General features: G+C 60.5%; 50 protein-coding genes (2 of these 50 only partly in view). 32 read left to right on the forward strand and 18 right to left on the reverse strand.

Annotated elements, in window-relative coordinates:
* The 7 genes from TSA66_RS25560 to TSA66_RS12425 all read right to left on the reverse strand — a co-directional run.
* Positions 1-1,728 carry the 5' portion of a PAS domain S-box protein gene (locus TSA66_RS25560; RefSeq protein ID WP_084199566.1) on the reverse strand. It extends 1,575 nt beyond the left edge of the window, so only the first 1,728 of its 3,303 coding nucleotides appear in the window; its start codon is at positions 1,726-1,728; its stop codon lies beyond the left edge, outside the window.
* Between the two features lie 153 nt (positions 1,729-1,881).
* Positions 1,882-2,718, reverse strand: a complete 837-nt coding sequence (locus TSA66_RS12400) for an OmpA family protein (RefSeq protein ID WP_232429461.1) — start codon at positions 2,716-2,718, stop codon at positions 1,882-1,884.
* Positions 2,719-2,727: 9 nt separating this feature from the next.
* Positions 2,728-3,723, reverse strand: coding sequence for a type VI secretion system-associated protein TagF (tagF, locus tag TSA66_RS12405; protein ID WP_052452283.1), 996 nt, complete (start codon positions 3,721-3,723; stop codon positions 2,728-2,730).
* 27 nt (positions 3,724-3,750) lie between these two features.
* A complete protein-coding gene (gene tssM / locus TSA66_RS12410; protein ID WP_040042518.1) occupies positions 3,751-7,470 on the reverse strand; it encodes a type VI secretion system membrane subunit TssM in 3,720 nt (1,239 codons plus the stop codon).
* 11 nt (positions 7,471-7,481) lie between these two features.
* Complete coding sequence (locus TSA66_RS12415; protein ID WP_040040257.1) at positions 7,482-8,987, reverse strand: hypothetical protein; 1,506 nt, start codon at positions 8,985-8,987, stop codon at positions 7,482-7,484.
* Positions 8,988-9,059: 72 nt separating this feature from the next.
* Positions 9,060-9,329: a PAAR domain-containing protein gene (locus tag TSA66_RS12420; protein ID WP_040040258.1), complete on the reverse strand. Its 270-nt coding sequence runs from the start codon at positions 9,327-9,329 to the stop codon at positions 9,060-9,062.
* A gap of 34 nt (positions 9,330-9,363) precedes the next feature.
* Complete coding sequence (locus TSA66_RS12425; protein ID WP_408639504.1) at positions 9,364-10,260, reverse strand: M15 family metallopeptidase; 897 nt, start codon at positions 10,258-10,260, stop codon at positions 9,364-9,366.
* A 110-nt stretch (positions 10,261-10,370) separates the two neighbouring features.
* On the opposite strand from TSA66_RS12425, the gene TSA66_RS25565 reads away from it, so the two are divergent.
* Positions 10,371-11,315, forward strand: coding sequence for a hypothetical protein (locus TSA66_RS25565; protein ID WP_052452285.1), 945 nt, complete (start codon positions 10,371-10,373; stop codon positions 11,313-11,315).
* On the opposite strand, the gene TSA66_RS12435 is transcribed toward TSA66_RS25565, so the two are convergent.
* On the reverse strand, positions 11,298-12,653 hold the full coding sequence (locus TSA66_RS12435) for an ATP-binding protein (protein WP_332309942.1): 1,356 nt from the start codon (positions 12,651-12,653) through the stop codon (positions 11,298-11,300). The genes TSA66_RS25565 and TSA66_RS12435 overlap by 18 nt on opposite strands.
* Positions 12,650-13,369 carry a response regulator gene (locus tag TSA66_RS12440; RefSeq protein ID WP_198358782.1) on the reverse strand — a complete coding sequence of 240 codons (720 nt, stop codon included), beginning with the start codon at positions 13,367-13,369 and terminating at the stop codon, positions 12,650-12,652. Before TSA66_RS12440 ends, TSA66_RS12435 begins: the two co-directional genes overlap by 4 nt.
* Positions 13,370-13,619: 250 nt before the next feature.
* Between TSA66_RS12440 and TSA66_RS12445 the strand changes: the two genes are divergently transcribed.
* A complete protein-coding gene (locus TSA66_RS12445; RefSeq protein ID WP_052452286.1) occupies positions 13,620-14,099 on the forward strand; it encodes a Spy/CpxP family protein refolding chaperone in 480 nt (159 codons plus the stop codon).
* Between the two features lie 61 nt (positions 14,100-14,160).
* On the opposite strand, the gene TSA66_RS12450 is transcribed toward TSA66_RS12445, so the two are convergent.
* Positions 14,161-15,483: an NAD(P)/FAD-dependent oxidoreductase gene (locus TSA66_RS12450; protein ID WP_232429462.1), complete on the reverse strand. Its 1,323-nt coding sequence runs from the start codon at positions 15,481-15,483 to the stop codon at positions 14,161-14,163.
* A 290-nt stretch (positions 15,484-15,773) separates the two neighbouring features.
* Between TSA66_RS12450 and TSA66_RS12455 the strand changes: the two genes are divergently transcribed.
* The gene (locus TSA66_RS12455; protein ID WP_040040261.1) at positions 15,774-16,199 is read left to right on the forward strand and encodes a universal stress protein; all 426 of its coding nucleotides are present in this window, start codon (positions 15,774-15,776) and stop codon (positions 16,197-16,199) included.
* A gap of 52 nt (positions 16,200-16,251) precedes the next feature.
* Positions 16,252-16,932, forward strand: coding sequence for a Crp/Fnr family transcriptional regulator (locus TSA66_RS12460; RefSeq protein WP_040040262.1), 681 nt, complete (start codon positions 16,252-16,254; stop codon positions 16,930-16,932).
* Here TSA66_RS12460 and TSA66_RS12465 read toward each other — a convergent pair whose 3' ends face one another.
* From TSA66_RS12465 to TSA66_RS12475, 3 genes are read right to left on the reverse strand one after another with little or no spacing between them, the layout of a single operon-like run.
* Positions 16,933-18,243 (reverse strand): hypothetical protein, encoded by a 1,311-nt coding sequence (locus TSA66_RS12465; RefSeq protein ID WP_040040263.1) that lies wholly within the window; start codon positions 18,241-18,243, stop codon positions 16,933-16,935.
* Positions 18,243-18,473: a DUF2249 domain-containing protein gene (locus TSA66_RS12470; RefSeq protein WP_040040264.1), complete on the reverse strand. Its 231-nt coding sequence runs from the start codon at positions 18,471-18,473 to the stop codon at positions 18,243-18,245. The genes TSA66_RS12465 and TSA66_RS12470 overlap by 1 nt, the downstream gene beginning before the upstream one ends.
* Positions 18,470-18,916 carry a hemerythrin domain-containing protein gene (locus TSA66_RS12475; RefSeq protein ID WP_040040265.1) on the reverse strand — a complete coding sequence of 149 codons (447 nt, stop codon included), beginning with the start codon at positions 18,914-18,916 and terminating at the stop codon, positions 18,470-18,472. The genes TSA66_RS12470 and TSA66_RS12475 overlap by 4 nt, the downstream gene beginning before the upstream one ends.
* Before the next feature lie 324 nt (positions 18,917-19,240).
* Between TSA66_RS12475 and TSA66_RS12480 the strand changes: the two genes are divergently transcribed.
* Genes TSA66_RS12480 through TSA66_RS12505 form a run of 6 tightly spaced genes read left to right on the forward strand, consistent with a single transcriptional unit; the run spans position 19,241 to position 23,891 of the window.
* Positions 19,241-20,365, forward strand: coding sequence for an NAD(P)H-dependent flavin oxidoreductase (locus TSA66_RS12480; RefSeq protein WP_084199986.1), 1,125 nt, complete (start codon positions 19,241-19,243; stop codon positions 20,363-20,365).
* 35 nt (positions 20,366-20,400) lie between these two features.
* Positions 20,401-21,432, forward strand: coding sequence for a ubiquinone anaerobic biosynthesis protein UbiU (gene ubiU / locus TSA66_RS12485; protein WP_052452287.1), 1,032 nt, complete (start codon positions 20,401-20,403; stop codon positions 21,430-21,432).
* A gap of 10 nt (positions 21,433-21,442) precedes the next feature.
* A complete protein-coding gene (ubiV, locus tag TSA66_RS12490; protein ID WP_198358784.1) occupies positions 21,443-22,339 on the forward strand; it encodes a ubiquinone anaerobic biosynthesis protein UbiV in 897 nt (298 codons plus the stop codon).
* 5 nt (positions 22,340-22,344) lie between these two features.
* Positions 22,345-22,962, forward strand: a complete 618-nt coding sequence (gene trhA / locus TSA66_RS12495) for a PAQR family membrane homeostasis protein TrhA (protein WP_040040267.1) — start codon at positions 22,345-22,347, stop codon at positions 22,960-22,962.
* A gap of 34 nt (positions 22,963-22,996) precedes the next feature.
* Positions 22,997-23,476: a ubiquinone anaerobic biosynthesis accessory factor UbiT gene (gene ubiT / locus TSA66_RS12500; protein WP_040040268.1), complete on the forward strand. Its 480-nt coding sequence runs from the start codon at positions 22,997-22,999 to the stop codon at positions 23,474-23,476.
* A gap of 19 nt (positions 23,477-23,495) precedes the next feature.
* Positions 23,496-23,891 carry a putative zinc-binding protein gene (locus tag TSA66_RS12505; RefSeq protein WP_052452288.1) on the forward strand — a complete coding sequence of 132 codons (396 nt, stop codon included), beginning with the start codon at positions 23,496-23,498 and terminating at the stop codon, positions 23,889-23,891.
* 126 nt (positions 23,892-24,017) lie between these two features.
* On the opposite strand, the gene TSA66_RS12510 is transcribed toward TSA66_RS12505, so the two are convergent.
* Genes TSA66_RS12510 through TSA66_RS12520 form a run of 3 tightly spaced genes read right to left on the reverse strand, consistent with a single transcriptional unit; the run spans position 24,018 to position 26,974 of the window.
* Positions 24,018-24,701 carry an anaerobic ribonucleoside-triphosphate reductase activating protein gene (locus TSA66_RS12510; protein ID WP_232429568.1) on the reverse strand — a complete coding sequence of 228 codons (684 nt, stop codon included), beginning with the start codon at positions 24,699-24,701 and terminating at the stop codon, positions 24,018-24,020.
* Positions 24,702-24,723: 22 nt separating this feature from the next.
* Entirely contained in the window at positions 24,724-24,918 is a 195-nt protein-coding gene (gene nrdD, locus TSA66_RS28005; protein ID WP_040040269.1) for an anaerobic ribonucleoside-triphosphate reductase, read from the reverse strand.
* Between the two features lie 34 nt (positions 24,919-24,952).
* Positions 24,953-26,974 (reverse strand): ribonucleoside triphosphate reductase, encoded by a 2,022-nt coding sequence (locus TSA66_RS12520; protein ID WP_040040270.1) that lies wholly within the window; start codon positions 26,972-26,974, stop codon positions 24,953-24,955.
* Positions 26,975-27,624: 650 nt separating this feature from the next.
* On the opposite strand from TSA66_RS12520, the gene nosZ reads away from it, so the two are divergent.
* The 13 genes from nosZ to TSA66_RS12585 all read left to right on the forward strand — a co-directional run bounded on the left by nosZ (position 27,625) and on the right by TSA66_RS12585 (position 43,262).
* The gene (gene nosZ / locus TSA66_RS12525) at positions 27,625-29,553 is read left to right on the forward strand and encodes a TAT-dependent nitrous-oxide reductase (protein WP_040040271.1); all 1,929 of its coding nucleotides are present in this window, start codon (positions 27,625-27,627) and stop codon (positions 29,551-29,553) included.
* Positions 29,554-29,736: 183 nt separating this feature from the next.
* Positions 29,737-31,953, forward strand: coding sequence for a 4Fe-4S binding protein (locus TSA66_RS12530; RefSeq protein WP_040042527.1), 2,217 nt, complete (start codon positions 29,737-29,739; stop codon positions 31,951-31,953).
* An 82-nt stretch (positions 31,954-32,035) separates the two neighbouring features.
* On the forward strand, positions 32,036-33,268 hold the full coding sequence (locus TSA66_RS12535; protein ID WP_094299057.1) for a nitrous oxide reductase family maturation protein NosD: 1,233 nt from the start codon (positions 32,036-32,038) through the stop codon (positions 33,266-33,268).
* The gene (locus TSA66_RS12540; protein WP_040040273.1) at positions 33,249-34,178 is read left to right on the forward strand and encodes an ABC transporter ATP-binding protein; all 930 of its coding nucleotides are present in this window, start codon (positions 33,249-33,251) and stop codon (positions 34,176-34,178) included. Before TSA66_RS12535 ends, TSA66_RS12540 begins: the two co-directional genes overlap by 20 nt.
* Positions 34,162-34,986, forward strand: coding sequence for an ABC transporter permease (locus TSA66_RS12545; RefSeq protein WP_198358786.1), 825 nt, complete (start codon positions 34,162-34,164; stop codon positions 34,984-34,986). Before TSA66_RS12540 ends, TSA66_RS12545 begins: the two co-directional genes overlap by 17 nt.
* Positions 34,983-35,528 (forward strand): nitrous oxide reductase accessory protein NosL, encoded by a 546-nt coding sequence (locus TSA66_RS12550; protein WP_232429464.1) that lies wholly within the window; start codon positions 34,983-34,985, stop codon positions 35,526-35,528. Before TSA66_RS12545 ends, TSA66_RS12550 begins: the two co-directional genes overlap by 4 nt.
* Positions 35,529-35,573: 45 nt before the next feature.
* Entirely contained in the window at positions 35,574-36,086 is a 513-nt protein-coding gene (locus TSA66_RS12555) for a c-type cytochrome (RefSeq protein ID WP_040040274.1), read from the forward strand.
* 85 nt (positions 36,087-36,171) lie between these two features.
* Complete coding sequence (locus TSA66_RS12560; RefSeq protein WP_084199568.1) at positions 36,172-37,197, forward strand: FAD:protein FMN transferase; 1,026 nt, start codon at positions 36,172-36,174, stop codon at positions 37,195-37,197.
* 292 nt (positions 37,198-37,489) lie between these two features.
* Positions 37,490-37,795: a DUF485 domain-containing protein gene (locus TSA66_RS12565; RefSeq protein ID WP_040040275.1), complete on the forward strand. Its 306-nt coding sequence runs from the start codon at positions 37,490-37,492 to the stop codon at positions 37,793-37,795.
* Positions 37,795-39,459: a cation acetate symporter gene (locus TSA66_RS12570; protein ID WP_040040276.1), complete on the forward strand. Its 1,665-nt coding sequence runs from the start codon at positions 37,795-37,797 to the stop codon at positions 39,457-39,459. Before TSA66_RS12565 ends, TSA66_RS12570 begins: the two co-directional genes overlap by 1 nt.
* 133 nt (positions 39,460-39,592) lie before the next feature.
* Positions 39,593-39,967, forward strand: a complete 375-nt coding sequence (locus TSA66_RS12575; RefSeq protein ID WP_040040277.1) for a response regulator transcription factor — start codon at positions 39,593-39,595, stop codon at positions 39,965-39,967.
* Positions 39,964-42,129 (forward strand): exonuclease domain-containing protein, encoded by a 2,166-nt coding sequence (locus TSA66_RS12580; protein WP_052452289.1) that lies wholly within the window; start codon positions 39,964-39,966, stop codon positions 42,127-42,129. The genes TSA66_RS12575 and TSA66_RS12580 overlap by 4 nt, the downstream gene beginning before the upstream one ends.
* Before the next feature lie 11 nt (positions 42,130-42,140).
* Positions 42,141-43,262: a DUF294 nucleotidyltransferase-like domain-containing protein gene (locus tag TSA66_RS12585; RefSeq protein ID WP_052452290.1), complete on the forward strand. Its 1,122-nt coding sequence runs from the start codon at positions 42,141-42,143 to the stop codon at positions 43,260-43,262.
* Between the two features lie 67 nt (positions 43,263-43,329).
* Here TSA66_RS12585 and TSA66_RS12590 read toward each other — a convergent pair whose 3' ends face one another.
* The gene (locus TSA66_RS12590) at positions 43,330-43,746 is read right to left on the reverse strand and encodes a hypothetical protein (RefSeq protein WP_040040278.1); all 417 of its coding nucleotides are present in this window, start codon (positions 43,744-43,746) and stop codon (positions 43,330-43,332) included.
* Positions 43,743-45,350 (reverse strand): multicopper oxidase domain-containing protein, encoded by a 1,608-nt coding sequence (locus tag TSA66_RS25570; protein WP_232429465.1) that lies wholly within the window; start codon positions 45,348-45,350, stop codon positions 43,743-43,745. Before TSA66_RS25570 ends, TSA66_RS12590 begins: the two co-directional genes overlap by 4 nt.
* A gap of 200 nt (positions 45,351-45,550) precedes the next feature.
* Here TSA66_RS25570 and TSA66_RS26885 point away from each other — a divergent pair, with 200 nt between their 5' ends.
* The 9 genes from TSA66_RS26885 to narH form a co-directional block, all read left to right on the forward strand.
* Entirely contained in the window at positions 45,551-45,697 is a 147-nt protein-coding gene (locus TSA66_RS26885; RefSeq protein ID WP_157691674.1) for a hypothetical protein, read from the forward strand.
* A 106-nt stretch (positions 45,698-45,803) separates the two neighbouring features.
* Positions 45,804-46,571: a c-type cytochrome gene (locus tag TSA66_RS12600; protein ID WP_232429466.1), complete on the forward strand. Its 768-nt coding sequence runs from the start codon at positions 45,804-45,806 to the stop codon at positions 46,569-46,571.
* Between the two features lie 10 nt (positions 46,572-46,581).
* The gene (locus TSA66_RS12605; RefSeq protein ID WP_040040280.1) at positions 46,582-47,973 is read left to right on the forward strand and encodes a cbb3-type cytochrome c oxidase subunit I; all 1,392 of its coding nucleotides are present in this window, start codon (positions 46,582-46,584) and stop codon (positions 47,971-47,973) included.
* A gap of 10 nt (positions 47,974-47,983) precedes the next feature.
* The gene (locus TSA66_RS12610) at positions 47,984-48,784 is read left to right on the forward strand and encodes a CbbQ/NirQ/NorQ/GpvN family protein (protein WP_040040281.1); all 801 of its coding nucleotides are present in this window, start codon (positions 47,984-47,986) and stop codon (positions 48,782-48,784) included.
* On the forward strand, positions 48,784-50,778 hold the full coding sequence (locus TSA66_RS12615) for a nitric oxide reductase activation protein NorD (RefSeq protein ID WP_040040282.1): 1,995 nt from the start codon (positions 48,784-48,786) through the stop codon (positions 50,776-50,778). Before TSA66_RS12610 ends, TSA66_RS12615 begins: the two co-directional genes overlap by 1 nt.
* A gap of 237 nt (positions 50,779-51,015) precedes the next feature.
* Positions 51,016-52,248: an MFS transporter gene (locus tag TSA66_RS12620; protein ID WP_040040283.1), complete on the forward strand. Its 1,233-nt coding sequence runs from the start codon at positions 51,016-51,018 to the stop codon at positions 52,246-52,248.
* Between the two features lie 57 nt (positions 52,249-52,305).
* Positions 52,306-53,691: a NarK family nitrate/nitrite MFS transporter gene (locus tag TSA66_RS12625; RefSeq protein ID WP_040040284.1), complete on the forward strand. Its 1,386-nt coding sequence runs from the start codon at positions 52,306-52,308 to the stop codon at positions 53,689-53,691.
* A gap of 151 nt (positions 53,692-53,842) precedes the next feature.
* Positions 53,843-57,631 carry a nitrate reductase subunit alpha gene (locus TSA66_RS12630; RefSeq protein ID WP_052452291.1) on the forward strand — a complete coding sequence of 1,263 codons (3,789 nt, stop codon included), beginning with the start codon at positions 53,843-53,845 and terminating at the stop codon, positions 57,629-57,631.
* 17 nt (positions 57,632-57,648) lie between these two features.
* Positions 57,649-57,671: the beginning of a nitrate reductase subunit beta gene (gene narH / locus TSA66_RS12635; RefSeq protein ID WP_040040285.1), read on the forward strand. It continues 1,534 nt past the right edge of the window; 23 of the gene's 1,557 nt are visible here — the first part of the coding sequence; it begins with the start codon at positions 57,649-57,651; its stop codon lies off the right edge, out of view.

The raw sequence follows: 57,671 nt of genomic DNA on the forward strand, positions 1-57,671 counted from the left end.
GGGGCGATAGCCGGTAATGTCGGAAAACGCGCGATTGGCGGCGATAATCGTCCCGTTGCCATCCGTGATGATGATCGCCTCCTTGGTATGTTCGAATACGGTGGCGGCGCGCCGCAACTCCTTTTGCGCTTCGACTACCTTCGTGATGTCGAATACTGTAGTACGGCTTATGACGAAATTGCCGTGGGCGTCGTAAAGTGCAGAGGCATTAAGCAGGATCGGCATGATACTGCCGTCCTTGCGCACCATTTCCAGTTCGATATTGTTCAGTTGCCCTTTTTCGATAAACTCGGGAAATCTCTGCTGATAGATGGCTTTGCTGTTCGAGGTCTGCAAGTCGGTCATGCGCATCTTCCCGACCACTTCCTCTCTGGCGTAGCCAAGCCACTTCAGCTCCGTATTATTCATCTTCACGACAATCATGTTACGGTCCACCGAGTGATACCCGCATGGCGCGTTTTCATAGAGGTCGTTGATCTCTGCAGCATGCCTTTCCAGCTCCTGCTGAATCCGCTTGCGCTCGCTGACGTCCCGTACCAGAGCCAGCCATCGCCCGTCCGGCAGGAACCGCGCACTGATTTCGGTAGCGAGATATGAACCGTCCTTGCGCAGGAGTTTCCATTCGTCGACAGTGACGCGCTCGACGTTTTGTTGCAAAAATTCCTTTGCTTCCCTCAGGCGCACGATGTCGACATTCGGTATCAGCTCCGTTATGTGCTTGCCGATCAGTTCATCGCGGCTATATCCAAGCATGCGGCATGCATTGATGTTGACATCGATGTATTGTCCATCCTGGTTGGCGATAAAGATGCCGTCCGATGCATTGTCGAATAGTTGCCGGAAGCGTTGTTCGCTTTCCTCCAGAGCGTGCTCGGCATCGCGGCGCAGCGTGATGTCCTGCACCATGCCAATCAAGGCCTGCGGCTTGCCTTTGCTGTCGCGGCGATAAATTTCACCATTTGCCGCTACCAGCCGCACGCTTCCGTCAGGTAGCAGCAGCCGATATTCGATTTGATACGGCTTTTGCTCGAGGATGGCGAGCTGCAGCGCCTGCTCGACGGCTGCCCGGTCGTCAGGAAAAATTCTGTTGAAAATGGAAGCCAGCGGGATTGGTTCATCAGATGGAGGAAATGCAAACATTTCCAGCACTTCGTGCGAGCAGCTGACACGGTTGGTCTTGATGTTCCATTTCCAGGAGCCGATCGGGGAAATGATGTCGGCCTTGACGAGATTGGCGGCGATGCGCCGTAGAGATTCCTGTAGCGTCCTGCGTTCGCTGATGTTTTCGAGCGCGGCCAGCATGCAGTTTTGATTACCGTCGCCACAGGGCGCGACGGATAGATTGAGATTCAACCAGACGATGGATCCATCTTTTCGGAGATATCGTTTTTCACCGCGAAGTGCTGGAATCTCTCCTTGAAGCAATTGTTCGACCAGAAGCCGATCCTGTTCCTGGTCATCAGGGTGCGTCAGGTCGAGATAGGTCTTGTGCACCAGCTCTTCATGTGTATAGCCGAGCAGTTCGCAAAAAGGGTGATTGGCATCCAGGAATTTTCCATCTACCCCGATCTGCGCCAGGCCGACGCTAGCGTGCTCGAAGATGGATTGGTAGCGACGCTCGCTCCTGCGCAAGGCATCTTCCACCTGTTTACTGCGTGCAAGTTCCTTTTTCAGGTGCCTTACTTCCGCAGTTAGCACATCGATGCGCCGTTGTAATGAATTTGCCATGAGATGTCGCGTTATCTCGGTTAACAATATGTTTGACCGTTCAACAACACGGAGGTGCAAATGCTGTCATTAACGCAACGCAAAACAAACGGCATATAGAGCCAAGACCATCCATCCGGGTATGCCGGAGGCCGACCTTGGGACCCTCGGCGCTTACTGGCTGACGCGAAACTCGATGCGGCGATTGCGGCGGCGTCCTTCCTCTGTCGTATTGGGTACAACCGGCTGGTCCGCTCCCATGCCGCTGGTGGCGATCGATACAGGTGCAATCCCTTTTGCCACGAGATACGTCTTGACGGAATCCGCCCGAGCGCGCGACAGGGCGAGATTGCGCGTACCCAGCCCAACGTTGTCGGTGTGACCAATGACTTCCACCTTTTGCGGATTGGTTTTTTTCAGGACATCGGCCATTTCATCGAGGATGGCCTTGCCCGAATCGGTAATGAGCGCACTGCCAGCCTCGAATTCGATCACGCGGCTGCCCAGCACCCGGTCCAGTGCTGCCTGGGTTGCCGCCGAAATGCGCAATCCGTTCTTGACGACGTAGCTCGGGGTGAGCGCCCCGGCAAGGTCGCTCGCAATCGCTTGCCGAACTGCTTCGCTGCCGACTTCTCCGCGCAGCGCCACGCTTGTTCCTTCGACGACAAGCTGTCCCTTACTGATCGATTTCAGGTTCTGCGTCATCAGCCTGGGAACCTGAACTTCCCAGTTCGACGGAGCGACCACGCCGCCGACACTGATCTGGTCGACGACCTTGCCGGCGCCGTACAACTCCTGCAACCGCCCTAGCAGCGCAGCCTTCGTCGCCTCATCCGGCACGGCGCCGGAGATGACGATACTTCCCGGTTGTGTCCCGGGCGGATCGGGTTGGGCATGAAGTGGGGCGCATGGGAGCGCTGCCGCGCAGATTGTCGCAGCGGCAAGCGCCGCGCGCAGGAGCTTGGAGTGGATCGTCATTTCAATGTGGTTCAGTCGGAAGGTGGCGTGCATATGTGGCCCTTATCCGGAAAACGCCTGGCGGAAGCTATGCACCAGCTGGTTCAGCGTCAGCTCGCCATGGTCGAGATAGCTCGACAGTTTGTAGGTGGCTGGATCTTGGGCCGCGTACTGTTCAACCCAGTTGGACTGGGAAACGTCGATGAAAAATTCCTGCGCCGCAGCGTGTTCGAACAGGGCGTGAAAGACAGATGGCGTATTGCCGTTGAAAGTCAGGATCAGCGTCGGCCGGCCGGCGCGCCGGCAGGTGAACACGCCCAGCTCGAAATCGGCTCGCGGCAGGAAAGTGCAGATCAGGTCGAGCCACCATGCCTTGACCAGCGGCTCGAGGCCGGGGTCGCCGGGCAGTGGCATGAGCACGCCCCGTTGCGGCGCGACTGCGTAATTGGCGAGCACCGGTTGCAGCAGATAACCGATGGCGAGAACCATCTGGCGCAGAGTTGCGTCGGTATTGTCCAGCGCCAGGGCATTGGACAGTGCCGCCAGATTGGTCGCTTCCAGGAAATCCACGTAGCCGGCACGGCATCGGTTCTGGTCGGCGTCGGCATGCAGCGCAAAATCGCCGAGCGCGGACAGCATCTCGGCGGCGTCGTGAGTGGTCGAGGCATGATGCGACAGGGCGCGCTGGTGATTGGCGTGGCGCTCCATCACGAGGGGGCTCAGCGGCAGGAACGTCAGCGCTTCCTCGACCTCGAACAGGGTGGCGGCAATAAATGGAAACCGCCGCGCAGATGCATCGCTGCTCGGAATCAACACACCGCTTATAGCGTGCTTCCTGCGTGTACCGGTGAACAGGAAATCGATCGGGCCAGCTGCGTCGTAGCTGTTCTTCCAGTCGGGATTGGCGATCAGCAGTTCCATGCCTTGCGCCACCCAATTGTCAATGAGGGCGATGACCTTGGCGCCGGAAGCACTTTTGACAAAATCGCCGCGCGAAGCAATTTTTCCGAAGTAGATGGAACTGGAATTGCGCGGTTGTATTGCCGAGATTGCGACCATGATGTGGCTCGTTACTCTATGAGGCTGTCAGATTGCGGTGCCGACGACGGCCGCGGGCAACTGCAAGCCGAGCAGGTTGTTTTCCGTCCCGCCTTGGCTGCCACCACGCGCATCGCTGATCAGCCGGAAGTTGACGCTTACCGTATAGCCGCCGTTGGTCCATGCCATCGTGAACAAGCCGTTGTCGCGGCGCGTGCGTTGCGCCGAGCTGATGAGCTTTTCCAGGCCGAACTGGCCGGGGAAATCCGCGATGTCGATGGACTTGCCGTCGGCCCTCAGCGCGCTGATCCGGGCGCCGGGCTGGCCTTGGGACGAGGGCCAGCTGAAATTGCTCCATTCCTGCTGGCCATTACGGTAGCGCAGGTTCTGGCCGTCGATCTCGATGGTGTATTCAGTTAGGCCCGGCGTGGGAAGTGGCAGCAGCTGGAAGCTGGTCCGAGGTTGGCTTTGCGCTGTTGCCCCGGTGCCGGTGCCGAGCGGCGCAACAAAGCGCGTCAGGTTGGCTGCAAACACGGGATTCAGATGCACACCCATATCTGCCCATGTACGTGCGGACAGCGTGTCGCCGCGCCGCACTACCAGCGGTCCCATGCTGTTCTGAACAAATTTTGCTATCGCGCCGTCCGGTCCGAATACCTGCGAAATTTCCGATGTGGTTGCCTCTACGCGCGATGCTGCGGCAAACGGGTATTTGGTTCCGAGCGATTTGCCGAACGGCTCATGCACTTGCGCTGCCCAGATACGGTTCAATTCCTGCTCGGCCGGGGCCACGATCACGCCGAACGCCTGTATCAGCGGACGTAACAGCAGCGGGCGGATGACGGCACGTTCGGAGTCCGGCATGCCGGTCAACATGCTTTCGTCGACATATTTGAGCGCGTCCGATAGTTCGGAATTATTACCGTCCAGCGTGGCCTGCATCAGCTGCCTGCTGCCCGGACCGGGATCGCCCGCGTTCTTGATCTGGTTGAAGCGCGTGCGTACCTTCGAGAGCTGGGCCAGGTAGCCGTTCATCAGCGATGCATCATTGTTCTCACCACGTCCTGCAGCCAGGCTGGCGATGGCGGAGAACTCCCTGCCGATCATGCCCAGCTGTGGCTCGCCGATCTTGCCAGCAGTGAGGTTCACGCTGAGCTGGGCTGGCGCCTGCCGCAGCACTGTCGTGCGAAACCAGTCAACCATGCCGCGCTGGGCGCTTTGCAGCCTCCGGCTGGCGAGCGAAGGATTGTCCCATGAGGTTTCCTTGTACAGCGTTTGCATCAGCGTATTGAGCGGCGACGTCAACGGGTCGCCGAGCCGGTTCATGCTGGCAGCGGCCGCGTCGAAATCCTGGAACTCGGCAATGGTGATGCCTTGCATGAATTTCTTCCATTCGCCGATGTATTCCGACTTGTACATGTGGGTTAGGTCCTGGCGGATCTGCTCCGGGCTGCCTTCGAGCGACAGGTCGTCGCGCACCGTGGTCTTGAGCACCCAATCGGCGCTTTGCAGTTCTCCCGTGCTGGCTTCCTGAATTGCGCGTTCGATGTACTGCTCCCATGCGGCACGGGTAAAAGCGCCCGGAATCGCATGGCTTCCTGCGATTAGTCCCTTGTTTTGCTCCCCGACTACTGCGGCCACCGTTACCGCCGGAAAGCGTGTGGAGGCGCGCATCTTGATTTCGCTGTAGACGCGTTCGCGCGCCGGAGTACCTTTGACGGCGAGTCTTAGCGTGTCGCGAGTCTGGTCGACCAGCGCCAGCTTGTTTTCAATCAGGGGAAAGTCGGGTTCCTGCGCCTGCGCCAGGTAGAAACCGATCAGCTTTTCAGCATGGCGGATTACCTGCTCGCGCGGCGCATTGCCGCGATTGGCTTCGAGCCAGCCGCGCCAGAAACGGGTGATCTGGTCTCCCAGATGGCTGCCGTCGATCCGATCCCGATTGGCCAGCATGAGGTAGGTCTTCAATGCGTTGTAGGCGTCTTCCGGATTAGCCGGCGAGAGATCTTTGTACGGGGATGACGCGGTGCGCCCGGATGCAGCGCTATCTGTCTCCGGGCCTTGCGGCGCGCGTGCCGCAGCCTGCAAATTGCCGGAGTTGGCATTGACCTCGGCCAGGAATGTCTCGAGATTGGCTGTGGCCGGTTCCAGCATCACCTGCCGCAATCCCTTGAAGTACTCGGAGCGCAGCTTGTTCTCGATCCGCTCACCCTGGAACAGGCCGAAGCCGAGCGCTAGCGGTTTGTCCGCGCGGTAGCGCTGCAATTGTTCCAGCCTGTCCTGCAGGATCGCCAAGGCTTCCAGGCGGGTCGCGAGGTCAGTACCCGCCTGCTGGATTTTTACCGCCTTTTCCATGTCGGCGTGCACGTTTGCCACGTATTGACGGTTGCTGACGAAGGACCAGCTCCAGCCGCCGAACAATAGCCCCAGAGCCAGAACCGCACCGTAAAAGCCGAACTGGCGTAGCAGCAGCTTGTTGCGGCTGGCGTATTGCCGCACGAGGTTGCGGTCGGCGAAGATCACAGAGGAAAACAGGTTTTTGAGGAAGAAACCCATGTTCGAGCTCACGCTCGCCGCCATCCTGCGCCCGGCGGATAGCCCGAACTGCTGGACCAGGCGTTCTCCGGTGGCGTGCGTGGCCACACCTTCCTGGATCGCGCTGGTGAAATAGAAACCGCGGAACACCGGCTTGAACTGGAATGGGTTTTCTTCAAATAGCGTCGCAATGAACATGCGCAGGTGCGGCCTGATTCCGGCGAATTCCATTGGAAAGGTCAGCACGCCAGGGCCGGCCGGCTGGCCGCGGTTGAGCGACATGCGGGTGGTGCCGAGTTCCTTGATGCCTTCGGTCAGTGTGTCGAAATGCTGATCGAACAGTGCCACCGCGTTGGCCTTGCCATCCATGTCATAGGACAGTGTGGCTCCCCACACGCGGCTGCGTTCTTCGGCATCGGAATCCTCGAAGAAGTCGACGAAGCCGGCGATCAGGTCGACCTTGGTGAACATGACGTACACCGGCACGAACAGCTCAAGACGCTCGGTCAGCTCCTGTACCCGCTGGCGCAACTGTTTTGCCAGATTGATCGTGGCCTCGGGGCGGTTGCCGGTCAGCTCCGCGATGCTGGCGACGATAACGATGCCGTTGATCGGTGCCTTGGGCCGGTATTTTTTCAGCAGGTCGAGAAAGCCAAGCCATTCGCTGCGATCCTCTTCGTGCACCGCATAGCGTCCGGCTGTATCGAGCAGGATGCCTTCGGTAGTGAAGAACCAGTCGCAATTGCGCGTGCCGCCTATGCCTTGGATGGCTTGGCCACCCTTGTCGGAGAACGGAAAATTCAAGCCCGAATTCACTACCGCCGTACTTTTCCCTGCGGCCGGGTTGCCGATCACGATGTACCACGGCATTTCATAAAGGGCGGCCTTGCCGCTGGTTTGCCCAAGCTTGGAGCCCTTGATGGTCCGGATTGCATCGAGCAGGCGCTTGCGGAGGATATCCACTTCCTGTTTCTTATCTGCGGAGGCAGCCTTGACCGCCTTTTCCGCCTGGTCCTGGAACATTTGTTCCATTGATCCGGCAGATTGCCGTTTGCGCTGCCATAGCACGAACCAAGCGCCGAGCCACAGGACGCAAGCGAGCCCGAGGGCGAGAAACCTCCAATGGACGGCGATGTGGAGTGACGAGCCGGCCAGATAGATAGCGGCAAGCGCGAACAGCAGGCCGATTGCCGAGAGGGTGCGCACGTCTTTGAAGAATTCGATAATCCGGTTCATTGGGCAGTCCGTTAAACAGCGGTGGCGTTAATCTGGTGGCGTCCGGTTTCCACGGAAGGGACCAGCACGGCGGCGGTCCGGTTGACAGCGTGGTCAAGGTTAAGCACGAGGACAGGGGATGATGTGTCGGTGACGTGCTGCACGCCCGCTGCCAGGGTCGCAAGACCCGACGCGGCACCGAGGTGCCCGCATGATTCGCTGACGGCGAAGCGGCTCTGAATCGCGTCGAGGTGAGGCGTGTGTCGCGCCATGGTGCCGATGCATTCCAGAATGCGGCTGGGGCGGTGATCGGTATCGCATACCACCATGCCGACTTGGTCCGGTGCGAGGCCGGACCTCGCCAGCGCATCATGGGCAGCCAGATCCAACGCAGTGTGGGAGGGCTTGCCTGGCGCATCGGCCGAGTGGTCTCGCATGCTGGAGGATGCGCCGGCCAGGAGGCAGGCGGCAGGCACAGACAATGCATCAAGCCCCGCAGCGTTCGCGCACAGAATGCCGAATGCGCCTTCTCCTGCCATCAGGCCGTTTGGGCAGCTTGTCCCGAACAGGCTCGCGTTAGATTGCCAGTTGGCCAGCACGTCAGGGCATAGCATGGAGTCGCATGCCAGCAGGAGCAGTGCTTGTGGATCGCGTTCGTCCCGGGATTTCAGACTGAAGCGCTCCAGTTCAGCAATTGCCGATGCATCGTCTTGCTCCGTCACTAGTTCGACCTGCAGATTCCCGTCCGGGGACAGCGGTAATCGCTGCGTAAGATAATCCAGCGCCAGTTGCCATTCATGCGGGGAGAATGCATCCGGTATCATCAGCCGGACGAGAATCCGGAACTGTTTGATATGGCCGCTGGTATCGGGCGTACCGCGCAACGTTGCACCGCTTTCATCTTGGCCAATGCTATTCCGTACGGTCGCCGCGGCAAGCGCATCGCTATCGCGTTCAATCTGGCCGATCAACAGTTCGAGCAGCGCGAGTGTGCGGACGAAAGCGGCGCGCCAGCCGGATGGCGCGCTGAGATGGCAGGCAGCGTCGGCTCGTGCCAGCCAACGTTCAACGCCGACGGTATCGAGCCCCGCAACTCGGCTAGTCAGAACCGGAAAGCCGTCATCGTCTGTCAATTCCGGGTCCGGTCGCGGACGGGTGCGCCGTTCGGCGAGCATGCGTGTCAACGTGCCGGCGTCCATCGCCGCATGGGCCACAGCCCAAGCATTCAGGATAGGAAGCGCCGGGGCCGGCTGTACATTGGGCAGGCTCGGCTGCGTCATCAGATTCTCTGGCATCGCCTGGCGTGCCAGAGCATCTTGCACCCGGACTTTACGCCGCTTCAGGATAAGCATGGCGGGCAACAGAACGCATGGCAGTACGCCAAGCCAAAGGGCAATGTTCCATCCGGTGACATTCCGTTGCGTGGCCTGCCACCAATAAATGATGGTGCCCCATGTCAGAGCGATCAGGATGATCGAAATAAATATCGACTTTCTGAGCGTGCGCGACTTGCCTGTCGAAACAGCGGTTTGGGACATCAGAGGATTTGACGGACGATGGTTGGTTTGGCGAGGTGAAGCTGTTTCGGCATCGAAAGGGGGAGCTGCGGCTTATTCGCTACCTGTCGAGAATTGGCCGGAAATCAGCACTGCGCCGCAGGCAGTTACATCTCCGTGACGGGCGACAGGGCTGCCATCGATGACGACTGTCGGATCACCACTGACAATGACTGTGGTCCCGCCATGGCCTTTGCGCGGACAGGTTACCTGGTCACCGATGCGGGCAATGCGCCTGCCGTTCGCATCGGTGGTCGTGGCGCCGCCGACAACAGTGCCGCCGTGGTCTGTCACATCGCCAGTCATGATGAATGGTCTTGCCATATCTTTTCTTTAATCTTTATTATCTTTAAGTCAATTAATTCCATGGTAGCGAATAATTGTATTTAAGACAATAATATTGTTTGTTTTGCAATTTTGCGGGCTTTCTAAGTTCGACATGCCCATAATCCATCATGTGCCAGCGTCCGCCCCATACGAGTCCGGCGGTCTCGGCAAACTTGCCGTACAGTCGATAGCCTTCCATTACCCATGGATCACGTTCCGAAATCACGATCTTGCCGTTTCGAAAAAAGGCGCTATCAGCGGCAAGCCCGTATTGGTGGTAACTCTGGTAGGCTCCGGCACTCGTGACCTGAGGGCCGAGTTGCGCCAATTGCGACTGTCGTCCCGGGCTCCGGTAACCCTCGATAAGCGCCATCTGGTATCCATGGTTCTCCATTAATTTAAATACGGTCAACAGCCGCTGGCGGAACTCACTGTCGAGTAAAGTCCAGTCGCGGCTGGCATTGGCAATGTGCGGGCGAATCAGATCGAGCTCTTTGGCAAGAAACATGTCGGGAGGCAGTGCCGGTGGCGGCACCAACTGCTCGCCACGCAGTAATGCGGTAACTACGGGATCGGCCTGGACTCTTGCGTCGGGATAGTTTTCCCTTTCGGATTGCGGCGATAAAACGAGAGCAATCAGAGCTGGCAAGGCCAGCAGGCCCAGCGTAACAACCGTGATGAACGGACGATGGAGGATGCCTTGCAACGTAGCCATAATGGCCGTTGTCATGCGCTGTTGGACACGCCAACTTCCAATAGCAATGCAGTGAATCTGCAATGAGAGCCGGTTTTGTAGCGATACGAATCTGCAGCTGATCCGCCTGCGCCAAGCCTGCCGCCTTTCAGCCTGCATTACCTGCCATCCTCCGGCTACGCAGATGCCTCCATACAACAGCGCCACCAAGAGAAAGAAGGTCGTTTCATTCACAGTCAATATTCCGCCAAAATCATTGTCAAAAAAACAAATGCAAATGTTATTATAAAAACAATTTTGGATGGGCGGGTCAGGACGAAGATTGTTTTTGTGACAGGCGAGGAATGAAAGCGAAAACCACGATCAATACCGAAAAGAACACGGCGGACAGGCCATCGCTCTACAGCTTCAACAGCCGAGAACGGAATTCGGGTGAAATCTTCAGCATTCTTGATGCATTGGAGCCGCGCGTGCGCAAGAGTGCGATATGGTGGCGCGCTGCGTTGGTAGGGCTGGTTGGTGTGCTGGCCGGTTCCTTGTACCTTGTGGGCCGCGACATCGATGTCTACCACCAGTTGTCGCCAGCTGCATCCAATGAAACAGTGCTCGGGCGTACCGTGCTCAAGCGGGAGCCGCCCGAGCTGCTGCCGGTTTCAGCGGCAGCGTCGGCAGGCGCCGCGAGCACTGCCATGATAGTCGTCGAAGAGCCCTTGCATCAGGCCGTACCGCAGGCGGCGGACGACAATCCGTCGACTGCCGTTGATGAGCCCGCTGCTGACAGCCCCGGCGTCACGCTTGCATCTGCCCAGGTTGCGAAGGCGGTTGCGCCTGAGAGTGCCGGCACTGTGCATTCTGAAGCGGCGCAGACGGGGACGACGGCAAAAAAGCGGGAGAGCAGGTCGGCGCCACGCAACGTGGTCGCGGCAAAAGCCGAGCCGGATCCGCACAAGGGCAAGGACAGCGACGTTGATCTGATCGCAGCACTGGTGGCGCATGTATCGCACGGGGATGCTGACCACAAGGAAAGCAAAAGAAATGTGGGCAAGGCCGCTGTCGAGGCACGCATGGCCAGCGGGGGGGCGAAGCGCGAGCGCCGCATCGACAGCGCTCGGGATATTGTCGTGCGCAATGACGGAGACTCAACCGAGGCGCTGGTCGCGCGATGCCGTGCACTTGGCTTGATCGAGGGGGAATTGTGCCGGTTGCGCATCTGTTCAGGCCTGTGGGGGCGCGATCCTTCTTGTCCGGGCACGCCATCGTCCGAGGTGCAGTCAAGCACGGACAGGTAATCTGACTGTCACTTCCAGTCCGCCTTCCGAAGCGTTACTCAGTCGGATCGTTCCACCGTGCTGTTCGACGATGTTTCGCGCAATCGTCAATCCGAGGCCAGTTCCTCCCGTGTCGCGCGAGCGTGAATTTTCCAGCCGATAGAACGGATCGAACACCTTCTCCAGTTCGGCCTCCGGAATGCCGGGGCCGCTGTCCCTGATGCGTATCACCGCAAGACCTCCTTCGCGCACCGCGCTCACCTGAGCAGAGTGACCGTACTTCACGGCATTGTCGATCAGGTTAGTCAGGCAGCGGCGCAATGCTGTCGGGCGTGCAAGCACAGAAGCCGTGGTCGTGCCGGTTGCCGTCACGGGCTGCCCGGCATCCGCGGCGTCGGCGCAGACGCTGTCGATCAGCGAATCCAGATCCAGCGGCTGCATCGCCTCCGCCAAGTCCATGCTGCGTGCCAGGTCCAGACCCTCGCGCACCATGTCTTGCATCGCCGACAAATCGCTGATCAGCTTGGCGCGCAGCTCGGTGTCATCCACCTTTTCCAACCGCAGGCGCAAGCGCGTGAGCGGTGTCTGCAAATCGTGCGTGATGGCGGCCAGTATGTGCGCGCGTTGCCGGATATGGTGCCGGATGCGCGATTGCATGGCATTGAATGCCGCCGCCGCTTGCCGGATTTCGGTCGCGCCGCGTTCTGGCAGGGCCGGGCGGTCGATATTGTTGCCCAGTTCGGTGGCTGCCTGGGCCAACTGCTTGAGAGGGCGCATCGTCATGCGCGCGACGATCGCGGCGAGGGCCGATACGCTGAGCACGAACAGGATGCCGTAATCGAGAAAATCGGGCGGCGGCGCGAACGATGGCGGGCGCGGCGGCACAACGGTCAACCTGACCCGGGCACCGTCCTGCAGCGTCACCAGCAGCGCTTCACAGGCTGCGCGGAAATCGTGCTGCCTTCTCTGAAATGGGCGACCAGGGCGGCTCGGTGGCGTGCAGTCGGTGCTTCTGGGAAGTGCGGAAGCCACTTCGTGGCCCGGGAGCAGTCGTTGTTCGAGTCGCTGCGCAAGTTCGGATTGCGGCCTGATGTCATCTCCCGATTCTGCCAGTTGCGCCTGGATGCCGATACCGGAGGCGGCAGAAAGATAGGAGGCGCGCAGGTCGGGCGAGACGGTTTCCAGGGAAAGGATGAACTGGGCGACACGTTCGACGGCATGAAAGTCGCGGAACTGCCCAATCATGCGTTGCCGCTCGCCGAATGCGAGGAACAGGCTCAGCAGTGCGCTGACGACGACGCCGGATACCAGGATCAGAATGATCCGGCTTGTCATCGACTGGAAGACGGACTTCATCATTCCTTGTCCACCTGGGTGGCAAGGACATAGCCCTCGTTGCGGACGGTCTTGATGATTTGTGGCGAACGCGCGTCCTCGCCCAGCTTCTGGCGCAGACGACTGATCTGCAGATCGATCGAGCGGTCGAACGGGTCTGCGTCGCGGCCTTGCGTCAGGTTGAGGAGGTGGTCGCGGCTCAGAACGCGGTTGGCATGTTCAAGGAAAATTTTCAGCAGGCGGAACTCGGCGCCCGACAGTGCCACCACGACGCCTTCCGGGTTGACCAGGTGGCGCGCCGTGAAATCCATGGTCCAGCCGGCGAAGCGCACCTGGCGCGGTTCGTCATGCTCCAGGTGCGGCGGCAGCGCCTGGGTGCGCCGCAGTACGCTGCGGATGCGCGCGAACAGTTCGCGCGGCTCGAACGGCTTCGGCACATAATCGTCGGCGCCCATTTCCAGACCAAGAATCCGGTCGACTGGCTCGCCGCGCGCAGTGAGCATGATGACCGGGATATTGGAGCGGGTGCGCAGGTTGCGGCACAGCGTGAGTCCGTCGTCGCCAGGTAAATTGAGGTCGAGCACGATCAGGTCGACGCGCGCTTCGTCGAGCGTCCTCCACATGGCCTTGCCGTCGCTGGCAGTCAGCGTACGATAGCCGTTTTTTTCCAGATACTCGGCTAGCAGCGAGCTGATCTCGCGGTCGTCGTCGACGATCAGGATGTGAGCGGGGTTTTCCATAGACGCAATTATGGCGATTTGAGGGTTGGCGGACGTAGCGGAATTGTATCGTGCTGTTTCTTTCGCTGCGCCTGATACAGCGCGATACAAATCGGCCGCCGCCGGTTACATGCGCGTACAACATGCTGATATGCGGACATCGATGCGTTACATCTGCAGGGCATGATGGGAGCCGTGCAAGGAGCTGCTTCGGCACACGTTGAACCGGCCTCCGACGAGGCGGTCTTGTAACTCGATATAAGGAAAGACGATGACATCATTTCGCAAACATCTGTTGATTGGCATGACTGCACTCAGCCTGGGCATCGGTTCAGTAGCGTCGCTGGCGCAGACGCCCGCAGGTGGCCCCATGGGCGGAGCGGGCGCCATGGGCGACCATGGCAAGTTCGGGGAGCGCATGAAGGAACACATGGCCAAGCGCGCAGCGGAATTGCATGACAAGCTCAAATTGAATCCGACTCAGGAAAAAGCGTGGAACGCCTACATGGACAAAGTGAAGCCGGGCGAGCTGCCGGCGCGCCCGGATCGGGCGGAACTGGACAAGCTGACCGCGCCGGAGAGAATGGAGCGCAGGCTGGCGCACATGAAAGACGCAGAGAAGCGCATGGAGCAGCATGTCGCCGCAACCAAGGAGTTTTACGCGGTGCTGACGCCGGAACAGAAGAAGATCTTCGATGAAGAGTTCCGCCATGGCGCCGGCAGGCACTGGCAGGGCGGCCCGCGCCGCTGATGTCATCCTGCTGAGTTTTCGGCAGCGATGGCGGTCCGGGACTCGGCGCCCGGGCCGCCGTTCAATGCAGCTTGATGCGCGGCCGTGTCAGATCGATCGTTTCGGCCAGCGTGCCGAGTATGGTATGAAACAAGCCGTTGACCGTGATCTGATGCTGCTTGTGCAGCGTCCAGTACATCCATTTGGCGATTGTGCCCTCGATGAATACCGAGCCGCGCGCGATCGAGCCCATCAGGCTTCCCACTGCGCTGTAATCTCCGAGAGACACCAGCGAGCCGCGATCCCGGTAGGTAAATTCCAGCAGCGGCTTTCCCTCCAGCATTCTTACAAACGACTTGGCCAGCATCTTCGCCTCCTGATGCGCTGATTGTGCGCGGGGCGGCACGGTGCTTTTGCCGTCATCACGCGGACAGGCGGCGCAGTCGCCCATGGCGAAAACTGACGAATCGCGCGTGGTCTGCAGGGTGCGCTGCACCACCAGCTGATTGATGCGGTTTGTTTCCAGGCCGTCGAGGTTCTTCATGAAATCGGGGACCTTGATGCCGGCGGCCCATACGACGATATCGCTCGGTATGAACTTGCCGCTGGCCATTTTCACGCCTTCCTGCGTGACTTCCGTCACTCGCTCGTTGGTATGGGTTTCGATGTGTAGGCCGTGCAGTTCATGCGTCACGGCATTCGAGAGCCGTTCCGGCAGTACGTTCAGCAGGCGAGGCGAGGCTTCCACGATGACGATACGGATATCCTTCTCAGGATCGAAATTCGCCAGGCCATAGCTGGAAATGGCCTTTGCCGTCATGTGCAGTTCCGCAGACAGCTCCACGCCGGTGGCGCCGCCGCCGATGATGGTGACGGTGAAGTGTTCCCCGTTTGGCCGAGGTCTGGCCTGCGCTCGCAGACAGGAGTTGATCAGGCGCTGGTGAAAGCGCTCGGCTGCATCCGGGGAGTCGAGCATGATGCTGCGTTCGCGCACCCCCGGCGTGCCGAAGTCGTTGGTCTGACTCCCGATGGCGATGACCAGCGTGTCATAACCGATGGCTTGCCGCGGCAGGATTTCCTGGCCGTCTTCGTCGTAGGTCGGCGCTAGGTAAACTTCCTTCTTTTCGCGGTTCAGGCCGTCCATGCGGCCCAGGCGAAACCTGAAATGGTAGTCGCGCGCCAGCGCAAGATACTCGATTTCATCGACATGGCTGTCCATGGTCCCGGCCGCCACCTGATGCAGCAGCGGCTTCCATAAATGGGTTCGGGCGGCGTCCACCAGGGTGATTGTCGCCTTGCCTTTTTTGCCGAGTTTCTTGCCGAGGCAGACCGCGAGTTCCAGTCCGCCCGCGCCACCGCCGATTACCGTAATACGGTGTGGCGTGGCATTCGAGAGCTGGCTCAAATTGAACTCCATGTTATAAAACTGGTTAAAAATAGCAGTGATACGGCGTTGGACTGGACACTCTTGCAAAAATTGCAGCATCTATGGCGGTCGCTTCGAAATTTCGGGGCGACTTGTCCATTGCTCGCTGTTGGACCGTGGGTGACGTAAACGTCAATCTGGAGCCAGTTGATCCATGTCAAACAAATCGCCTATTCCGTTTGTTAAATTGGCGCCGGCATCATTCACGACTATCGCAGCGTGTAGCGCCAGTTCGCGCGAACACCTTCAACAATCCTCAGGGACACGGCATGAAAATTCTTATCGCAGTAGACGGGTCGCCCTATACTGCCAAGGCAATCAAGCATGTGGTTGCGCATCTCGACTGGTTCCGCGGGGAGCCGGAACTGCATCTGCTTCATGTCAAATTGCCAATTCCGCCGGGCCGTTCACGTGCTTTCCTGGGCGAGGAAGCGATCAAGCGCTACTATGACGAGGAAGCGCGTGATGCGCTGACCTCCGCGGAAAAACTTCTGCGCAAGCATGAGCTTCCCTATGTGGCGAGCTACAAGGTGGGCGAGGTGGCCGAGGAGATTCGCGACTATGCGAAGAAGCACAAGATCGACATGATCGTGATGGGATCGCATGGACATGGTGCGCTCCAGAATCTGGTGATGGGCTCGATCGCGACTAAAGTCTTGGCATGCACCAGCGTGCCGGTACTGATCGTGCGTTAAGCGGCCACCTCCGCATATTCATGAACAAGCAAATCACGATCCAGGAACAGCTATGAGCATCGGAAAAATCAAGGTTCAGGATTTCCTGGCACGGCTTCCGTTGTTCAATGACGTCGACCCGGAAGAGCTCGACCATATTGCGGAATCGACTACCGAACTGCATGTGCCGCGCGGCCAGCAGATATTCCGGCGCGGCGACCCCTGTGTCGGCTTCCATACGGTGGTGTACGGACAGGTCAAGCTGTCCTTCGTCTCGCCCGGCGGAAGCGAAAAGGTAGTCGAGATTATCGGCCCCGGCCACAGCTTCGGTGAAGCCCTGATGTTTATGGAAAAGCCGTATATCGTGTCGGCGCATGCGCTGGCCGATTCGCTGCTGCTGCATGTGGCGAAATCTGCGGTGTTCGATGAACTGCAGCGGGACCCGAAATTCGCGCGCAAGATGCTGGCGGGATTGAGCCGGCGCCTGCACGGATTGATCTGCGACGTGGAAGCTTATTCACTGCGCTCCGGGGCGCAACGAGTTATCGGCTATCTGCTGAAGGAAGAAACGCCGGCCGACGGCGACCAGATTCGCCTGGAGGTCAGCAAGAACGTGCTGGCTTCGCGCCTGAACCTGACGCCGGAACACTTTTCCCGCATCCTGCATGAACTAGCCAACGAGGGGCTGATCGGCGTCGATGGACGCAACATCACTATCTTCGATATCGAACGACTGCGCAATTACGGCGGCTGACTATGCGGGTGTGGGCGTGGCGGCCGCCCGGGTTAGAAAACGCCGGTAGATGCGCGCTGTCGTCATCAGGTTAAACCCCAGCCAGCAGGAAGAGATGCCGAACGCGATTGCTGCCACATGTGTCAGGTACTCCGGCCAGATCGCGCTCGCGACCAGTAGCAAGAGCGCGGCGACGTGGGCGCGGAACTGGCTTTCAGCCACGCCGTCAGGGAGTATTTGTTTGACGTTCGGCGCTTTCGTGCATCCCCCGGTTAGCTGGTTCTGCAGGTGATACCACACCAGGAACGGCACAATTTTGTACAGCATGCCATTGATGACGGAGTAGGCGAATCCAACGATGAACAAGATTCCGAGCAGGAAGGGGAAGGCGCGCGACAATGCAAATTGCGGTAGCAACTCGCCAACGATCCACAGTGCCATGCACGTCAGCAGGCTGAGCAGCGAAGTGCGCCAGAACAAGGTAGTAGGATCTGGCTTGGGGCGCTTCCTGTGCCACAGCAGGTAGAGCGTGGTGACACCGAATACGGCAAAACCGCCATACAGCAATTCGGACGATAGCGCGTTCAGCAGCGTGTGCCGCCCTTCGGACAAGGTCGCAATTACCGACCAGATCCCAAGCGACGCGAACAGTACGCGACTCAGCCAGCGCGTCACGCTCTGTGGATAGACCGGGGTCACCTGGAACATCGGAACGACCTGGTAAGCCACGCCGATGATCAGCAAGCCCACCCAGCCCAGCAGCCCCCATGCGACATGCAGTCGGACTACGCGCTGCAGCGGGACCGGCAGCTGCCAGGCAAAGAGGCTGGCAGCAGACGCGCCGAGCACGACCGCGATGGCGAGCGCGGCAAGCGCGAAGCGAATCGCGGTAATCATGTCGCTGCGCCCTGGAGCGCGCCACAAACCGTATGCGCAAACGAAGAGCAATATGCCGAATGCGCTGAGCAGCAACGGTACGGCGATTTGGAACAGGGGCACCAGGCCGAGCAGGAAGCCGAGCGCCAGTGCGGCGGCGCCGGCCGTCAGGCAGGCGTGTATGACTGCGGCGGTGGTCTGTGGACGGGGAATATTGATTCCGGCGACAACCGACAATATCTGAAGCAAGGCGCCGCTCATGGCGCTGGCAAGAAAGCCGAGCGTCAGCAGGTGGGTCAGCGCCAGCGCGGCGGGCGACCAGCGCGTGGCAAGTGCCTCAGGGCCGTACCAGAGAAGAATGGCCGCTGCGGCGACAGCAAATAGTGGCGCAGTGAGAAAGAATCTGAGCGGCACCGTCAGGGCCGGGGTTTGCTCGAACGACAATACGCGTTGCATTACTTTTGCCAGATCAGTATTTCATACAGGTGATCATCGCGGCACTGGGTGCGGTAGGCATAACCGTTATTGCCAAGTATGCGGTATAGCGGAATCGGTTCGCGGTGGATCAGGACGCGCAGGCGCTTGCCGGGCGGCAGAGTCGATAGTGCGTCAAGTATGCGCTCCATCGGCTCGGGCGGTTCCAGCCAGCAGACGTCGAGCGCAATTTCGTCGTCGGGCTGCGTCATGCGGGTGCGTCGATGCTGGTCATCGCGCTGATGATTTCTTCCTGTCGGCCCGACAGTACGCGGTCGGCCATGAGATACAGAATGCTTTCTTCCTTCATGTTGTGCTGCTGCATCATGGTGTTCAGCGTTTCGGAATGACCGAGGTAACTCTCGGCATCGCGTGCAGCCAACGCATCGCGCATCAGGGCCACGATGGAACGTAGTTGCTGATGCTCCATGCGCATGACCGCAGTCGGGCCGGCGCTGCTGCCGGTCGCCTGCTCAAACTCCGGGAACATGACTTTTTCTTCCATCGTGAAGTGGCGCTCCAGCGCCTCGGTGAACTGTGCCAGGCTGACCTCGGCTTGCTCCCAGGCGCCGTTGCTGACGTTTGTTTCCGCCTGAATGAAAAAATCATCGCAACGGGTGTGATCGCTACCGAGGTAGCTCGAGATGGCGTTCATGTATCTTGCCTTTCCTGATTGATTGCTGGGAATTGTCACACCCCGGAGTCCCGTGAATCCTTGATGCAAGTTAAGGTTTGCCGGGCAAGCTCTGAATTACATTGGCTTCGAACACAGGAGGATGCCGGAAGATCCATGGCAATTCGAGACGATAGAAATGAAATAGCGTCAAGTCCGGAATAATTGATTCAAATCAATCAAATTGCGCGCCTCGTTTGTTACATTCGCACGTCTCATACCATCTGAAGGACCGCTGTGCTGCAGACCGCATTTCAACATCTCAAAATCAAAGGCAAGCATCTGTTGCCTATCGTGCAAGGTGGTATGGGGGTAGGGGTGTCTGCACACCGTCTCGCTGGTAGTGTAGCCAGTCTGGGCGGCGTCGGTACTATTTCCAGCGTCGACTTGCGTCGTCATCATGCGGACCTGATGGCACAGAGCGGCAAGTCGCGCGACCGCGCATTGATCGACCGCGTCAACCTGATCGCACTGGATCGCGAAATCAAGGCTGCTAAGGCGATTGCTTCCGGCGCGGGCGTGGTTGCAGTCAATATCATGCGCGCAGTTTCCGAATACGCGAACTACGTGAAGCAGGCATGCGCCAGCGGCGCGGAGGCAGTGGTGTGCGGCGCGGGTTTGCCGCTTGACCTGCCGGAGCTGACTGCCGATCACCCGAACATCGCTATCATCCCGATCCTTTCGGACGTACGCGGCATCGCGCTGATCCTGAAAAAATGGATGCGCAAGAACCGCTTGCCGGATGCAATCGTGATTGAAAATCCGCGTTATGCGGCCGGACACCTGGGCGCCGCGCGCCCGGAAGACGTGAATAATCCGAATTTTGCTTTCCCGGCCGTGCTGGACGGTACGCGCGAATTGTTCAAGGAACTCAACATCGAGCGCGAGAACATTCCCTTGATTACCGCCGGCGGCATCCATACGCATGAGCAGGTGCGCGAGCTGATCGGCATGGGTGCCGACGCCGTCCAGTTGGGTACGGCGTTCGCCGTGACTGAAGAAGGCGACGCGCACATCAACTTCAAGCGGGTGCTGGCCGAGGCCAGGCCGGAAGACATCGTGACCTTTATGAGCGTGGCAGGATTGCCGGCGCGCGGTGTGAAAACGGAATGGCTCGCGAATTACCTCGAAAAGGAAGCGAAGCTGCAAAGTAAGGCCAAGCAGAAGCCATGCGAGGTCGGTTTCGACTGCCTGCAGCAATGCGGCCTGCGTGACGGCATCGCCAAGTCCGGCCAATTCTGTATTGATACCCGCCTGGCATTCGCGATGAATGGTGATGTCAAGCGTGGCCTGTTCTTCCGTGGCTCGGAAAAACTGCCGTTCGGCAGCGAGATCCGTTCCGTGCGCGAACTGATCGAGTATCTGCTCAACGGTGTGCTTCCGGCCAAGCGCGAGCAAGGCGCCGGCTTCGCGCAGGTCGTGCCGGTATAAGCCAGCGATGAGCCACTCCCAGACTGATCATTTTTTTGAAGAAAGCCGCCGTGCCGCAGTCCGAACCATCCATTGAACTAGTCTGTCCCGCTGGCAGCCTGCCGGCGCTCAAAACCGCCGTAGACAATGGCGCCGATTGCGTCTATCTCGGTTATCGCGATGCCACCAATGCTCGCAATTTCGCCGGATTGAATTTCGACGAAGGCGCCATCGAAGAGGGCATCCGTTATGCGCACGATCGCGGCCGCAAGGTCTTGCTGGCGCTGAATACCTATCCGCAAGCAGAAAACTGGGCGCCGTGGCGTGCTGCGGTCGACCGTGCGGCCCAGGCTGGCATCAATGCCATCATCCTGGCCGATCCGGCGCTGATGAAATATGCCGCCGAGCGTTACCCGTCGCTGCGACTGCATTTGTCGGTGCAGGGCTCGGCGACCAATTTCGAGGCAATTAACTTTTATCATCAGCGCTTCGGCATTCAGCGCGCGGTGCTGCCGCGCGTGCTGTCGCTGGAACAGGTGGAGTACGTCACCCAGAACACGCCGGTGGAAATCGAAGTGTTTGGTTTCGGCAGCCTGTGCGTGATGGTGGAAGGCCGCTGCGCGCTGTCGTCCTATGTGACGGGAGAGGCGCCGAATACTCACGGTGTGTGTTCGCCCGCCAAGGCCGTGCGCTGGCAGCAGACCCCCAAGGGGCTGGAGTCGCGCCTGAACGGCGTGCTAATCGACCGTTACGAAGACGGCGAGAACGCCGGCTACCCGACGCTGTGCAAGGGGCGTTTCGACGTCAACGACGAGAATTACTACGCGATCGAGGAACCGACCAGCCTCAATACGCTGGAATTGCTGCCGCAGTTGGCGGCAATGGGTGTGCGGGCGATCAAGATCGAAGGCCGCCAGCGTAGCCCTGCGTACGTGGGGCAGGTAACCAAGGTATGGCGCGAAGCGATCGACAATTGTCTGGCCAGCGCGCAGCGTTATTCGGTCAAGCCGGCCTGGATGACGGAACTGAACAAGGTGGCGGAAGGGCAGCAGCACACGCTGGGTGCTTATAACCGGCCGTGGAAATAGGAAGTACAAGATGACACTGAAGCTCGCCTTAGGCCCCGTTCTATATTTCTGGCCGCGCGACCGGATGTTTGAGTTTTACCAGGAAATCGCGAACTCGCCGGTGGACATCGTCTATCTCGGCGAAGCAGTTTGCTCGCGCCGGCGCGAGTTGCGACTTTCCGATTGGTTCGACATTGCCGACCTGCTCGTCGCGTCGGGCAAGGAAGTGGTACTGTCGACCCAAGCCCTGCTGGAGTCGAAGACCGACATCGGCACACTTCATCGCATTACCGAAAACGGACGCTTCATGGTCGAGGCGAACGACATGGGTGCGGTACACTGCGTGGCGGGAAAGGTGCCTTTCGTGGCCGGCCCGCACCTGAACATCTTCAACCCGCCAACACTGGAGTTCATGGCGGAAACCGGTGCCAAGCGCTGGGTGATGCCGCTTGAAATGTCCGGCGAGAGCCTGAAGCATATGCAGCAGGCGCGTCCTGCCGGCATGGAAACCGAAGTGTTTGCGTATGGCCGTATGCCGCTTGCGTTCTCGGCACGTTGCTTTACGGCGCGCCATCGCAACCTGCCGAAGGACGACTGCCGGTTTACGTGCATGGAGTTCCCCGACGGCCTGGCGCTGAAGACCAAGGAGGGGCAGCATTTCCTCACGCTTAACGGCATCCAGACGCAGTCGGCCCTGGTGTATAACCTGATCCATGAGCTGGGCGCGATGCGCGAACTGGGGGTGGACGTGGTTCGCATCAGTCCGCAGTCGCAGCAGACCGACCGGATCATCGCATTGTTCCGGGACGTGCTGGACAACAAGACCAGCGCCCAGGAGGCGATGCGGCAGATGGAGCCGCTGATGCCGGACCAGCCCTGCAACGGGTACTGGCATGGCAAGCCGGGCCTGGACCGCATGGTGGCATAAATACAATGTACTACGGCGAACGGTTCAACAGCATCAGCCACCTGATCGGCGCGCTGTTCGCCGCAGCGGGTGCAATTGTGTTGATCTTCGTCGCCGCGCAGCTTGGGGATCCCTGGAAGATCGTCAGCTTCAGCATTTACGGCGCCATGCTGATCACGTTGTATGTCACCTCGACGCTTTATCACAGCGTGCGCGGACACGCCAAGGATGTCATGCGCAAGCTGGACCATTGCGCGATCTATCTGCTTATTGCCGGCAGCTATACTCCCTTCACGCTGGTATCGCTGCGCGGACCGTGGGGCTGGTCACTGTTCGGTACGATCTGGGGGCTGGCGCTATTGGGCGTGGTCCAGGAGCTGTGGCTGGCAAGGGGCGCGCGCATCTTGTCACTGGTGATCTACGTGCTGATGGGGTGGCTGGCGCTGGTCGCGATTGTCCCGCTTATTTCGGCGCTTAGCTGGGACGGCTTTGTCTGGCTGGCGGCCGGCGGCCTGTTCTATACGGTCGGGATCATCTTCTATGCGACCGATGAAAAGCTGCGTCACGGCCACGGCGTATGGCATCTGTTCGTATTGGGCGGCAGCGCCACCCACTATTTTACTGTGCTGTTCTATGTCGCGTGATCGCGCATGAAAATGTTTTAACGAGGGCTTTTCCATGAATCAAAACCGCTTTCTGTTGCCCGAGCCGGTAGGCAAGCTGTTGTCGCTGCTGCCGGTCTTTCCGGGTTCGCTGCTGTTCGCCACGGGCTTGAACCTGGCGCTGAAAGGCAATTTGCCGGAAGACGTGCGTCAAACCCTGAATGGCAAAAAGCTGCGCATCAAGGTCAGCGATGCGTGCCTGTCTTTCGACTTCCAGTGGAATGGCAGCCGCTTCGCTGCCGTTCAGCCGGTGGGCGAGCCGGACCTGACGATCTGCGCTAGTGCTCATGACTTCCTGCTGCTGGCGCGCCGCCAGGAGGATCCGGATACCTTGTTCTTCAGCCGCCGTCTGCTGATGGAAGGCGATACTGAATTGGGTTTGCTGGTAAAGAACACGCTCGATGCGATCGATCTGCCGGTATTCGAGTTGGGGCGCCTGGCGCCGGCCCGCGTGCTGGGTCGCATTATTCCTGGCGCCGGCCGCAGTCAGTCCTGAACGGCGCGGAGGGCCGAGCATGCCGTCCAAGGACCCGCATTTTCCCCTGGTGTACTCATGCTCCGGATGTTCCAGCGTCGCGCAGATGGCAAACCATGTCGCAGTGCAGCTGGATCGTCGCGGAATCGCCGAAATGTCGTGCATCGCCGGTGTAGGTGGCGATGTGCCGCATCTGCTCAAAATTGCCCGTTCCGGCCGCCCCATCATTGCGCTGGACGGCTGTCCCCTGGCGTGCACCAAAAGCACCCTGGCCCGGCATGACATCGTGCCGGATCACTATCATCAGTTCAACGACTACGGCGTGAAGAAGCGCTATCACACCGACTTCGATGTACAGGACGCGGAAAAAATCATCGAGAAGGTCGCCGCCTCGCTTGATGTAGCAACTGCCGCGTTCGGGTCCACCGCCAAATAAGGCGCGCCGAAGGCACCGCAACACTGGGCTGTGCCGGTGCTGCTCAGTTCATTTCAATCGAAGTCTTCCGAAGGAAAGAGGCAGAAATGGCAGCAGGGCGCATTGCAATGCGCCCTGCTGCTGCGCCTATGCGCGACGCAACGTAAATTGAGGAAAGAGGAGTGACAGCTTGTGCTCCAGCTCTGCGCGCGGATAGCCGGCCATTGCAGTGGCATTGAGCGTCCTGTCTTTGCATCCTTGGGACCGGAACACCTGCAGCGCATAATTGGCCACGCCCATGCCGGCAAGCTCGCGTGCCAGTTGTTCAATTCTGTCTTCCGGCAGCAGCGTCGGGTGTGCCGTGGTGCGCACTTCGTATTTGACACCCGAAGCAAGTACGGCTGCCAGCGATGCGCGCGCCGGGGCGCCGCTGTCAGATACGCCGGTAACGCTCTCGTACTCGTCGAAGGGCGCCTTGACGTCGATGCCGACCCAGTCAACCAGCGGCAGCACTTCCTCTAGTTGCCGCGGATAGGCGCCGCCGGTATGCAAGCCCACTTCGAAGCCGAGCTTGCGTACATCGCGCATGGCTTCGCCAAGGCCGGGATCGAGGGTTGGTTCGCCGCCGGAAAATACCACGCCATCAATCAGCCCAACGCGCTTTCGCAGCAGGCCGAGTACGCGCGACCATTGCAGCGGGCTCTTGTGCGGACGAGGCTGCAGATGCGGATTGTGGCAGTAGCCGCAGCGCCATGCGCAGCCTTGCGCGAACACGACTGCGGCCAGCTTGCCGGGAAAGTCGGTCGCGGTGAACGGCGTGATGCCGCCCACCTTCAGCAAGCGCTGCGCCGGCTCAGTCGCTGTGCTGCGCGCACTGCTCACTGAAATACTTACGCTCATGAAATTCTCCTTTCTTGCCTATATTAAATGAGGACAGCGGTCGGTGGTAGCCCATTACGCGTGTCCAGATTTCGCACGGCTGGCGCTCGGCATCAGTCAGGATGATTTGTTTCTTCGCCAGCGCGGCTTGGTTGCTCAGATCGGTCATGCTTTTCCTCCTATCGGGTTGATGTAGACGGTTATTACAGCGATTCCGCTTCTCTTTCCTTGCGCGCGACGATCTCCGCATCGCACTTCGGGCAGAACTCGTGGCTGCCGCTCAGATAGCCATGCTTCGGACAGATCGAGAAGGTCGGCGTCACCGTGATGTAGGGCAGTCGGAAGCGCGACAGCGCTCGCTTGACCAGGGAGCGGCAGGCATCGGCGCTGGAGATTGCTTCAGTCATGTACAGGTGCAGCACAGTGCCGCCGGTGTACTTGCGCTGCAGATGGTCCTGGCGCTCGAGCGCCTCGAACGGATCGTCGGTAAAGCCGACCGGCAGCTGCGACGAATTGGTGTAGTACGGCTTGTCCTTCGTTCCGGCCTGCAGGATTTCCGGGAAACGCTTGCGGTCTTCCTTGGCGAAGCGGTAGGTCGTGCCTTCGGCCGGCGTGGCTTCCAGGTTATACATGTGGCCGGTCTGGTCCTGGAATTGGAGCATGCGTTCGCGCACGCGGTCGAGCAGGCGCACCGCAAACGCATCGCCCCATTCGGTCGTGATGTCGTGTTCGTCGGCAGTAAAGTTACGGATCATTTCATTGATGCCGTTGACGCCAAGTGTCGAGAAGTGATTGCGCAGCGTGCCGAGGTAGCGCTTGGTATACGGGAATAAGCCGTTGTCCATGTGACGCTGGATAACCTTGCGCTTGATTTCGAGGCTGCTCTTGCCAAGTTCCAGCAATTCGTCCATGCGCGCCAATAGGCCTTCCTCGTCGCCGCGATACAGATAGCCGAGGCGCGCGCAATTGATCGTCACCACACCGAGCGAGCCGGTCTGCTCGGCCGAGCCGAACAATCCGTTGCCGCGCTTGAGCAGTTCGCGCAGGTCGAGCTGCAGGCGGCAGCACATCGAGCGGATCATGTTCGGCGAGAGCTCGGAATTGATGAAGTTCTGGAAGTAGGGCAAGCCGTAGCGTGCCGTCATCTCGAACAGCAGTTCCGCATTCGGGCTGTCCCAGTTAAAGTCGCGCGTGATGTTGTAGGTGGGGATGGGGAAGGTGAAGACGCGGCCCTTGGCGTCGCCTGCCATCATGACCTCGATGTACGCGCGGTTGATCATGTCCATCTCGGCCTGCAGGTCGCCGTAGGTGAACGACACTTCCTTGCCGCCAATGACGGGTACCTGTTCGCGCAGGTCTTCCGGACAGACCCAGTCAAATGTCAGGTTGGTGAACGGCGTCTGGGTACCCCAGCGCGACGGCACGTTCAGGTTGTATATAAGTTCCTGCATCGTCTGCCTGACGTCGTCATAGCTCAGGTTGTCCAGCCGGATGAAGGGCGCCATGTAGGTGTCGAACGAGCTGAATGCCTGCGCGCCGGCCCATTCGTTCTGCAGCGTGCCGAGGAAGTTGACAATCTGGCCGACGGCGCTCGACATGTGTTTCGGCGGCCCGGACTCGACCTTGCCCGGCACACCGTTCAGGCCTTCGTTGAGCAGCGTGCGCAGCGACCAGCCGGCGCAATAGCCGGACAACATGTCGAGGTCGTGGATGTGGATGTCGGCGTTACGGTGCGCTTCGCCGACTTCCGGTGGATATACGTGATTCAACCAGTAATTCGCGATCACCTTGCCGGAGACGTTCAGGATCAAGCCGCCGAGCGAATAGCCCTGGTTGGCGTTGGCGTTGACGCGCCAGTCGAGCTGCTGCAGGTATTCATTCATGGACGATTCGACATCGACCAGTGTCTTGCGATCGTTGCGCAGCTTCTTGTGCTGCTCGCGATAGATGACGTAGGCGCGCAGTGTCTTGCGGTAGCCAGCGTCGAACAGTACTGCCTCGACGGCGTCCTGAATCTGCTCGATGTGTGGCGCGGTCGAGCCTTGCAACTGAATGCGTTGCATGACTGTTTGCAGCGTCAGCGACTCCGCTTCTTCATGTCCGAATTCGCCGGTGGCTTGGCCGGCGCGCAGCAGCGCGGACAGGATTTTGTTGGGATCGAACGGCTTAGTGCTGCCGTCGCGCTTGATGATATGGGTGAGGAACGTGATTGCGCGCTGCGTCATTGCATCTCCTGTGTGGCACAACATATTGTGGTTGTGGCGATATTAGTCACTAAATATGGTGTCGACAACGCCGGTACTGGAAATTTTCTAATTTCTTGATCTGGAATAAGTGAAGACTTTCATGCCGTGATGGCCTGAAATCATTGAGAGAAATTAATTTCAATCGGGCGGCGCCAATTGGCGCGATCTGACAAGTTGACGCTATGCAGATGTATTGCAGAGTGATCACACTTTGGGATAGTTCGCGCGAACTAGAAGGGCTTCGATGAGATAGGTCGAAAGGAGTAGAGGGCTATTCACTTCGGCAGCGCGCCTCCTCCCTCCAACGGATACCGCATATTTCCCAAAAGACATATGCTTCTGCCGTCGTCTTCCACAACAAATCCAAGTTTCTTCAAATAAATACGAGCAGGAATTGCTTGATGCAAATCATTTGTTGAATACCCCTAGTAAATATATGCTTTCTCGCGCAATTTTGCGTTAGGAACATCTCGGAAAAATCCTTGGAGTTCACTTGGGCAAAATTGATCTAGGTCATATTTTTTGCGGAGGAGTGCCGCCGATAATATGTCTTGGCAATGCATCTTTAATTTGATTTTTAGCAACACATTTTTGTTAATTCAACGGCATCCGATAGAGGAAAGGTAAACATGGACAACGCCAAGAAGACCAAGTTGAATAAAGAGGAGCCGGCAGTCGGTGCTCGTCGCCGGTTTCTGGGTCAGAGCGCATTGCTCGGGCTCGCGGGCGCTGGTCTTTTGACCGGCTGTAAGGAAGATGCTCCGGTAACGAAAGCAGCGTCGGCTTCCGCAAGTGGACACGCAGCACGCCTGACGAGCGAAGTGGAGCCGGGCCAGTTGGACGACTACTATTCGCTCTCCAGCGGCGGCCACTCGGGTGAAATGCGTATTTTCGGTATTCCTTCCGGTCGCACGATCAAGCGTATTCCGGTGTTCAACATCGACCCGATGACCGGCTGGGGTATTACCAACGAATCAAAGGCGATCATTGGCACTAACCCGGATGGCAGCCTGAAGTACACCACCGGCGACACCCACCACGTGCACGGCAGCTACAAGGACGGTACTTACGACGGCAAGTACCTGTGGGTCAATGACAAGATGCATTCGCGGATCGCGCGCATTCGCATGGATACCATGGAATGCGACAAGATCACCCAATTGCCCAACGTCATGGGCTACCACGGCACCTTCCCGGACAAGCGCGACCCGGTTGATCCGAACATCAACTACACCACGCGCGTGTTCTGCGGCGGTGAATTCCACATGCCGCTGCCCAACGACGGCCACGACCTGGATGATCCGAGCAAGTGGGGTGTGCTGTTCTCGTGCGTCGATGCGGAATCGATGGAAGTGCGCTGGCAAGTGCGTATCGACGGCAACTGCGACTTGGTCGCGACCTCGTATGACGGCAAGTATGCTTGCTCCAACCAGTACAACACCGAGAATGCCGCCGACCAAGCCGGCATGATGTCCGCCGAGCGCGATGCCTGCGTGTTCTTCGACATCGCTCGTATCGAGAAGATGATCAAGGATGGCAAGTTCACCACGATCGGCAAGTCCAAGGTGCCGGTTGTTGATGGTCGCAAGGCAGCGAACCAAGATCCGAAGACTGCGCTCACCTGCTATGTGCCGGTCGGCAAGAATCCGCACGGCGTGAACGCTAGCCCGGACGGAAAGTACATGGTCTGCTCCGGCAAACTGTCGCCGACCGCGACCGTGATCGAAGTAGCGCTGGTTGAGAAGTGGTTCAACGGCGAGCTGAAGACCGAACGCGATGCAGTCGTTGCGGAACCGGAAATCGGCCTCGGCCCGTTGCATACCGGTTTCGACGGCAAGGGCAATGCCTTCACGACCCTGTTCCTGGACAGCCAGATCGTCAAGTGGAACGTCGATGCCGCGATCAAGCAGTTCAAGGGCGACAAGAACGCGAAGGTCATCCTGGATAAGGTCGACGTGCACTACCAGCCGGGCCATGGCTATGCCTCGATGGGCGAAACCAAGGAAGCCGACGGCAAGTACTACAACTCGGGCAACAAGTTCTCGAAGGATCGCTTCCTGCCGGTCGGCCCGCTGCATGTCGAAACCGAGCAGCTGATCGACATCACCGGCGACAAGATGCGCGTCATCTCCGACCACACTGCGTATCCGGAACCGCATGACGCCATCATCGTGCGCCGCGATGTCGTCAAGACGCGCCAGATCTACAACATGGACGACTTCCCGAATGCGGTCAAGCCGGAAAATGCCGGTATTACCCGCAATGGCAATAAGGTCCACGTGCGTATGATGTCCGTCGCACCGGCCTATAGCATTCCGGTGATTAAGGTGAAGAAGGGTGACGAAGTCACGATCACGCTGACCAACCACGACAAGGTGGAAGATCTGACCCACGGTTGCGCAATCCCGATGTACAACATCAACTTCATCGTCAATCCGCAGGAAACCAAGTCGGTAACCTTCAAGGCCGACAAACCGGGTGCTTATTGGATTTATTGCACCCACTTCTGCCACGCGCTGCATCTGGAAATGCGTAGTCGTTTCCTGGTGGAGGCATAACAGGTACCCGGTGCTTTGCGTAGGGCGGGCACGGCAGTCCCGCCCTACGGTTTTTTTAGAGCCTGTTTCCATGCGGAGCAGGCTCTGATGAAAGGCCTTTCGTCGCTCCCCCCTCGCGCAGGAAGAAGCACTCAATCAACGCATGCCGATCAGGATATTTCGGAAATGCTCAAGCAAATCAACATGAATTTCTCTCATCGCCGGCAATGGCTGTTGCAGCTGGCTATGGTCCTTTGGGTTGCAATCGCCAGCCTGCTGATCGCGCCGCGCGCCGGTGCCTCGATGTACGACACCCACCTTCCGCCCGAACTGATGAGCGGACCGGACCTGTGCGCTTACGCGCCCTGCGGCGAGGTAATGCCGTCTGCACAGCACTTCTCCAAGCGCAAGGGTTCGCCCACATATGTCGAAGCCTACGCTGACGACAACGGCAAGCAGCGCATCGTTGGTTACGTATTCTTGTCTACCGATGTGGTGGACATCCCTGCGTATTCGGGCAAGCCGGTCATTACGCTCATCGGCATGGACATGAAAGGCATCATCACCGGCGTGCGCGTGCTGAAGCACTCCGAGCCAATTCTCTTGGCCGGCATTCCCGAGTCTGAGTTAACGAAGTTCATTGCCCAGTACATCGGCAAGTCGGCCGCAGCTAAGCTGGAGATCGGTCACGGCCAGAGCGACGATGGCGCTATCGGCTTGGATGCGATCAGCGGCGCGACCGTGACCGCAATTGCGGAAAACCAGGTGATTGCGCAAAGCGCGTACGAGATCGGCAAACAGGTTGGCATTTTCAAGGTGACGGCAAGGCCGCGCGCGCATTTCACGGCGCTGCGAGAAAACCTGAACTGGGCGGCGCTGGAGAAGGAAGGCAGCGTCCAGCATCTGGTCGTGCAGGCATCCGACATCGGCAGCGGCGACAGCGGCCGGCCGTACATGGATTTGTATTTTGGTTACCTGAATACGCCGACGCTGGGCATCAGCCTGCTGGGTGAGCGCGGTTATGCGCGCCTGATGCAGGACCTGAAGCAGGACGAGCACGCGATCTTCGTCATCGCCAATGGCCAAGTAACGTTCAAGGGCTCGGGCTTCGTGCGTGGCGGCATCTACGACCGCGTTCAAGTCCGGCAGGATACCGGCACCTTCACCTTCCGGGACACGGACTACCAGAACCTGTATCACCTGGAGCCGGGTGACACGCCGCCATACAAGGAATCCGGCATCTTCATCGTCCGCTCCGCCAATTTCAATCCGGCCTGGCCATGGAAGCTGACCTTCCTTGCCAACAAGGTCGATCCCGATACGCGCGCCAAGTCGTTCGCGCACTTCGACCAGGAGTACTGGCTGCCGGCGCGCTACCTGGAAGGCGGCCGGCCCAAGGTGCAGCGCCCGCAGGCTGCGTGGAAGCTCGCGTGGGAATCAAAGACGCTCGAAATCGCCCTGTTCGTCGTCTTCCTGGCGGTGACGGCCGGTCTGTATTCGCAGCGCGACCGTCTGGTGCGCGCTTCCAAGCGCAAGAACAAGCCCTGGATTTCGATCCCGCGCCATCTGCTGTGGATCGTCGCGGTGGCGTATGTCGGGCTGTATCTGAAAGCGCAGCCCTCCATCACGCAGGTGATGACCTGGTTCCATTCGCTGATCCACCAGTGGAAATGGGAGCTGTTCCTGTCCGATCCGTTTATTTTCATTTTCTGGTGGTTCCTGATCATCAGCGTGTTGGTGTGGGGCAGGGGACTGTTCTGCGGCTGGATGTGCCCGTTCGGCTCGCTGCAGCACCTGACCTTCAAGCTGGGCCAACTGGTCGGACTCAAGCGATTCCAGGGGCTGCTGCCGAAGAAGCTGCATGACAAGCTGAAGTGGATCAAGTACGGCGTGTTCGCGGTGCTGCTTGGCGTATCGTTCTATTCGATGGAAATGGCTGAGCACCTGGCCGAGATCGAACCGTTCAAGACCACCTTCCTGGTCGGCGTGTGGAACCGTTCGTGGCCGTTCGTGCTGTTCGTTGGCGCGATCCTCGGCATCTCGCTTTTCAGCGAGCGGCCGTATTGCAAATACATCTGTCCGCTGGGTGCGGGGCTGGCGATTCCGACAACTTTCCGTCTGTTCGGCCTGAAGCGCAAGAAAGAATGCCAGACCTGCCACGCATGCGCTGCCGGTTGCGGTTCGCACGCAATCGACGCACAGGGTAAAATTGACCAGCGCGAATGCTTGTTGTGCCTCGACTGCATGGTGATGTATTACGATGACCATGCCTGCCCGCCGCTGGTGAAGGAACGCAAGTCGCGTGAAAAGGCTGGGATGCCGCTGACCCCGATCGACGGCAAGGGCTATTTCATCCCGCTCGATAGCGTGCGTCGCAACCTGTCGGAGAAAGCGGCGGAGCTGAACAAGAAGGCAGGATAAGCGCCATGAAAGATGGTTGTAGCGGAGCATTCCGGTGAAGGCAGTGAGGAATTTGAGCAAGAGTGCGGCACTGCTGTTCGGAATGCTCATCGCAGCAAGCGGTAGCGCGTGGAGCGCGGTGCTGCAGGTAAAGCCCGGCCAGTCTATCGCCGCTGCGATACGCGCGGCGCAACCGGGCGACACGGTACGGGTCGAGCGCGGCAACTATGCCGAGCGGCTGACGATCGACAAGCCAATCACGCTACAGGGCATCAATCGTCCAACCATCAGCGCCGGCTTTTCCGGAGACACGATCCGGGTCAGCGCAACCGATGTCACGATACAGGGCTTGATCGTACGCGACAGCGGCACCGATATCGATGCCCAGAATTCTGGCATCTATATCACGCCGGGTTCGGATCGCGCGCTTGTGCAGGATTGCGAACTGGTCGCCAACCTGTTTGGCATCTGGCTGGAGAAGTCGGCCGACTCGCGCTTGGTGCGTAACGTGATTACCGGCAGGAGCGACTTGATGTCGGTGAAGCGCGGTAACGGGATTGAGGTTTACAACACCGACAACTCGCAGGTCATCGACAACAAGATCAGCTACACGCGCGACGGCATCTATGTCGACTGGTCGCGCCGAGCGCAATTTCGCGGCAATACAATTCATCATGTGCGGTATGGAACGCACTACATGAACACCAATGACAGCACCTGGGAAAACAACGAGGTGTACCAAAGCCATGGCGGGCTGGCGCTCATGGAAGTGCGCCGGCTTGTGGTTCGCAATAACCGCGCCTGGGGCAATGTCGATCACGGCATCATGCTGCGTACGATCCAGGACTCGATCATCGAGAACAATGTCGTGGCCGATAACGACCGCGGTTTCTTCATCTACGATGCCGAATTCAACATCCTGAGGAACAACCTGGTGGTGCGCAACCGCACCGGTGTGCATCTGTCTGCCGGATCGAGCAACAACACGGTCGATGGCAACGACTTCATCGACAACCAGGAACAGGTAAAATTCGTCGCGTCGCGCGATGTCGAGTGGGGCCGCAGCAAGGGCAATTACTGGAGTAACTACAGTGGCTGGGACCAGAACGGTGACGGCGTCGGCGATGTCGCTTACGAGGCGAACGACGTCGTGGATCGCCTCAACTGGCAGTACCCGCTGGTCAAGCTGCTGCTCTCCAGCCCGTCTATTCAGACGCTGCGCTTCGTGGCGCGCCAGTTCCCCGTGCTGCGCGCGCCGAGCGTGGTCGACAAGCATGCGCGCATGCGCCCCTGGCATCAGGATTGGAGCAAATGGAATGGCAAGTCTACCGATTGAAGTAAAAAACGTCAGCAAGCGCTACGGCGACGTGCAGGCGGTCGACGGCGTCAGCCTGTCGGTGGAGCGCGGCGAGATGATCGGGCTGATCGGCCATAACGGCGCTGGCAAGAGCACGCTGTTCAAGCTGATGCTGGGCCTGATTCCGGCGACGTCCGGCGCGGTGCTGGTAAGCGGAGTGCCGATCGACGGGCGCGACTTCCGCGCTGTGCGGCGCCGCATCGGCTATCTGCCTGAGACATTCGTCACCTACGACAACCTGACCGGGATGGAAGTGCTGCGCCTGTTCGCGGACCTTAAGCAGGTGCCGCGCAGTGCCTGCGACGATGTGCTGGCACGTGTCGGCCTGGCAGACGCAGCCAAGCGCCGGGTGCGCGGCTATTCGAAGGGCATGCGCCAGCGACTCGGCTTCGCGCAGGTGCTGCTCGGCTCGCCCGACCTGATCTTCCTGGACGAACCGACCAACGGCCTCGACCCGGAAGGCATCCACGATTTCTACCAGATCCTGCACGAGGTGAAGGCGCAGGGCGCGACCATCATCATCACGTCGCACATTCTTGCTGAAATTCAGGAGCGGGTGGACCGCCTCGTGATTCTCAATTCCGGACGCATTGCCGCGCAGGGCACGCTGGCGCAATTGCGCGCCCAGATGGTGCTGCCGTCGGAAATCCGCATCCAGTTGCGCTCAGGGCAAGGCTCGCGCGTGCACGATGCGCTGGCGAGCCTGGCGGGGCTGGAGCTCAAGATCGAACAGGATTGCGTGCGCGTATCCTGCCTGCCGGGACAGAAGGTCGCGGTGCTCAACATTCTGGCGGCGCTGGCGGATACGGTGCACGACATCGCGATCCACGAGCCGTCGCTGGAAGACCTGTTTTTGGGATACGGAGGTTTGCATGGCCGGAAGAATTGAATGGTCGCAGGTGCGCGTCGTCGCCAGCAAGGAATTCCGTGACCGTATCCGCAACCGCTGGGTCGTGGCGGTGGCGCTGATCTTCTCGCTGTTTTCGGTGGCAATCGCCTATTTCGGCTCGGCGCAGCAGGGCGCGGTGGGCTTTCGCGGCATCGACGTCACGATCGCCAGCCTGGTTAGCCTGGTGATCTACCTGGTGCCGCTGATCGCTTTGATTCTTGGCTACGACGCCGTGGTCGGGGAGAAGGAGCGCGGCTCGCTCGAGTTGCTGCTGGCAATGCCGATCACCCGCTTCGAAATCTTGCTTGGTAAATTCACCGGCCTGTCGGCGGCGCTCGCCTGTTCCACCGTGATCGGATTCGGTGCAGGCGTGCTGCTGTTGGCTGATCAGCTCGGCGCGCGTGATATCTATCATTATCTCGGCTTCGTGTTTTCGGCAATCCTGATGGGCATGGCCTTCCTCAGCCTGTCGCTGCTGGTCTCGGTGCTGGCGGCCGACCGCATCCGCGCTTCCGGTGTGGCAATCGGATTATGGTTTTTCTTCGTGCTGATCTTCGATCTGCTGGTGATGGGCATGCTGGTGATGAGCCAGGGTGCGCTCGGTAGTGGCTTGTTCGGCACGCTGCTGATGCTGAATCCGGCCGATATTTTCCGGTTGCTAAATATTTTCAGCTCGGAACAGGTACAGAACATGTATGGCCTCGCGACAGTGATGCCGCAGAATCTGACCAATCCGGCCGTGCTGATCGGCATCATGTTGATGTGGATCGTTACCCCATTCATCATTGCGCATTGGAGATTCAAGTGAAATTGGAAGTTATCGGCGGCAAGAGCTTGCTGCGCAAGACGGCAACGCGGTGGGCCTCAGGCCTGGCCCTGTTAGCTGTACTGGGAGCATGTAGCCAGGCAACGCAGAATATTGCGGCGCAGGATCCCAATGCCGACACTGCATGTTCACTGGACGGCATGATTCTTAATGACTATGCTGGACCGAAGGCACAGATGCATTACACGGAAGGCAAGCCGGACTTCTTCTGCGACTTGACGGAGTTGTTCAGCGTCGTGCTTTTGCCGGAACACAAACGTGCTATTGCCGCCATGTACGTGCAGGACATGGGCAAGGCAGACTGGGAACATCCGCAAGGTCACTGGATTGACGCAAAAGCGGCGTTCTACGTCGTGGGCAGCCGCAAGCACGGTTCGATGGGGCCGACCTTCGGCTCGTTCTCCAATATGCAGGATGCCGAAGCCTTTGCACACAAGGAAGGCGGTAAAATTCTGCGGTTCGAGCAGATCAGCGTCAACATGGTCAATAACAAGGGCGGCGTGGCGCACGATACATCGCATTGAACAGTTTTTTTCAGTAGTTTGTTTTTTAAATAAGAAAGGTAAGGTATGAAGAGATCATCCAAATTGTTGCCGATTCTTTTGGTAGCCCTGCTTGCAGCAGCATGCAGCAAGAAAGAAGAAGCGCCTGCCGCTGCCGCACCAGCAGCGTCGACGCCGCCGGCAGCTTCCGCTCCGGCTGAACCGGCTCCGGCACCTGCTCCGGCACCGGCAGCGTCTGCTCCGGAAGCATCGGCTCCGGCAGCATCGGCTCCGGCAGCATCGGCTCCGGCAGCATCGGGTGCGCCTGCAGCCAGCGCTGCAGCTGGCGGCGGCGACCTCGCACTGGGCGAAAAGGTTTACAACGCGAACTGCGTGTCCTGCCACGGCGCAGGCGTGCTGGGTGCGCCGAAGTTCGGCGACAAGGCAATGTGGGGCCCGCGCATTGCACAGGGCAAGGATACGCTGTACACCCACGCCCTCAACGGCTTCAAGATGATGCCGCCGCGGGGTGGTAATGCTGCACTGAAAGACGAAGAAGTCAAGGCGGCCATCGACTACATGGTCAGCAAGGCGAGCTAATAGCACGCTAAACGCCGGCCGCCGCACATCACCGGGCGCGGCCGGCGTTTTTTATTGCAGGAATGGATGTACGGAGTTTTTGGGCATGCGTAAGGCGGGATCGTGGCTGTCGGTTGTGTTTCTGATGACGTTGTTGCTTGGCTGCGGTCGCAACGACGCGGTCTACCGCACGCAGGGACATGTGTTCGGCACCCAGGTCGAAGTCAGCGTCTACGGCGAGTCGGAACAGCGCGCGCAGGAGTTAGGCGCAGAAGTGCTGAAGGAATTCGACCGGCTGCACCACAAGTTCCACGCATGGCAGCCAAGCCAGTTGACCGCGCTGAACGACGCCATCGCGCGCGGCGAGACGTTCCAGGCTGACGAGGAAATGGTCGATCTGCTGAAGTCGGCCACCCAACTGGCGGAGCAATCACAGAACCTGTTCAACCCGGCGATCGGGCACCTGATCCGCCTGTGGGGTTTTCAGAGCAGCGACATTACCGAACACGGTCCGAGCCAGCAAGAAATCAGACGCTGGGTCGACGCCAATCCGCGGATGACGGATCTGGTGTTTGAAGGAACACGAATTTCAAGCAGGAACAAGGCAGTAATGCTCGATCTGGGCGGCTACGCAAAAGGCTATGCGCTGGACCGCGCCGCGCGCATTCTGCGTGATGCTCATGTGAAGGCTGCGCTGGTCAATGTCGGCGGCAATATCATCGCGATCGGGCGGCCCGGCAATCGTGCCTGGCGCGTCGGCATCCGCGACCCGCGCTCGGAAGGCACCGTGGCCAGCATCGAGCTGCAGGACAACGAAGCGGTCGGCACCAGCGGCGACTACCAGCGCTACTTCATGAAGGATGGAAAACGCCATCCGCACATCATCGACCCGCGCACTGGACAGACTACCGACGTTGTTGCGTCAGTAACTATTATTACCTCCGGCGGCAAGGACGTCGGCCTGCGGTCTGACGGCAACTCCAAGCCGCTGTTCGTCGCCGGGCCATCGCGCTGGAAGGAAATGGCACAGCACCTCGGCCTGCAGGAAGTGATGCTGATCGATGCAGAGCACAACGTCGACATGACGCCCGCCATGCAGCAGCGCCTGGGCGCCGTAGCGCATCCCGGCTGATTTTTTCGGGCAACTGAAACCCTATCCCCTTTGACGCGTCTTTCCCGGCTATCGCATCGCTGGCCGGCGACAACATGTTTCCGCTGATCGACATCCGCCTGCACGAGCGGGAGTATCGGCATGCGGCACTTTCCTCATCGTGATTCCTGATATGCAGTCTTCCCGCAGGCAGGTTCTGTTCGTCGTCAATTTTATGTTCAGTGTGCTTTTGGTAAGCGAACCGTAAGCCAACCCGCATATGCTGCACAAAACTCGACACAAAATTCCAACAGAGACTATAGGAGATGTGCAGATGGAAGACGACATTGTTCAAAAAATCCAGTCGAACCCGACATACCAGAGATTGGTATCGGTGCGTTCTTCATACGGATGGACGCTCACCGCAATCATGATGGTCGTGTACTACGGCTTCATCCTGCTGGTGGCATTCAAAAAAGAGTGGCTCGCAGAAAAGATGGGCGCAGGTGTCATGACCTGGGGCATGCCGGTTGGCTTGTTCGTCATTGTGTTTACCGTTGTAATCACGGGTATTTATGTTCGGCGCGCTAATAGCGAGTTCGACGAGATGACCGCCGCAATTCGCAAAGAGGTGCTGTGATGCAGAAGATGAATCGAGTATTGACTTCCCTGGCATTGTTTGCCGCAGCCGGCGCCGCTTATGCGGCTGGCGCCGATCTTGGCCAGGCTGAAAAGCAGGCAACCAACTGGACCGCGATCGGCATGTTCGGCGTGTTCGTGATCTTTACGCTGTTCATCACCAAGTGGGCAGCGGCAAAGACCAAGTCGGCCGCCGACTTCTATACTGCAGGCGGCGGGATCACCGGCTTCCAGAATGGCTTGGCGATCGCCGGCGACTACATGTCGGCAGCATCCTTCCTCGGTATTTCCGCTGCCGTTTTTGCCAACGGCTACGACGGCCTGATCTATTCGATCGGCTTCCTGGTCGGCTGGCCGGTGATTACCTTCCTGATGGCAGAGCGCCTGCGTAATCTGGGCCGCTTCACGTTTGCCGACGTGGCCGCCTACCGCTTCCAGCAGACTCCGATCCGCGCGTTTGCGGCATCGGGCACGCTGGTGGTCGTGGCGTTCTACCTGATCGCGCAGATGGTCGGCGCAGGCCAGTTGATCAAGCTGCTGTTCGGCCTCGAATACTGGATCGCGGTGGTCATCGTCGGCACGCTGATGATGGTGTACGTGCTGTTCGGCGGCATGACCGCAACCACCTGGGTGCAGATCATCAAGGCAATCATGCTGTTGGCTGGCGCATCCTTCATGGCTTTCGTCGTGATGGCGCAGTTCAATTTCAGCCCGGAAGCGCTGTTTGCCAAGTCGGTCGAAATTCACTCGAAGAAAGATGCGATCATGGGGCCGGGTACCTTCATCAAGGATCCGATTTCCGCAATCTCGTTCGGCATGGCACTGATGTTCGGTACTGCCGGCCTGCCGCACATCCTGATGCGCTTCTTCACCGTCCCGAGCGCGAAGGAAGCACGTAAATCCGTGTTCTGGGCAACCAGCTGGATCGCTTACTTCTACATCCTGACCTTCATCATCGGTTTCGGCGCGATCGTGCTGGTCGGCACCAATCCGGAGTTCAAGGATGCGGCAGGCAAGCTCTTGGGCGGTAACAACATGGCTGCTATCCATCTGGCCAAGGCTGTGGGCGGCAACGTGTTCCTCGGCTTCATCTCGGCGGTGGCGTTTGCAACGATTCTGGCTGTGGTCGCAGGCCTGACCCTGTCCGGCGCATCGGCGGTATCGCATGATCTGTATGCAACCGTGTTCAAGAAGGGCCAGGCAACCAGTGCAAACGAGTTGCGCGTGTCTCGCATGACGACGGTCGTTCTGGGCATCATCGCAGTCGTTCTGGGCATCGTGTTCGAGAAGCAGAACATCGCGTTCATGGTGTCCCTGGCATTCGCGATTGCGGCTTCGGCTAACTTCCCGGTGCTGTTCATGTCGGTACTGTGGAAAGACTGCACCACCCGCGGCGCCACCATCGGCGGCTTCCTCGGGCTGATCACCGCAGTCGTTCTCACGGTGATCTCGAAGTCGGTATGGGTGGATGTTTTCGGTTACAAGGACGCGATTTTCCCGTACACCTCGCCGGCACTGTTCTCGATGGCGGCTGGCTTTATTGGCATCTGGCTGTTCTCGATCCTCGACAACAGCGAGCGTGCCCGTGCCGACCGTGCCGGCTACCCGGCGCAGAAAGTGCGTTCCGAAACCGGTATCGGCGCTTCCGCGGCCTCCGGCCACTAACGCCGTACCCCACGGCGCTAAACCGGCATGACCGGTTTGCGCCGTACCGCGAGCCCCGGGAAGTCATTCCCGGGGTTTGCTTATGGAGGGCAGGATTTGCCTGCCCGTAGAGCCGCAAGCGGAGACGTATCTGATGGCCAGGAAAATACTGATCGTCGACGACGAACCGAATATTGTCATATCGCTTGAATTCCTGATGCAGCAGCGAGGCTATGAGGTCGCGCTGGCGCACAACGGCGAGCAAGCACTGCAGCAGATGGAGACGTTTCGGCCTGACCTGGTCCTGCTGGACGTCCTGATGCCATCAATGGATGGCTACGAAGTGTGTCGCAAGATCCGGGAACGCAGCGACTGGGGCGCGGTAAAAATCGTGATGCTGTCGGCAAAGGTGCGCGACGTGGACATCAGCAAAGGATTGGCGCTCGGCGCCGACGCGTACATCACCAAGCCATTCTCCACCCGACAGTTGATGGCCTCGGTTGGCGATCTGCTGTCCGCAAGCACATGATCCGCAAGATTCTTTTCAAATATCGCTTCTGGCTGTTGCTGGCGCTGATGTTCGCCTCGCAGCTGGCCATTGTCGGCGGCTTTTTCTTCGTCATCGTGGCCGATCGCGACGCCGCCCAGCGCCAGTTGATCGAACAGCTGCTGCTGCAGCGCGCCGCTCCGATGCTGATGCTGGCGCTGCTGCTGGTGACCGCGCAAGGGCTGGCTTTGAAAGCCCTGATCAGCCGCTACCTTGCGCCGATGGCGCGCATGGCGGAAGAAGCAGTTCTCCTGATGAGCAATCCCGGCTACCGGATAGCGCCACAGGGCGCGCGAGAAGTGCGGGAGCTTGGCGCAAAGCTCAACCGGCTGGCGACATCCCACCAGCAGCTGCGCGACGACGTGCAGGCAAAAATCGAAGCAGCCAACGAGGCGCTCGCCGAAGAGCGCAACCGGCTGGCCGCGCTGATGTCGGAGCTGGCGCAGGGCGTATTGGTGTGCAATATCGAAGGCCGCATCCTGCTCTACAACACCCGCGCCAGAAAACTGTTCGAGGCTGCGCAGGGCAGTGCGGCTAGTGCCGCGTCGGTCGGGCTCGGGCGCTCCGTGTTCGGCCTGCTCGAGCGCGGCCTGATCATTCATGCGCTGGAACAGATCCAGTTCCAGCTGCAGCATCCGGAGCGGGCCGCCAGCCCGCTTTCCGTGTTCGTGACCAGCCTGAAGGCCGGGCAAATCATCGTGCGCGCCCAGATGGTGCCGGTCCTCGACAAAGCCCGGTCCTTGAACGGATTCGTCCTGACGCTGGACGACATCACCCGCAAGGTCGAGGCGGAAATCAGGCGCGAGCGCCTGCAGCAGCTGCTGACGCATGAAACGCGCGACATGCTGGCCAACATCCGCGCCGCGGTGGAAATCATGCAGGACTTCCCGGAGCTGAGCGAGTACAAGCGGCAGCAGTTCATCGGCATCATCGACAACGAGTCGCAGCGGCTGACCGGCCAGATCGAAGATGCGGATCGCCAGCGTGCCGACGACCACGGCGGACAGTGGCGGCTGGAAGAGATGCGCGGCAGCGACTTGCTGGCGCTGCTGCTGCGCCGGCTCGACAACGTGGTGCTCGAGGAGAATTGCCGCGATGCTGGACATGGCGACGATGCCACGCTGTGGCTGCAGGTCGACAGCTACGCGCTGACGCATACGCTGACGTATCTGGCGCATCGCCTGACGCATGAGCAGGCGGTGCCGCAAATCCGTATCGGATTGAAGCGGGTGGGGCGCCTGGCCCATCTGGAGCTGGGTTGGAGCGGCAATGCATTGTCGGTCGATACCTTGCATTCGTGGGAGAACGAATCGCTGCAGCTAAGCGTCGGGCAGGCCGACCTGACGCTGTCCTCGGTAGTGGCTTCGCACGGCGGCGAAGCGGTGTACCAGTTCGACGTGTCGCGCTCGATGTCGTACCTTCGCATCCTGCTGCCGCTCGCGGAGCGGCATGCGCCGCTGGAGATCGGCGTGCTGCCGCCGGGCCGCCCGGAATTCTACGACTTCGACCTGTTTCGACTGTCCGGGCAGGATGCCGCGCTCGACGAGCGGCCGCTGACCGAACTGCACTATACGGTGTTCGATACCGAGACAACCGGGCTGGAGCCTGCCGCCGGCGACGAGATCATCTCGATCGGCGCCGTGCGTATCGTGAACGGGCGCCTGCTGGAGCAGGAGATCTTCGACCAGCTGGTGCAGCCGGGCCAGTTTCTGCGGCCGGAATCGACCGCCATTCACGGCATCACCGACGCCATGCTCAAGGGCCGGCCCCGGATCGACGAAGTGCTGCCGCAGTTTCACCGCTTTGCCGAGGATACCGTGCTGGTGGGGCACAACGCGGCCTTCGACATGAAATTCCTGCAAATGAAGGAAGCACGGACGAACATCCGATTCAGCCAGCCGGTACTCGACACGCTGCTGCTGTCGCAGGTGATTCATCCGAACCAGGAGCAGCACTCGCTGGAAGCGCTCGCGCGCCGTTTCGGCGTCGATATCGTCGGACGCCATACGGCTGTGGGGGATGCATCGGTTACGGCCGAAGTGTTTCTAAAAATGATTCCGCTGCTGGCGGAAAAAGGCATCGTCACCCTGAAGCAGGCACTCGACGCCGCGCAGCAGACTGCCTATGCCCGCATCCGCTATTGAACACCGCGCCCATGATAGATCCGATCTTCCACTCTCCCGAGCCGATCTCCCTTCCGGAGGGAATCCCGGCCGCACAGTTCGAAGCAGAACTTCGGCAGGTTCAACACGTCGTCGCCTCCGCAGCCGACGAGGCAGGCTTGCTGCTGGCGGCGCGGCGGATTCAGGAGCTGGTGCATCGCCTGGTCGATCAGACGCAGGCGGCGCGGGCGATGACCTTGTTTATTTCGCTGCTCAATGATTTGCTGACGCGGCGCGTGATCGAGGTCGTCAGCGCCGAAGCCGCGATCGACGGCGTGCGCTGGTGCTGGATCTCGCTCGGCAGCGAGGGGCGGCAGGAACAGACCTTGTCGAGCGACCAGGACAACGGCATCATCTTTGCCGGCGATATGGAAGCCTCCGCGCTGCGCTCGAAAATGCTGCCGCTCGCGCAGCGCATCAACACCATGCTGGATGCATGCGGTTTTCCGCTCTGCACCGGCGAGGTCATGGCAAGCAATCCGGAATGGTGCCTGAGCCTGCCCGAGTGGAAGGAGCGCTTCCGCAACTGGATCATCGAGGGCGACCCGCAGGCCTTGCTCAATGCAAGCATTTTCTTCGATTTGCGTCCGCTTTATGGCGCAACCGAGCTGTCCGGGGAGTTGACCGAATGGCTGGCGCGGGAAGCGGCGGCCAACCCGCGTTTCCAGTTCCAGATGGCGGCCAACGCGATGAAGCGCAACGTTCCGCTCGGCCTGTTCAACCGGTTCGTCGTCGACAAGCATGGAAAGTATCCGGGCACCATCGACCTGAAGGTTGGGGTATCCGCGCTGTTCGTCGATGCCGCGCGCATCTACGGGCTGGCATGCGGCAGCCACGCAAGCAATACGGCCGAACGCTTCCAGCAGGCCGTCAACGCGCGCCGGCTGCATCCGAAAGATGCCGAACGATGGATCAGGGCCTTCTATTTTGTCCAGATGCTGCGGCTGAAGATACAGCAGCGCAGCTACCGGCTCGGACAGGAAATGCACAACCATCTCGCCCCGCGCGAGCTGGACCGCTCCGACCGCTGGTTCCTGCGCGATGCGCTGCTGCAGGCGCGTTCGCTGCACCGGCGACTGCAGCTTGACTATCCGGGCAGCCACGGAATGTTTTGATCGCAGGTGGCGCGCAGCACTCTGTCGATGCGCGGATACCAGAGCGAAGCCGGCAGTCGCCTGAAGCTCAGGTTCCGTTCCTTTCCTGCGCCGGTTGCGCGCGCAACACCTTCAATAACGTCGGCGTAATACCCTGCTGCCGCAGCCGCTGCCGCAAGCCGTCGACCGCCGTTTCCGGCGATTGCGCGCCGGGGTCGAGCACGAACGACAGCACCGGCAATTCCGGCGCGGCGCGCACGCTTCCCGGTTCGACGCCGCGCAATTGCTGCGCCGTGCGGCCGGCCTGCCGCGCGAGCTGTCCGCCTTCCTGCGCGCCGGTCAGCTCGCAGACCACCACCACCCGGCCCTTGTTCAGGGCCCGGGTCACCTGCTCATGGTCGTAGACGGCGGCGACCTTGTCATCGATGCACACGCCGCAGGCGCCCGCCGGGCCGGCGCCTGCCAGCGCCGCAACGAGACACAGCGCCTTGGCGAGCGTTCTCATTGCTCTTTGCCTGTCGGGACAGGCGTGGCCGAACGCGTCTGCGACGGCGGTAGTGCTGTCCCGGGGGCGGAAGGCTGCGGCTGCGTCTTGCCTTGCGGTTGCAGGTTCTGGTCGGCCCACTTGAAGTAGGCGACGTACTGGCTGATTTCCTGATCGCTCAGATTCTGGTTCGGCATCGGCACCTTCCATTTCGCCAGCATTTCCTTGGCCGCCGGGTCGCTTTGCAGCATCTGCTCGGGCGACTTCAGCCAGCGGCGCAACCATGTTTCGTTGCGCCGCTTGCTCACGCCGTACAGGTCCGGGCCGAGCTTGGGCCCGCCGCCGATCGAGTGGCAGGCCAGGCACTTCGATTCGAAGTCGAGCTTGCCCTTGACGGCGACCGGATCGGTCGGCGCGGCGGTAGCCGGGATATTGTGGTGCTCGTTGTCGTGTGCGGCGGGGCCTTCCGACTTGCCGCCGGCGGCGATCAGGCCGATCGCGCCTTGCGAGGCATTGGCGAAGTGGTGGTCGACCATCACATAGCTGCCGGCCTCGGGCACCATGAATTCGGTGATCGCGCTGTTGGACGAGCCGAGCAGCACGGTCTGCATGCCGCGGAACTGGTTGTCCGGATTGCCCTCGAACCAGACGCGGTCGAAGATGGTGCCCACGACATGGAAGCTGGACGTGTTGGACGGTCCCACGTTGAGAACGAACAGGCGCACCCGCTCGCCCGGCTTGGCCGGCAGCGGATTGTCGACGAAGCCGTTGTAGCGGCCGTTGAACACGGTATAGGTGGGCGCCTTGGCGCGCACCCGCTCGCCGTCCAGCACATACAGCGGCACGCCGTCGACCTTGCGCTTTTCCGGATCGGGCTTGGTGTAGAACTCGCTCTGGATGATGGCGTATTCGCGGTCAACCTTGGTCGGATAGCCTTCGCGCGGCTCAACGATCATCATGCCGTACATGCCGGAGGCAATGTGCTCCAGTACCATCGGGGTGCCGCAGTGGTACATGTAGACGCCAGGATAGTTTGGCGTGAATTCGAAGTTGATGGTCTGCCCGGGCGCGATCGAGTGGTATTTGTCTTGCGGCGACACCATCGCCGAGTGGAAGTCCATCGAGTGCATCATCGGCGCGGCCGTCACGCGCATGCCCGGCACCGGCTCGTCGGAGCGGTTGGTCATGGAAAACTTGACGCGGTCGCCCACGCGCGCGCGGACTACCGGACCGGGCACCGTGTCGCCGAAAGTCCAGGCGCTGAATTTCACGCCGGGGGCGATTTCGATGATCTTGTGCGTGGTGTCGAGCCGGACTTCCTTGACCGGATCAGGCACCAGCGGCTTGACCACCGGGCCGATGCTGACTGCGCTGCCGGTGGCGAATGCGCCGGTATGTCGTTCGTTCGTGGTGGTCGATGGCGGGCTGCTGAGCTGTATGTGAGCAGGGTCGTAACGATCGGGCGCGGCAGTTGCGGATGCGGGGCGGGCGGCGACCGCCGGTGTGGCCGACGCCGATTGCGCGGGCGGCGGGTGTTTGCAGGCGGGCAAAAGCAATACTGCTGCAGTAATGGCCAGTGCCGCCGGCCGCAAAGTGGGAACGGCTGCTCGCGCTTTTCGCATCATGCTGACTTCTCCAGAATTGGGGTTGAATGGGGTGCCGGATGTTCTCGGTTTCCCTCCCGGCACGCATTTCTGTACGGATTGGGCGAAGCATGTGCAAAACATGTTCCAGCCTGCGCTGCCAAGGGCCGGCTGCCAGACATCAAGTGGATCGTTTTTTGCAAAGCGCAGTTGCGGCGAACAACAAGACGAAAGGACTTCCCATGGCAACTCCCAACGAGCCGGCTGCGGCTGGCGCTGTCTATCTGGCTTTGAAAATACTGGCATACGTCGGCGAGGCAGGAATGATCGCCGGCATCCTGTATGCCGCCTGGTCGGCTGCGCGCTATTGGTCGGGTATCGGCGTCTGATGCCTGGTCGACATTTCACCTATGAGGAGGATGTGCGATGACCCGAAGCCAAGCCCGGATGTTTGCAATAGTTTCAACCGCACTGGTAACAATTGCATTTTTGGGAATGACGATAGACAGCCACCGCCAGTTTCCAAAACTGACCCATGAAGACAAGATGACGCCCCAGGTGCTGGCCGGAAAGGATGTCTGGCACAAATTCAACTGCACCAACTGCCACACGCTCCTGGGCGAGGGCGCCTATTACGCGCCTGACCTGACCAAGATTGCGGTGCAGCGTGGCCCGCAATACCTGAAGGCATTCCTGCATGATCCGTCGCAGTTCTATGACGAGCAGAAGGTCCGACGCGTGATGCCCAAACAAAACCTGAGCGACCAGCAGATCGACGACCTGGTGGTGTTCCTTGACTGGATTGCGCATATCGATACCCAGGGCTGGCCGCCACGTCGCATCCTGGTATCGGGGGCTGCAATTCCCGGAACCAACATGCAGCAGACCGCTCAAGCGTCGACATCGATGCAGCCCGCCGCGCCGTCTTCCGATCCGGTGGCGCAGGGGCAGGCCTTGTTCAACGCCACGCCACCGGCCTGCTCAGCCTGCCACTCGATCTCGCCCGGCGTCAACCTCGCCGGACCGAGCCTGGCCGGCATCGGCACGCGCGCCGCGCAGACCATCGCCGATCCCTCGTACAAGGGCAAGGCCAAGGACGCCGCGCAATACATCCACGAATCGATCGTCAACCCTAGCGCCCACCTGGTGCCCGGCCCGACGTATTCGGCCGGCGGGCGCTCGTTCATGCCGGACAACTTCGGCAAGGAGCTCACGCCGCAGCAGATCGATCAACTGGTCGCCTACCTGACAACACTTAAATAAGGAGCCAAGCATGAGATACCGTTCGCAAGCGGTCGCCTACTGGTACTTCGCCGTCGCGCTGGCGCTGTTCGGGCTGCAGATCGTGTTCGGCCTGCTGTCGGCCACCAAGTACCTGGGGCCGGATCCGCTGCTCAACCTGCTGCCGTTCGACGTGACCAAGGTAATCCATACCAACCTGCTGATCGTGTGGGTGCTGACCGGCTTCATGGGAGGGACCTACTGGATCATCCCGGAAGAGTCGCGCACCGAGCTGCACAGCGTGAAACTGGCCTACGCCCAGCTCGCGCTGTGGGTGGTAATGGGCGTGGCCACGGTCATCGGCTATCTGTTCCGCTACGGTGCCGGCACCAAGTTGCTGGAGCAGCCGCTGGCAAGCAAGATCGTGATCGTGATCGTCATGCTGATGTTTCTCTATAACGTATTCATGACGATCCGGCAGTCGGGACGCAAGGCGACGACTACCGAGTGGGTCCTGGTTATCGGGCTCGGCATGTCCGCCGTGCTGTATCTGCCCGCGCTGATTCCGTTCCAAAACTACACGGTGGCGACCTTCTACCGGTGGTGGACCGTCCACCTCTGGGTCGAGGGCGTGTGGGAAATGATCCAGGGCAGCATGCTCGCCTACCTGCTGATCCGATTGTCCGGCGCCGACCGCGAAGTGATGGAAAAGTGGCTGTACGTGATCGTCGGACTGGTATTCATCTCCGGCGTGCTCGGCACGGCGCACCACTATTACTGGGTAGGTGTGCCGCATTACTGGCTGACGATCGGCGGGTTCTTCAGCGCGCTGGAGCCGGCGCCGCTGGTGGCCATGGCGGTCTTTGCCTACAACGCGATGCGCCGCTCGGGCCTGGCGCATCCGAATACGCTGGCGATTCACTGGACCATCGGCAGCGCCGTGTTCACGATGTTCGGCGCCGGCCTGCTCGGGCTGGCGCACACGTGGCCGGGCGTGAACAAATGGACGCACGGCACGCTGGTTACGGCGATGCACGGCCATGCCGCGTTCTACGGCGCCTACGCCATGATCGTGATGGCCATGATTTCCTATACGCGCCCCTACCTGCTGTCGGGGCAGCCGCAGCAGGGCGGGCCGGAAAGCAGCGGCAGCCCGCTCGGCTACTGGGCGTTCTGGATGCAGCTGGCGGGCATGTTCGGCATGACGATCTCGTTTGCGACGGCTGGTATCGGCCAGGTCTACCTGGAGCGCGTCCTCGGCCTGGGCTTTCTCGAAACCCAGCTCAAGATCCAGGTGCACTTCCTGATGCTGCTGGCGGCGGCGTCGCTGTTTGCGATGGGCGTGTTCCTGTTCATCTGGGACTTCTTCCGCTACCGGCCGCGCTTCGAGGTCACGGCTGAAGGCGGAAGCCCGGAGCCGGCGCTGGCTGCGCGTTCCACCTGAGGGTCACGGGATGCAGGCGATACAGGCACGGTGCGACGGCGAGCCGTTTTATCTGGCGCAGGGGGACGAGATCGAGATATTCGCCCAGTGCCACCGGCAGGGACTGCCGGTCATGCTGAAAGGCCCTACCGGCTGCGGCAAGACGCGGTTCGTCGAGCACATGGCATGGCGCCTCGGGCGGCCCATGGTCAGCGTCGCCTGCCATGACGACCTGACTGCGAGCGATTTGCTGGGGCGCTTCCTGATACGGGGCGATGAGACGGTCTGGCAGGACGGCCCCGTGACGCAGGCGGTGCGCCGTGGCGCCATCCTGTATCTCGACGAGGTCGTCGAGGCGCGGCCGGATACCACCGTGGTCATCCATCCCTTGAGCGACCACCGACGCGTGCTGTCGCTCGACAAAACCGGCGAAGTCATTGATGCCGCTCCCGGCTTTCAGCTTGTGATTTCGTACAACCCGTCCTATCAGCACGCGTTAAAGGACCTCAAGCCGAGCACGCGCCAGCGTTTCGTCGCACTCGAATTCGATTTTCCCGACAGCGGGCGCGAAATCGAGATCGTGGCCGTCGAGGGCGGCGTCGAGCGGGCCTGCGCAGTCGCCCTGGTGACGCTGGCAGGGCGCATCCGCCCGTTGCGCGACCGGGGATTGGCGGAAGCGCCGAGCACGCGGGTGCTGGTGGCCGCCGCGCGCCTGATCGCGGCCGGCATCCCGGAGCGCAAGGCGTGCGAAGTCGCAATCGCCGGTCCGCTGACCGATGATCCCACCCTCATTGCGGCAGTGCGCGACCTCATTGCCGGGCATTTCCACTAATGCCGGAAGCCGAGGAACTGCTGATCGACGCGGCGCGCCACGCTACCGTGGCGGTGCATGGGCTGTGGCGCCGCTGGCGGCCGGAACAGCGCGAAGGCGCGCCGCTGGCGCTACTGGAGGACAACCGGCTGCGTGTATCGCTGCTGGTGGAGGCTGTTCTGGGCGTGCGGCTGGAAATCCGCAATGCGCAGCCGCCGGCCCCCGCTTCATGGGCGGCGCGCATCATCCGGCGCGAAGCGCGGCGCATGCCGGTCGCCTTGCCTGCCAACGACGGCAGTTCGATCTACCTGCCGCCGGCGCTTGCCGCCGGTAATGCCAATGACTTTGCGCTGCTCGGTTTGCTGCAGGGATTGCGTGTGGTGCGCGGCAGCGCTTCCTGTTACGCGCACTGCAACTCGCCGCTGGCTGCCGACCTGTTCCTGCTGGCCGAGACTGCCGCCGCCGACCGCGCCTTGCGCCGTCTGTTGCCGGGGTGGGCATGCGCGCTCGACGGGCTGTACGCCCGCTGCGCCGGCATGGTGGAGCATCTGCGCCCGGCGGGGGGCGTGTATTCCGAAGTGCATGTCTTGTACCGCAGCGTGCTGCAGCATGCGCAGTCGAGCCCGTTTGCCGGGACTGCCGCGTCTTCGTTGGAGTGGGCGGCCGAACGCGCGTGCGCGCTCCGGCGGGCAGCGCCACACCAGCGCTACCGGCAATGGTTGGAGGATCCGGTGATCGGGCGCCTTCTGCCGCCGGACGCCATGCCGGTGCCGCTGCGAGCAGGAGCGCAAACGATGCAGGGAGACCATCCTCCGCGGCGCGCAAGCCTGGCGCGCAGGCCGCGCGCCAGGAGCAGCGAGGCCGACGAGGACGACGCGCAGCCAGGGATATGGATGGTGCAGACGACTGAGCCGCAGGAGCACGCGGAAGATCCTCTCGGCCTGAACCGGCCACAGGACCGCAGCGTCGACGGCGACGTCGAAGGCGCGGCGCAGTCGCTGGCCGAACTGGAGTCGGCGCGCCTGGTGACCACGCCGGGCCGGGCCGCCGATGTCATGTGCAGCGATGATCCGCCGCCGCGCCTGGCGCAGGCCGCGCAAGGCGCAGAGCCTGGCGGCATGTACGCCTATCCGGAATGGGACTGCCGCTCCGGCACATACGGCGCGCAACCGGCACTCGTGCGGGTGGCAAGCGCCGGCGCCGGGCCGCGCGCCTGGGTGGAGACAGCGTTGCAGCGGCATGCGGGCACCTTGCGCACGCTGCGCCGCCGGCTCGGGCTCATTCGCCCGCACCGGCAAGTCCTCAGGCGCTGCCCGGAAGGCGACGATATCGACTGCGACGCCATGGTGGACGAACGCTGCGCCCGGCGCGCGGGTGGGGCGCCGTCGGGGGCAGTCTATTTGCAGCACCGGCGCGCGCCGCGCCGCATCGGCCTGCTGCTGCTTGTCGATTCCAGCGCGTCGACCGATGCCTGGGTGGCGGAAGGCCAGCGCGTGATCGATATCGCGAAAGAGGCCGCACTGGTGGCGGCGTGCGCGCTGCATGCGGTCGGCGCGGAATTCGCCGTGTTCAGCTTCTCGGGAGAAGGCAGGGGCGGCATCCAGATGCGGGTCATCAAGGATTTCGACCAGGCGTGGAATGCCGATGCGATGTGCCGCGTCGCCGCGCTGGAGCCGGAGAACTATACGCGCCTCGGCGGCGCAGTGCGCCACGCCTGCGCGGTGCTGGCACGACGGGCCGTCGATTTCCGGCTGCTGCTGCTGTTTTCGGACGGCAGGCCGAACGATTGCGACCTGTATGCCGGGCCCTACGGCCTGGAAGACGCGCGGCAAGCGCTGATGGAAGCGCGGATACAGCAGATCGAGCCTTATTGCTTCACGGTGGACCGGGAAGGCGCCAGCTACCTGCCACATCTGTTCGGCACCGGCCGCTATACCATCGTCCAGCGGGCGCAGCAGCTTCCCGCCGCCTTCGTCGACTGGCTGCGCAATGCGGCGCGGCGCGCCAGCCGCTAGTCGCTAGTCGCTAGTCGCTAGTCGCTAGTCGCTAGTCGCGAGCATCCTCCTACTTCTTTCGGCCTATGCCGACACCGCCGGCTTACTCCCTCTGATCGAGCGCACTAGCCAGATTGCCTTTGCTGCAATACCCCTCCGGCCAATAGTGCTGTCACCAACCCCGACGTAACCTTGCTGCATCTGGTCCTTCGTCCAAAAGGGAGGTGTGTTGTGGCCGATCAAAGCGCAAGAAAACAAATGTCCGTGCTCATCAGCAGCACGTTCGCATTCACCATCTGTTTCGCGATCTGGATGATGTTCGCGGTCCTCGGTATTCCCATCAAGGCCAAGCTCGGCCTGAACGAAACGCAGTTCGGGCTGCTGGCGGCAACGCCGGTGCTGACCGGCTCCCTGATCCGCGTGCCGCTTGGCATCTGGACCGACAAATACGGCGGACGCATCGTGCTGTTTCTGCTGATGCTCTCCACCGTAGTACCGATCTGGATGATCAGCCATGCCACCGAATTCTGGCATTTCCTGGTGCTCGGCCTGTTCGTCGGCCTGGCGGGTGGTTCGTTTTCGGTCGGCACGCCTTATGTCGCGCGCTGGTTCCAGCCGCAGCGGCGCGGACTGGCGATGGGTGTGTTTGGTGCCGGCAATTCGGGCTCGGCGCTGACCAAGTTTGTCGCGCCCGCCATCATCGCCGCCTTTGGCTGGGAAATGCTGCCCAAGGTCTATGCCGTGGCAATGCTGGTCACCGCGCTGCTGTTCTGGGTCTTTTCCTACAGCGACAAGTCGCACACGGTGCCGTCTTCCGTGTCCTTTGCCGAGCAGCTGAAGGTATTGAAGGATCCGCGCGTTTGGCGCTATTCGCAGTACTACTCGGTGGTGTTCGGCGGCTACGTCGCGCTGGCGCTGTGGATGACCAAGTACTACGTCTCCGAATACGGCTTCGACATGAAGCTGGCCGCGCTGCTGGCGGCGTGCTTCTCGCTGCCGGGCGGCGTGCTGCGCGCGCTGGGTGGCTGGATTTCCGACAAATACGGCGCCTACAAGGTGACCTGGTGGGTGATGTGGGTGTGCTGGGTCAGCTTCTTCCTGCTGTCCTATCCGCAGACATCGATGGTCGTCAAGACCGTCACCGGCGACATGACCATGCACATCGGCGTCACGCCGGTGATGTTCACCGTGCTGCTGTTCGTGGTCGGCGTCGCGATGGCCATCGGCAAGGCATCGGTATTCAAGTTCATCTCCGACGATTTCACCCACAACATCGGTGCCGTCTCCGGCGTCGTCGGGCTGGCCGGCGGGCTGGGCGGCTTCATCCTGCCGATCATGTTCGGCGCGCTGGTGGATATCACCGGCGTGCGTTCGAGCGCCTTCATGCTGTTGTACGGCACGGTGTGCGTGTCGCTCGTCTGGATGCACTACTCGTTCAAGCCGGGGCGCACGACGGCGGCAGCAGCGGCGCCGCTGGCAAAGGCAGCCTGATCAAACTCATTTGTGCGCGGGGTGTTTCGCCCCGTGCAACACCAATAGGAGAGCAATGTGAGCAAATACGTGATTAGCACATGGGAACCCGAGGTTTCCGATTTCTGGCTGACCAAGGGCAAGGGTACCGCGAACCGCAACCTGTGGATTTCGATCCCGGCCTTGCTGCTGGCCTTCGCGGTGTGGATGGTGTGGAGCGTGGTGGTGGTGAACCTGCCCAACATCGGCTTCAAGTACAGCACCAACCAACTGTTCTGGCTGACGGCATTGCCCGGCCTGTCCGGCGCGACGTTGCGCATTTTCTATTCCTTCATGGTGCCGATCTTCGGCGGCCGCAAGTGGACCACCATTTCCACCGCGTCGCTGCTGATTCCGGCCATCGGCATCGGCTTTGCCGTGCAGGACCCGAACACCAGTTATCCGACCATGTTGATCCTGGCGCTGCTGTGCGGCTTTGGCGGCGGCAACTTCGCCTCTTCGATGGCCAACATCAGCTTCTTCTTCCCGAAGGCGCAAAAGGGCTACGCACTCGGCATGAACGCCGGGCTTGGGAATCTGGGCGTGTCGGCGGTGCAGTTCGTGGTGCCGCTGGTGATCACTGCCGGCATCTTTGGCGGCCTGGGGGGCGAGCCGCAAGCCTGGATCAAGGGCGCCGAAACCAAGCAGATGTGGTTGCAAAACGCCGGCTTCATCTGGGTGCCGTTCATCGCGCTGACCACGCTTGCCGCCTGGTTCGGCATGAATGACCTCGCATCGGCCAAGGCCTCTTTCGCGGAACAGGCGGTCATCTTCAAGCGCAAGCACAACTGGCTGATGTGCTGGCTGTATGTCGGCACCTTCGGTTCCTTCATCGGCTATTCCGCCGGCTTCCCGCTGCTGACCAAGACCTTGTTCCCGGATGTTAATCCGCTGCAGTATGCCTTCCTCGGCCCGTTGGTCGGCGCGCTGGCACGCGTTGCCGGCGGCTGGATTTCCGACAAGCTGGGCGGCGCCGTTGTGACGTTCTGGACTTTCGTGTCGATGGTGCTGGCGGTGATCGGCGTGATCGCCTTCCTGCCGCATGGCGCCGGCACCGGCAGCTTTTCCGGATTCTTCTGGATGTTCATGCTGCTGTTCGCAGGCACCGGCGTCGGTAACGCATCGACGTTCCGCATGATCCCGGTGATCTTCCTGACCGAACGCCAGCGCGCTGCCGCCGGCAAGGGTGCTCCCGCGCAGGCGCAGGCCGTGGTGGAGGCGAACAAGGAAGCAGCCGCGGTGCTCGGGTTCACCTCGGCGGTGGCCGCCTACGGCGCATTCTTTATTCCGAAGAGCTACGGCACCTCGATTTCGCTGACTGGCGGCCCGGAAGCCGCACTGTGGGCATTCATCGGATTTTATGTGAGCTGCATCGCCATCACCTGGTGGTTCTATGCGCGCAAGGGCGCAAACATGCCTTGCTGATGCTAGTTATTAAGAACTAGCCGGACTAGTTCCAAACTTTGGGAATAGTCCGACTTACAGCGAATATCGCTGTGCAACATCGCTGCGTAGACTGCTTGCATAGAAGTAGAAAACACGTCGCCCGCATCGCGGGCGCAAGTATGGAGAAACCATGAGTCACTTTCTGGACCGACTGAAATTCTTCAGCAAGTCGAAGGAAACCTTTTCCAACGGCCACGGCGCGGTAGTCAAAGAAGACCGTACCTGGGAAAACGCCTATCGCCAGCGCTGGCAGCACGACAAGATCGTGCGCTCGACGCACGGTGTGAACTGTACCGGTTCCTGCAGCTGGAAGGTGTATGTGAAAAACGGCCTGATTACCTGGGAAACCCAGCAGACCGACTATCCGCGCACCCGTCCCGACCTGCCCAACCACGAGCCGCGCGGCTGCCCGCGCGGTGCCAGCTATTCCTGGTACGTGTATTCAGCGCAGCGCGTGAAATACCCGATGGTGCGTGGCCGACTGATGCAGATGTGGCGCGAGGCGCGCGTGACGATGTCGGCAGTCCAGGCTTGGGAGTACATCAGCCAGAATCCGGAGCGCGCGGCGCGCTACAAGAAGGTACGCGGGCAGGGCGGTTTCGTGCGCGCGACCTGGGATGAGGTCAATGAGATCATCGCTGCGGCCAATGCTTTCACCGTCAAGAAATTCGGCCCGGACCGGGTGATCGGCTTTTCGCCGATCCCCGCGATGTCGATGGTCAGCTATGCCTCTGGCTCGCGCTACCTCAGCCTGATCGGTGGCGTGCCGCTCTCGTTCTACGACTGGTATTGCGATCTGCCGCCGTCCTCGCCGCAAGTCTGGGGCGAGCAGACCGACGTGCCGGAATCGGCCGACTGGTACAACTCCACCTACCTGATGGTATGGGGCTCCAACATCCCGATGACGCGCACCCCCGACGCGCACTTCTACACTGAAGTGCGCTACAAGGGCACCAAGACCGTCGCCGTGTCGTCCGACTTCGGCGAAATGGCCAAGTTCGGCGATATCTGGCTCGCGCCCAAGCAGGGCACGGATGCGGCGCTGGCCATGGCAATGGGGCACGTGATCCTGAAGGAATTCCACGCGAATAACAAATCGGCCTACTTCCGCGAATACGCCAAGCAGTACACCGACTTCCCGATGCTGGTGCAGCTGAAGGAAAAGGACGGCAAGCTGATTCCCGACTACTTCCTGCGCGCATCGAACCTTGCGCACAATCTCGACGAAGCAAACAATCCGGAGTGGAAGACGCTGGTGATCGACGAGGCGACCGGCAATATCGCTGCGCCTACCGGCTCCATCGGTTTCCGCTGGGGCGAAACCGGCGAACGCGGCAAGTGGAATCTGGAATTGAAGGCGGGTGACGGCAAGGCCATCGATCCGAAGCTGTCGCTGATCGACAGCTATGACGAGATCAAGCCGGTCGGCTTCTCCTATTTCGGTGGCGCCGATGCGGACGACGTGCTGCTGCGTAACGTGCCAGTGAAGAAGGTGCCGCTGGCCGATGGCTCGACCGCGCTGGTGGCGACGGTGTATGACTTGTCGATGGCGAACTATGGCATCGACCGCGGCCTGGGTGGCGGCAATGTCGCCGCGTCCTACGAGGACGATCTGCCGTACACGCCGAAGTGGCAGGAAAAGCACACCGGCGTCAAGGCTGCCGACGTGATCACGGTGGCGCGCGAATTTGCCGACAATGCCGACAAGACGCGCGGCAAGAGCATGGTGATCGTGGGCGCCGCGCTGAACCACTGGTATCACATGGATATGACCTACCGCGGCATCATCAACATGTTGATGATGTGCGGTTGTATCGGCCAGTCCGGCGGCGGCTGGGCGCACTACGTGGGGCAGGAAAAGCTGCGTCCGCAGACCGGGTGGACACCGCTGGCATTCGGCCTGGACTGGCATCGCCCGTCGCGCCAGATGAACGGCACTTCGTTCTTCTATGCGCACACCAGTCAGTGGCGCCATGAAAAGCTGCATACCTCCGAGATCCTGTGCCCGACCGCCGACGGCAAGATGGCCGAGATGTCGATGATCGATTTCAACGCCAAGGCCGAGCGCCTCGGCTGGCTGCCATCGGCGCCGCAGCTCGAAACCAACCCGCTGGAAGTGACCCGCGCGGCGGAAGCGGCAGGATTGGACCCGGTGAAATACGCGGTCGAGAGTCTCAAGTCCGGCAAGCTCAACATGTCGTGCGACGATCCGGACAATCCGGCAAACTTCCCGCGCAACATGTTCGTCTGGCGCTCCAACATTCTGGGCAGCTCCGGCAAGGGACATGAATACTTCCTGAAGTATTTGCTGGGTACCCAGAACGCGGTCATGAACAGCGAGGAAGGTTGCGTCAAGCCGAAAGACGTGAAAGTGCGTCCGGCGGTGGAAGGCAAGCTGGACCTGCTGGTGGTGCTCGACTTCCGCATGTCGACCACCTGCCTGTACGGCGACATCGTGCTGCCAACGGCGACCTGGTATGAAAAGGACGACCTGAATACGTCCGACATGCACCCGTTCATCCATCCGTTGTCGGAAGCGGTGCAGCCGCTATGGCAGTCGAAGTCCGACTGGGAAATCTACAAGGGCATCGCGAAGAAGTTTTCCGAAATCGGCGGCGAATACCTCGGCACGCAAAAGGATCTGGTGCTCACGCCGCTGATGCACGACACGCCCGGAGAGCTGGCCCAGCCGTTCGATCCGAAGGATTGGCGCGCCGGCGAATGCGAGCCGATCCCCGGCAAGACCATGCCGGCGATGACGGTCGTCGAGCGCAATTACGGCGACGTCTACAAGAAGTTCACGTCGATCGGCCCCTTGCTCGAAAAAGTCGGCAACGGCGGCAAGGGCATCGCCTGGAAGACCGCACATGAAGTCGACGTCCTGCGCGGTATCAACCGCGTGGTTACGGAAGAGGGCGTGTCGAAGGGGCAGCCGCGTCTTGAAACCGCGATCGATGCGGCCGAAATGATCCTGTCGCTGGCGCCGGAAACCAACGGCCACGTGGCGGTCAAGGCATGGGATGCGCTGTCGAAGATCACCGGGCGCGACCATACTCACCTGGCGATCCCGCGCGAGCACGACAGCATCCGCTTCCGCGACGTGCAGGCCCAGCCGCGCAAGATCATCTCTTCGCCGACCTGGTCCGGCCTGGAATCCGAGGAAGTCAGCTACAACGCCGGCTACACCAACGTGCACGAGCTGATTCCATGGCGCACCTTGACCGGGCGCCAGCAGTTCTACCAGGATCACCTGTGGATGCGCCAGTTCGGCGAAGGCTTCTGCGTGTACAAGCCGGCGATCAATACCAAGACGACCGCAGGCATGCTCGGCAAGCGGCCGAACGGCAACAAGGAAATCGCGCTGAACTGGATCACGCCGCACCAGAAGTGGGGTATCCACTCGACCTACTCGGACAACCTGCGCCTGTTGACGCTGTCGCGCGGCGGCCCGCACGTGTGGCTGTCGGAAGAGGATGCGAAGGTGGCCGGCATCGTGGACAACGACTGGATCGAGGTATTCAACGTCAACGGCACGCTCACGGCCCGCGCCGTGGTTAGCCAGCGCGTCCCGGTCGGCATGACATTGATGTACCACGCCCAGGAAAAGATCGTGAACGTGCCGGGGGCGGAAACCTCGGGCATGCGCGGTGGCATCCACAATTCGGTGACCCGCGCAGTGACCAAGCCGACCCACATGATCGGCGGTTATGCGCAGCTGTCGTATGGCTTCAACTACTACGGCACGGTCGGCTCCAACCGCGACGAATTCGTCTTGGTGCGCAAGATGAAGAACATCGACTGGCTGGAAGGGCCGCGCGCCGAGGAGCCCGAAGCGAAGCACGCGCCGCACGGCAATGCGGTAGCGGTCAAGCATGAGGAAGAGCCGGCGATCGCGATGCAGCCGAAGCCCGCCGTATAAAGAAAACAGGAGCAGAAATGAAAATCAGAGCGCAAATCGG

Origin of the sequence: Noviherbaspirillum autotrophicum, assembly GCF_000818395.1 — a bacterium.
Lineage (GTDB): Bacteria > Pseudomonadota > Gammaproteobacteria > Burkholderiales > Burkholderiaceae_D > Noviherbaspirillum > Noviherbaspirillum autotrophicum.

What these genes read in the sequence shown, in the direction of transcription:
- TSA66_RS12400 (WP_232429461.1), bottom strand. Translation starts at nt 2,718, where the DNA reads ATGCACGCCACCTTCCGACTGAACCACATTGAAATGACGATCCACTCC.
- tagF (WP_052452283.1), bottom strand. Translation starts at nt 3,723, where the DNA reads ATGGTCGCAATCTCGGCAATACAACCGCGCAATTCCAGTTCCATCTAC.
- tssM (WP_040042518.1), bottom strand. Translation starts at nt 7,470, where the DNA reads ATGAACCGGATTATCGAATTCTTCAAAGACGTGCGCACCCTCTCGGCA.
- TSA66_RS12415 (WP_040040257.1), bottom strand. Translation starts at nt 8,987, where the DNA reads ATGTCCCAAACCGCTGTTTCGACAGGCAAGTCGCGCACGCTCAGAAAG.
- TSA66_RS12420 (WP_040040258.1), bottom strand. Translation starts at nt 9,329, where the DNA reads ATGGCAAGACCATTCATCATGACTGGCGATGTGACAGACCACGGCGGC.
- TSA66_RS25565 (WP_052452285.1), top strand. Translation starts at nt 10,371, where the DNA reads ATGAAAGCGAAAACCACGATCAATACCGAAAAGAACACGGCGGACAGG.
- TSA66_RS12435 (WP_332309942.1), bottom strand. Translation starts at nt 12,653, where the DNA reads ATGATGAAGTCCGTCTTCCAGTCGATGACAAGCCGGATCATTCTGATC.
- TSA66_RS12440 (WP_198358782.1), bottom strand. Translation starts at nt 13,369, where the DNA reads ATGGAAAACCCCGCTCACATCCTGATCGTCGACGACGACCGCGAGATC.
- TSA66_RS12445 (WP_052452286.1), top strand. Translation starts at nt 13,620, where the DNA reads ATGACATCATTTCGCAAACATCTGTTGATTGGCATGACTGCACTCAGC.
- TSA66_RS12455 (WP_040040261.1), top strand. Translation starts at nt 15,774, where the DNA reads ATGAAAATTCTTATCGCAGTAGACGGGTCGCCCTATACTGCCAAGGCA.
- TSA66_RS12460 (WP_040040262.1), top strand. Translation starts at nt 16,252, where the DNA reads ATGAGCATCGGAAAAATCAAGGTTCAGGATTTCCTGGCACGGCTTCCG.
- TSA66_RS12465 (WP_040040263.1), bottom strand. Translation starts at nt 18,243, where the DNA reads ATGCAACGCGTATTGTCGTTCGAGCAAACCCCGGCCCTGACGGTGCCG.
- TSA66_RS12470 (WP_040040264.1), bottom strand. Translation starts at nt 18,473, where the DNA reads ATGACGCAGCCCGACGACGAAATTGCGCTCGACGTCTGCTGGCTGGAA.
- TSA66_RS12475 (WP_040040265.1), bottom strand. Translation starts at nt 18,916, where the DNA reads ATGAACGCCATCTCGAGCTACCTCGGTAGCGATCACACCCGTTGCGAT.
- TSA66_RS12480 (WP_084199986.1), top strand. Translation starts at nt 19,241, where the DNA reads ATGGGGGTAGGGGTGTCTGCACACCGTCTCGCTGGTAGTGTAGCCAGT.
- ubiV (WP_198358784.1), top strand. Translation starts at nt 21,443, where the DNA reads ATGACACTGAAGCTCGCCTTAGGCCCCGTTCTATATTTCTGGCCGCGC.
- trhA (WP_040040267.1), top strand. Translation starts at nt 22,345, where the DNA reads ATGTACTACGGCGAACGGTTCAACAGCATCAGCCACCTGATCGGCGCG.
- ubiT (WP_040040268.1), top strand. Translation starts at nt 22,997, where the DNA reads ATGAATCAAAACCGCTTTCTGTTGCCCGAGCCGGTAGGCAAGCTGTTG.
- TSA66_RS12505 (WP_052452288.1), top strand. Translation starts at nt 23,496, where the DNA reads ATGCCGTCCAAGGACCCGCATTTTCCCCTGGTGTACTCATGCTCCGGA.
- nrdD (WP_040040269.1), bottom strand. Translation starts at nt 24,918, where the DNA reads ATGACCGATCTGAGCAACCAAGCCGCGCTGGCGAAGAAACAAATCATC.
- TSA66_RS12520 (WP_040040270.1), bottom strand. Translation starts at nt 26,974, where the DNA reads ATGACGCAGCGCGCAATCACGTTCCTCACCCATATCATCAAGCGCGAC.
- nosZ (WP_040040271.1), top strand. Translation starts at nt 27,625, where the DNA reads ATGGACAACGCCAAGAAGACCAAGTTGAATAAAGAGGAGCCGGCAGTC.
- TSA66_RS12530 (WP_040042527.1), top strand. Translation starts at nt 29,737, where the DNA reads ATGAATTTCTCTCATCGCCGGCAATGGCTGTTGCAGCTGGCTATGGTC.
- TSA66_RS12535 (WP_094299057.1), top strand. Translation starts at nt 32,036, where the DNA reads ATGCTCATCGCAGCAAGCGGTAGCGCGTGGAGCGCGGTGCTGCAGGTA.
- TSA66_RS12540 (WP_040040273.1), top strand. Translation starts at nt 33,249, where the DNA reads ATGGCAAGTCTACCGATTGAAGTAAAAAACGTCAGCAAGCGCTACGGC.
- TSA66_RS12545 (WP_198358786.1), top strand. Translation starts at nt 34,162, where the DNA reads ATGGCCGGAAGAATTGAATGGTCGCAGGTGCGCGTCGTCGCCAGCAAG.
- TSA66_RS12555 (WP_040040274.1), top strand. Translation starts at nt 35,574, where the DNA reads ATGAAGAGATCATCCAAATTGTTGCCGATTCTTTTGGTAGCCCTGCTT.
- TSA66_RS12560 (WP_084199568.1), top strand. Translation starts at nt 36,172, where the DNA reads ATGCGTAAGGCGGGATCGTGGCTGTCGGTTGTGTTTCTGATGACGTTG.
- TSA66_RS12565 (WP_040040275.1), top strand. Translation starts at nt 37,490, where the DNA reads ATGGAAGACGACATTGTTCAAAAAATCCAGTCGAACCCGACATACCAG.
- TSA66_RS12570 (WP_040040276.1), top strand. Translation starts at nt 37,795, where the DNA reads ATGCAGAAGATGAATCGAGTATTGACTTCCCTGGCATTGTTTGCCGCA.
- TSA66_RS12575 (WP_040040277.1), top strand. Translation starts at nt 39,593, where the DNA reads ATGGCCAGGAAAATACTGATCGTCGACGACGAACCGAATATTGTCATA.
- TSA66_RS12580 (WP_052452289.1), top strand. Translation starts at nt 39,964, where the DNA reads ATGATCCGCAAGATTCTTTTCAAATATCGCTTCTGGCTGTTGCTGGCG.
- TSA66_RS12585 (WP_052452290.1), top strand. Translation starts at nt 42,141, where the DNA reads ATGATAGATCCGATCTTCCACTCTCCCGAGCCGATCTCCCTTCCGGAG.
- TSA66_RS12590 (WP_040040278.1), bottom strand. Translation starts at nt 43,746, where the DNA reads ATGAGAACGCTCGCCAAGGCGCTGTGTCTCGTTGCGGCGCTGGCAGGC.
- TSA66_RS25570 (WP_232429465.1), bottom strand. Translation starts at nt 45,350, where the DNA reads ATGATGCGAAAAGCGCGAGCAGCCGTTCCCACTTTGCGGCCGGCGGCA.
- TSA66_RS26885 (WP_157691674.1), top strand. Translation starts at nt 45,551, where the DNA reads ATGGCAACTCCCAACGAGCCGGCTGCGGCTGGCGCTGTCTATCTGGCT.
- TSA66_RS12600 (WP_232429466.1), top strand. Translation starts at nt 45,804, where the DNA reads ATGACGATAGACAGCCACCGCCAGTTTCCAAAACTGACCCATGAAGAC.
- TSA66_RS12605 (WP_040040280.1), top strand. Translation starts at nt 46,582, where the DNA reads ATGAGATACCGTTCGCAAGCGGTCGCCTACTGGTACTTCGCCGTCGCG.
- TSA66_RS12610 (WP_040040281.1), top strand. Translation starts at nt 47,984, where the DNA reads ATGCAGGCGATACAGGCACGGTGCGACGGCGAGCCGTTTTATCTGGCG.
- TSA66_RS12615 (WP_040040282.1), top strand. Translation starts at nt 48,784, where the DNA reads ATGCCGGAAGCCGAGGAACTGCTGATCGACGCGGCGCGCCACGCTACC.
- TSA66_RS12620 (WP_040040283.1), top strand. Translation starts at nt 51,016, where the DNA reads ATGTCCGTGCTCATCAGCAGCACGTTCGCATTCACCATCTGTTTCGCG.
- TSA66_RS12630 (WP_052452291.1), top strand. Translation starts at nt 53,843, where the DNA reads ATGAGTCACTTTCTGGACCGACTGAAATTCTTCAGCAAGTCGAAGGAA.